General features: G+C 67.8%; 57 protein-coding genes, 2 pseudogenes and 1 riboswitch (1 of these 60 running past the window's edge). Of the genes and pseudogenes, 28 read left to right on the forward strand and 31 right to left on the reverse strand.

Annotated features, from left to right (window positions below; translation table 11 throughout):
• On the forward strand, positions 1-616 hold the 3' portion of the coding sequence (locus tag ACW18B_RS05095; RefSeq protein WP_492050091.1) for a site-specific DNA-methyltransferase. 461 nt of this gene lie to the left of the window's left edge; 616 of the gene's 1,077 nt are visible here — the last part of the coding sequence; the start codon falls outside the window, past its left edge; its stop codon occupies positions 614-616.
• Positions 617-777: 161 nt separating this feature from the next.
• Positions 778-1,854: a calcium-binding protein gene (locus ACW18B_RS05100; RefSeq protein WP_492050093.1), complete on the forward strand. Its 1,077-nt coding sequence runs from the start codon at positions 778-780 to the stop codon at positions 1,852-1,854.
• A 3-nt stretch (positions 1,855-1,857) separates the two neighbouring features.
• Here ACW18B_RS05100 and mutY read toward each other — a convergent pair whose 3' ends face one another.
• The gene (gene mutY / locus ACW18B_RS05105) at positions 1,858-2,901 is read right to left on the reverse strand and encodes an A/G-specific adenine glycosylase (RefSeq protein WP_492050094.1); all 1,044 of its coding nucleotides are present in this window, start codon (positions 2,899-2,901) and stop codon (positions 1,858-1,860) included.
• A 189-nt stretch (positions 2,902-3,090) separates the two neighbouring features.
• On the opposite strand from mutY, the gene ACW18B_RS05110 reads away from it, so the two are divergent.
• From ACW18B_RS05110 to smc, 4 genes are all read left to right on the forward strand, one after another.
• Complete coding sequence (locus ACW18B_RS05110) at positions 3,091-3,633, forward strand: DUF721 domain-containing protein (protein WP_492050096.1); 543 nt, start codon at positions 3,091-3,093, stop codon at positions 3,631-3,633.
• Between the two features lie 122 nt (positions 3,634-3,755).
• Positions 3,756-4,382, forward strand: coding sequence for a DsbA family protein (locus ACW18B_RS05115; RefSeq protein ID WP_492050098.1), 627 nt, complete (start codon positions 3,756-3,758; stop codon positions 4,380-4,382).
• A 10-nt stretch (positions 4,383-4,392) separates the two neighbouring features.
• The gene (locus tag ACW18B_RS05120; protein ID WP_492050100.1) at positions 4,393-5,004 is read left to right on the forward strand and encodes a thioredoxin domain-containing protein; all 612 of its coding nucleotides are present in this window, start codon (positions 4,393-4,395) and stop codon (positions 5,002-5,004) included.
• Positions 5,005-5,023: 19 nt separating this feature from the next.
• Positions 5,024-8,470 carry a chromosome segregation protein SMC gene (gene smc, locus ACW18B_RS05125; RefSeq protein WP_492050102.1) on the forward strand — a complete coding sequence of 1,149 codons (3,447 nt, stop codon included), beginning with the start codon at positions 5,024-5,026 and terminating at the stop codon, positions 8,468-8,470.
• 3 nt (positions 8,471-8,473) lie between these two features.
• On the opposite strand, the gene ACW18B_RS05130 is transcribed toward smc, so the two are convergent.
• Entirely contained in the window at positions 8,474-9,271 is a 798-nt protein-coding gene (locus tag ACW18B_RS05130; RefSeq protein ID WP_492050104.1) for a TSUP family transporter, read from the reverse strand.
• Between the two features lie 100 nt (positions 9,272-9,371).
• Positions 9,372-9,755 carry a DUF6481 family protein gene (locus tag ACW18B_RS05135; RefSeq protein ID WP_492050106.1) on the reverse strand — a complete coding sequence of 128 codons (384 nt, stop codon included), beginning with the start codon at positions 9,753-9,755 and terminating at the stop codon, positions 9,372-9,374.
• Positions 9,756-10,139: 384 nt separating this feature from the next.
• Between ACW18B_RS05135 and ACW18B_RS05140 the strand changes: the two genes are divergently transcribed.
• The 5 genes from ACW18B_RS05140 to ACW18B_RS05160 are packed head-to-tail and all read left to right on the forward strand — an operon-like array spanning position 10,140 to position 12,686.
• On the forward strand, positions 10,140-10,523 hold the full coding sequence (locus tag ACW18B_RS05140; RefSeq protein WP_492050108.1) for an AtpZ/AtpI family protein: 384 nt from the start codon (positions 10,140-10,142) through the stop codon (positions 10,521-10,523).
• A gap of 25 nt (positions 10,524-10,548) precedes the next feature.
• Positions 10,549-11,328 (forward strand): F0F1 ATP synthase subunit A, encoded by a 780-nt coding sequence (locus tag ACW18B_RS05145; RefSeq protein WP_492051608.1) that lies wholly within the window; start codon positions 10,549-10,551, stop codon positions 11,326-11,328.
• A gap of 49 nt (positions 11,329-11,377) precedes the next feature.
• Positions 11,378-11,602 carry a F0F1 ATP synthase subunit C gene (locus ACW18B_RS05150; protein ID WP_422182030.1) on the forward strand — a complete coding sequence of 75 codons (225 nt, stop codon included), beginning with the start codon at positions 11,378-11,380 and terminating at the stop codon, positions 11,600-11,602.
• A 25-nt stretch (positions 11,603-11,627) separates the two neighbouring features.
• Positions 11,628-12,164 carry a F0F1 ATP synthase subunit B family protein gene (locus ACW18B_RS05155; protein WP_492050110.1) on the forward strand — a complete coding sequence of 179 codons (537 nt, stop codon included), beginning with the start codon at positions 11,628-11,630 and terminating at the stop codon, positions 12,162-12,164.
• Between the two features lie 12 nt (positions 12,165-12,176).
• Positions 12,177-12,686, forward strand: coding sequence for a F0F1 ATP synthase subunit B (locus ACW18B_RS05160; protein WP_492050112.1), 510 nt, complete (start codon positions 12,177-12,179; stop codon positions 12,684-12,686).
• 37 nt (positions 12,687-12,723) lie between these two features.
• Here ACW18B_RS05160 and ACW18B_RS05165 read toward each other — a convergent pair whose 3' ends face one another.
• From ACW18B_RS05165 to gcvT, 6 genes are all read right to left on the reverse strand, one after another.
• A complete protein-coding gene (locus ACW18B_RS05165; protein ID WP_492050114.1) occupies positions 12,724-13,170 on the reverse strand; it encodes a hypothetical protein in 447 nt (148 codons plus the stop codon).
• Positions 13,167-13,574, reverse strand: a complete 408-nt coding sequence (locus ACW18B_RS05170) for a hypothetical protein (RefSeq protein WP_492050116.1) — start codon at positions 13,572-13,574, stop codon at positions 13,167-13,169. The genes ACW18B_RS05165 and ACW18B_RS05170 overlap by 4 nt, the downstream gene beginning before the upstream one ends.
• A 132-nt stretch (positions 13,575-13,706) precedes the next feature.
• Positions 13,707-15,284 carry an aminomethyl-transferring glycine dehydrogenase subunit GcvPB gene (gene gcvPB / locus ACW18B_RS05175; protein ID WP_492050118.1) on the reverse strand — a complete coding sequence of 526 codons (1,578 nt, stop codon included), beginning with the start codon at positions 15,282-15,284 and terminating at the stop codon, positions 13,707-13,709.
• Complete coding sequence (gene gcvPA, locus ACW18B_RS05180) at positions 15,281-16,627, reverse strand: aminomethyl-transferring glycine dehydrogenase subunit GcvPA (protein WP_492050120.1); 1,347 nt, start codon at positions 16,625-16,627, stop codon at positions 15,281-15,283. Before gcvPA ends, gcvPB begins: the two co-directional genes overlap by 4 nt.
• 14 nt (positions 16,628-16,641) lie before the next feature.
• Positions 16,642-17,007: a glycine cleavage system protein GcvH gene (gcvH, locus tag ACW18B_RS05185; protein WP_492050122.1), complete on the reverse strand. Its 366-nt coding sequence runs from the start codon at positions 17,005-17,007 to the stop codon at positions 16,642-16,644.
• An 18-nt stretch (positions 17,008-17,025) separates the two neighbouring features.
• Positions 17,026-18,138, reverse strand: a complete 1,113-nt coding sequence (gene gcvT, locus ACW18B_RS05190) for a glycine cleavage system aminomethyltransferase GcvT (RefSeq protein ID WP_492050123.1) — start codon at positions 18,136-18,138, stop codon at positions 17,026-17,028.
• A gap of 186 nt (positions 18,139-18,324) precedes the next feature.
• A riboswitch (glycine riboswitch) is annotated at positions 18,325-18,416 on the reverse strand.
• A gap of 182 nt (positions 18,417-18,598) precedes the next feature.
• Here gcvT and ACW18B_RS05195 point away from each other — a divergent pair.
• Complete coding sequence (locus ACW18B_RS05195) at positions 18,599-20,398, forward strand: methyl-accepting chemotaxis protein (protein ID WP_492050124.1); 1,800 nt, start codon at positions 18,599-18,601, stop codon at positions 20,396-20,398.
• A 47-nt stretch (positions 20,399-20,445) separates the two neighbouring features.
• On the opposite strand, the gene ACW18B_RS05200 is transcribed toward ACW18B_RS05195, so the two are convergent.
• The gene (locus ACW18B_RS05200) at positions 20,446-22,248 is read right to left on the reverse strand and encodes an arginine--tRNA ligase (RefSeq protein WP_492050126.1); all 1,803 of its coding nucleotides are present in this window, start codon (positions 22,246-22,248) and stop codon (positions 20,446-20,448) included.
• Complete coding sequence (locus ACW18B_RS05205) at positions 22,245-22,949, reverse strand: Tat pathway signal sequence domain protein (protein ID WP_492050128.1); 705 nt, start codon at positions 22,947-22,949, stop codon at positions 22,245-22,247. The genes ACW18B_RS05200 and ACW18B_RS05205 overlap by 4 nt, the downstream gene beginning before the upstream one ends.
• 162 nt (positions 22,950-23,111) lie before the next feature.
• On the opposite strand from ACW18B_RS05205, the gene ispH reads away from it, so the two are divergent.
• The 5 genes from ispH to ACW18B_RS05230 are packed head-to-tail and all read left to right on the forward strand — an operon-like array spanning position 23,112 to position 27,400.
• Positions 23,112-24,071, forward strand: coding sequence for a 4-hydroxy-3-methylbut-2-enyl diphosphate reductase (ispH, locus tag ACW18B_RS05210; protein ID WP_492050130.1), 960 nt, complete (start codon positions 23,112-23,114; stop codon positions 24,069-24,071).
• Positions 24,072-24,113: 42 nt separating this feature from the next.
• A complete protein-coding gene (gene thrB / locus ACW18B_RS05215; protein ID WP_492050131.1) occupies positions 24,114-25,076 on the forward strand; it encodes a homoserine kinase in 963 nt (320 codons plus the stop codon).
• Positions 25,073-25,513: a ribonuclease HI gene (rnhA, locus tag ACW18B_RS05220; protein WP_492050132.1), complete on the forward strand. Its 441-nt coding sequence runs from the start codon at positions 25,073-25,075 to the stop codon at positions 25,511-25,513. Before thrB ends, rnhA begins: the two co-directional genes overlap by 4 nt.
• A gap of 13 nt (positions 25,514-25,526) precedes the next feature.
• A complete protein-coding gene (locus ACW18B_RS05225; protein WP_492050134.1) occupies positions 25,527-26,159 on the forward strand; it encodes a recombinase family protein in 633 nt (210 codons plus the stop codon).
• 32 nt (positions 26,160-26,191) lie between these two features.
• Positions 26,192-27,400, forward strand: a complete 1,209-nt coding sequence (locus tag ACW18B_RS05230) for a hypothetical protein (protein ID WP_492050136.1) — start codon at positions 26,192-26,194, stop codon at positions 27,398-27,400.
• Positions 27,401-27,416: 16 nt separating this feature from the next.
• On the opposite strand, the gene ACW18B_RS05235 is transcribed toward ACW18B_RS05230, so the two are convergent.
• The 5 genes from ACW18B_RS05235 to ACW18B_RS05255 all read right to left on the reverse strand — a co-directional run bounded on the left by ACW18B_RS05235 (position 27,417) and on the right by ACW18B_RS05255 (position 31,133).
• Positions 27,417-28,178, reverse strand: coding sequence for an ABC transporter permease (locus ACW18B_RS05235; protein ID WP_492050138.1), 762 nt, complete (start codon positions 28,176-28,178; stop codon positions 27,417-27,419).
• Positions 28,175-29,116 carry an ABC transporter ATP-binding protein gene (locus ACW18B_RS05240; protein WP_492050140.1) on the reverse strand — a complete coding sequence of 314 codons (942 nt, stop codon included), beginning with the start codon at positions 29,114-29,116 and terminating at the stop codon, positions 28,175-28,177. Before ACW18B_RS05240 ends, ACW18B_RS05235 begins: the two co-directional genes overlap by 4 nt.
• A 120-nt stretch (positions 29,117-29,236) precedes the next feature.
• Positions 29,237-29,692: an NfeD family protein gene (locus ACW18B_RS05245; RefSeq protein ID WP_492050142.1), complete on the reverse strand. Its 456-nt coding sequence runs from the start codon at positions 29,690-29,692 to the stop codon at positions 29,237-29,239.
• Between the two features lie 4 nt (positions 29,693-29,696).
• Positions 29,697-30,662, reverse strand: a complete 966-nt coding sequence (locus tag ACW18B_RS05250; RefSeq protein ID WP_492051610.1) for an SPFH domain-containing protein — start codon at positions 30,660-30,662, stop codon at positions 29,697-29,699.
• Positions 30,663-30,707: 45 nt separating this feature from the next.
• Positions 30,708-31,133: a TIGR02301 family protein gene (locus ACW18B_RS05255; protein WP_492050143.1), complete on the reverse strand. Its 426-nt coding sequence runs from the start codon at positions 31,131-31,133 to the stop codon at positions 30,708-30,710.
• Positions 31,134-31,272: 139 nt separating this feature from the next.
• On the opposite strand from ACW18B_RS05255, the gene ACW18B_RS05260 reads away from it, so the two are divergent.
• On the forward strand, positions 31,273-31,482 hold the full coding sequence (locus tag ACW18B_RS05260; RefSeq protein ID WP_492050145.1) for a hypothetical protein: 210 nt from the start codon (positions 31,273-31,275) through the stop codon (positions 31,480-31,482).
• A 3-nt stretch (positions 31,483-31,485) separates the two neighbouring features.
• On the opposite strand, the gene ACW18B_RS05265 is transcribed toward ACW18B_RS05260, so the two are convergent.
• Positions 31,486-32,019, reverse strand: coding sequence for a hypothetical protein (locus tag ACW18B_RS05265; RefSeq protein ID WP_492050147.1), 534 nt, complete (start codon positions 32,017-32,019; stop codon positions 31,486-31,488).
• Between the two features lie 122 nt (positions 32,020-32,141).
• Here ACW18B_RS05265 and ACW18B_RS05270 point away from each other — a divergent pair, with 122 nt between their 5' ends.
• Positions 32,142-32,906 (forward strand): Crp/Fnr family transcriptional regulator, encoded by a 765-nt coding sequence (locus ACW18B_RS05270; RefSeq protein ID WP_492050149.1) that lies wholly within the window; start codon positions 32,142-32,144, stop codon positions 32,904-32,906.
• Between the two features lie 8 nt (positions 32,907-32,914).
• Here the strand turns inward: ACW18B_RS05270 and ACW18B_RS05275 are convergent, their stop codons facing one another.
• From ACW18B_RS05275 to yaaA, 8 genes are all read right to left on the reverse strand, one after another.
• The gene (locus ACW18B_RS05275) at positions 32,915-33,880 is read right to left on the reverse strand and encodes an NAD(P)H-dependent flavin oxidoreductase (protein ID WP_492050151.1); all 966 of its coding nucleotides are present in this window, start codon (positions 33,878-33,880) and stop codon (positions 32,915-32,917) included.
• Positions 33,881-33,950: 70 nt separating this feature from the next.
• Positions 33,951-34,607 (reverse strand): glutathione S-transferase family protein, encoded by a 657-nt coding sequence (locus tag ACW18B_RS05280; protein WP_492050153.1) that lies wholly within the window; start codon positions 34,605-34,607, stop codon positions 33,951-33,953.
• A gap of 344 nt (positions 34,608-34,951) precedes the next feature.
• The gene (locus ACW18B_RS05285) at positions 34,952-35,734 is read right to left on the reverse strand and encodes an SDR family NAD(P)-dependent oxidoreductase (RefSeq protein WP_492050155.1); all 783 of its coding nucleotides are present in this window, start codon (positions 35,732-35,734) and stop codon (positions 34,952-34,954) included.
• A gap of 71 nt (positions 35,735-35,805) precedes the next feature.
• Positions 35,806-36,591 carry a site-2 protease family protein gene (locus ACW18B_RS05290; RefSeq protein WP_492050157.1) on the reverse strand — a complete coding sequence of 262 codons (786 nt, stop codon included), beginning with the start codon at positions 36,589-36,591 and terminating at the stop codon, positions 35,806-35,808.
• The gene (locus ACW18B_RS05295; protein ID WP_492050159.1) at positions 36,588-37,007 is read right to left on the reverse strand and encodes an NUDIX hydrolase; all 420 of its coding nucleotides are present in this window, start codon (positions 37,005-37,007) and stop codon (positions 36,588-36,590) included. The genes ACW18B_RS05290 and ACW18B_RS05295 overlap by 4 nt, the downstream gene beginning before the upstream one ends.
• A complete protein-coding gene (locus tag ACW18B_RS05300) occupies positions 37,004-38,065 on the reverse strand; it encodes a patatin-like phospholipase family protein (RefSeq protein WP_492050161.1) in 1,062 nt (353 codons plus the stop codon). Before ACW18B_RS05300 ends, ACW18B_RS05295 begins: the two co-directional genes overlap by 4 nt.
• Positions 38,066-38,079: 14 nt before the next feature.
• Positions 38,080-38,877 carry a 3-hydroxybutyrate dehydrogenase gene (locus ACW18B_RS05305; protein WP_492050162.1) on the reverse strand — a complete coding sequence of 266 codons (798 nt, stop codon included), beginning with the start codon at positions 38,875-38,877 and terminating at the stop codon, positions 38,080-38,082.
• A 100-nt stretch (positions 38,878-38,977) separates the two neighbouring features.
• Positions 38,978-39,745, reverse strand: a complete 768-nt coding sequence (yaaA, locus tag ACW18B_RS05310; protein ID WP_492050163.1) for a peroxide stress protein YaaA — start codon at positions 39,743-39,745, stop codon at positions 38,978-38,980.
• A gap of 727 nt (positions 39,746-40,472) precedes the next feature.
• Between yaaA and ACW18B_RS05315 the strand changes: the two are divergent.
• Both ACW18B_RS05315 and ACW18B_RS05320 read left to right on the forward strand, forming a co-directional pair.
• Positions 40,473-40,579 (forward strand): annotated as a pseudogene (locus ACW18B_RS05315) (hypothetical protein); the annotation flags it as partial.
• Positions 40,580-40,973: 394 nt separating this feature from the next.
• A pseudogene (locus tag ACW18B_RS05320) lies at positions 40,974-41,056 on the forward strand (hypothetical protein); the annotation flags it as partial.
• Positions 41,057-41,156: 100 nt separating this feature from the next.
• Here ACW18B_RS05320 and ACW18B_RS05325 read toward each other — a convergent pair.
• Complete coding sequence (locus ACW18B_RS05325; protein WP_492050164.1) at positions 41,157-41,747, reverse strand: DNA-3-methyladenine glycosylase I; 591 nt, start codon at positions 41,745-41,747, stop codon at positions 41,157-41,159.
• A gap of 53 nt (positions 41,748-41,800) precedes the next feature.
• On the reverse strand, positions 41,801-42,616 hold the full coding sequence (ygfZ, locus tag ACW18B_RS05330) for a CAF17-like 4Fe-4S cluster assembly/insertion protein YgfZ (RefSeq protein ID WP_492050165.1): 816 nt from the start codon (positions 42,614-42,616) through the stop codon (positions 41,801-41,803).
• Positions 42,617-42,726: 110 nt separating this feature from the next.
• Between ygfZ and ACW18B_RS05335 the strand changes: the two genes are divergently transcribed.
• On the forward strand, positions 42,727-43,950 hold the full coding sequence (locus tag ACW18B_RS05335; RefSeq protein ID WP_492050166.1) for a glycosyltransferase family 9 protein: 1,224 nt from the start codon (positions 42,727-42,729) through the stop codon (positions 43,948-43,950).
• 36 nt (positions 43,951-43,986) lie between these two features.
• Here ACW18B_RS05335 and ACW18B_RS05340 read toward each other — a convergent pair whose 3' ends face one another.
• Together ACW18B_RS05340 and ACW18B_RS05345 are read right to left on the reverse strand one after the other, a co-directional pair.
• Positions 43,987-45,204, reverse strand: a complete 1,218-nt coding sequence (locus tag ACW18B_RS05340) for an RNA polymerase sigma factor (protein ID WP_492051612.1) — start codon at positions 45,202-45,204, stop codon at positions 43,987-43,989.
• A gap of 14 nt (positions 45,205-45,218) precedes the next feature.
• The gene (locus tag ACW18B_RS05345; RefSeq protein WP_492050167.1) at positions 45,219-45,569 is read right to left on the reverse strand and encodes a YciI family protein; all 351 of its coding nucleotides are present in this window, start codon (positions 45,567-45,569) and stop codon (positions 45,219-45,221) included.
• Positions 45,570-45,787: 218 nt separating this feature from the next.
• Between ACW18B_RS05345 and ACW18B_RS05350 the strand changes: the two genes are divergently transcribed.
• Positions 45,788-46,204, forward strand: coding sequence for a hypothetical protein (locus tag ACW18B_RS05350; protein WP_492050168.1), 417 nt, complete (start codon positions 45,788-45,790; stop codon positions 46,202-46,204).
• Between the two features lie 107 nt (positions 46,205-46,311).
• Positions 46,312-48,096: a feruloyl-CoA synthase gene (locus tag ACW18B_RS05355; protein WP_492050169.1), complete on the forward strand. Its 1,785-nt coding sequence runs from the start codon at positions 46,312-46,314 to the stop codon at positions 48,094-48,096.
• A 94-nt stretch (positions 48,097-48,190) separates the two neighbouring features.
• Here ACW18B_RS05355 and ACW18B_RS05360 read toward each other — a convergent pair whose 3' ends face one another.
• Positions 48,191-48,850, reverse strand: a complete 660-nt coding sequence (locus ACW18B_RS05360) for a lysoplasmalogenase family protein (RefSeq protein ID WP_492050170.1) — start codon at positions 48,848-48,850, stop codon at positions 48,191-48,193.
• Between the two features lie 145 nt (positions 48,851-48,995).
• On the opposite strand from ACW18B_RS05360, the gene ACW18B_RS05365 reads away from it, so the two are divergent.
• Complete coding sequence (locus ACW18B_RS05365) at positions 48,996-50,555, forward strand: acetolactate synthase large subunit (protein WP_492050171.1); 1,560 nt, start codon at positions 48,996-48,998, stop codon at positions 50,553-50,555.
• A gap of 193 nt (positions 50,556-50,748) precedes the next feature.
• Here ACW18B_RS05365 and ACW18B_RS05370 read toward each other — a convergent pair whose 3' ends face one another.
• Complete coding sequence (locus ACW18B_RS05370; protein WP_492050172.1) at positions 50,749-52,092, reverse strand: hypothetical protein; 1,344 nt, start codon at positions 52,090-52,092, stop codon at positions 50,749-50,751.
• 108 nt (positions 52,093-52,200) lie between these two features.
• Here ACW18B_RS05370 and ACW18B_RS05375 point away from each other — a divergent pair, with 108 nt between their 5' ends.
• From ACW18B_RS05375 to ACW18B_RS05385, 3 genes are read left to right on the forward strand one after another with little or no spacing between them, the layout of a single operon-like run.
• On the forward strand, positions 52,201-53,292 hold the full coding sequence (locus tag ACW18B_RS05375) for an MBL fold metallo-hydrolase (protein WP_492050174.1): 1,092 nt from the start codon (positions 52,201-52,203) through the stop codon (positions 53,290-53,292).
• Between the two features lie 31 nt (positions 53,293-53,323).
• Positions 53,324-53,767 (forward strand): MarR family winged helix-turn-helix transcriptional regulator, encoded by a 444-nt coding sequence (locus tag ACW18B_RS05380; protein WP_492050176.1) that lies wholly within the window; start codon positions 53,324-53,326, stop codon positions 53,765-53,767.
• On the forward strand, positions 53,764-54,534 hold the full coding sequence (locus ACW18B_RS05385) for an enoyl-CoA hydratase (RefSeq protein ID WP_492050178.1): 771 nt from the start codon (positions 53,764-53,766) through the stop codon (positions 54,532-54,534). Before ACW18B_RS05380 ends, ACW18B_RS05385 begins: the two co-directional genes overlap by 4 nt.
• Positions 54,535-54,537 lie beyond the last annotated feature (3 nt).

Consider the following 54,537-nt stretch of genomic DNA (forward strand, 5'->3'; position numbering starts at 1 on the left):
CGCCCTGAAGATGGCCAATGACGAGGTGCAGATGCGCTCGGACTGGACCATCCCGCTGTGCACCGGCGAGGAGCGCATCAAGGGCTCGGACGGCGCCAAGGCCCACCCGACCCAGAAGCCCGAAGCCCTGCTCTATCGGGTGATCCTGTCGACCACCAAGCCGGGCGACGTGATCCTGGATCCGTTCTTCGGCGTGGGCACCACCGGCGCCGCCGCCAAGCGTCTGGGCCGCCGCTTCGTCGGCATCGAGCGCGAGGCCGAATACATCGAGCACGCCAAGACCCGCATCGCCAAGGTGATCCCGATCGCGCCGGAAGACCTGGACGTGATGGGCTCCAAGCGCAGCGAGCCGCGCGTGCCGTTCGGCACCATCGTCGAGAGCGGCCTGCTCAGCCCCGGCGACACCCTGTTCTGCTCCAAGGGCGCCCACGCCGCCAAGATCCGCGCCGACGGCTCGATCACGGTGGGCGACCTGTCGGGCTCGATCCACAAGATCGGCGCCCTGGTGCAGTCGGCCCCGGCCTGCAACGGCTGGACCTACTGGCACTTCAAGACCGACGCCGGCCTGGCGCCGATCGACGTGCTGCGCGCCCAGGTCCGGGCGGGGATGAACTAGAGGCCAGCGCGCCGTCGAAAGCCGCAACGGCCCTGTCGGCGCCACCGGCGGGGCTTCCTGTTCGTTGGCGAGCCCTTCGCGAATTTGGCGCAATACGGCGCTAGACAACCTTTGCGACGCCCGCCTAGAGAGGCCAGGACGTCTCTGGGGAGTGTAGGCCTATGGTTGATCTGAGCTTTAGTCGGTCGGGTTTCAGCGGCGCCACGCCGATATTCAACTCCAACCTTCTGGCGGGCTTCAACGCCTCGACGATGGAGCTGACCCTCAACTCGCTGACCTCGCTCTCGTTTGTGTCAGGAGGGTTCACGGGCTCGCTGAGCGGCGCGTTTCAGTTCAACGCGAACGGCGACCTCGTCGGCGGATCGATCAGCACTTTCTCCCTGAACAGCACCCAGGGCTACGCCTTCAGCTTCACCGGCCTGAACCTGCCGGTGATTGAGTTCACCAACACGCTGCTCACCCAAGGCGCCAAGGTGCTGTACCAGCAGGCGCTGGCCGGGGATGACAAGATCTCCATGCCCTGGGGATCCTCGCTGATGAGCGCCGTCATCGAAGGCTTCGGCGGCAACGACACGATCAACACCGGCGCGGGCCATGACACGGTCTATGGCGGGACGGGGAATGACGTCATCACCAACCCGCACAACGGCCTCGCCTACGGGGCCACCACGAGCTTTCTGCGCGGCGACGACGGAAACGACACGATCCAGGGCGGCTACGGCTTCGACGACATCAACGGCAACAAGGGCGATGACGTCTGTGTCGGCGGCGATGGCAGCGACTGGGTCGTGGGCGGCCAGGGCAACGACGTCCTTTACGGCGACCACAGCGACAAAAGCCTTGCCGTCTTCAATACCGGCAATGACGTCGTCTACGGCAATCTCGGCAACGACACCTGTTATGGCGGCGCGGGGGCTGACTGGGTGCGCGGCGGTCAGGGCGACGACGTCCTGTACGGCGAGGACGGAAACGACTGGATGTCCGGCGACAGGGGCTCCGACACCCTCACCGGCGGCGCGGGCGCTGACGTATTCTACGGCTTTAAGGGCATGGGCCTGGACTACGTCACCGATTTCTCGCGCGCCCAGGGCGACCGGATCCAGCTGGCGCTGGGCACGAGCTATACGCTACGCCAGGACGGCGCCGACGCCGTGGTGGATCTTGGCGATCGCGACCAGATCGTCCTGGCCGGCGTACAGACCGGCGCCCTGACGGGAGACTGGGTTTTCTTCGCCTGATCGCTAGACCAGCCGCTCGCCCGCCAGCGCCGCCTTCAGGAATACGCTGGGCAAGGTGCCCAGCCCCTCGCGCGGCGTCCAGACGAAGTCGCCGTCGCCTTCGGCGGCAAACACCCTAAGCGTCAGGGAGAAGTGCGTGAACACGTGCTCGACCGCGCCCTGATCGCGCCAGGCGGCGGTCACCGGCGCGGCGGCGATCGCCTCGTCATCCGACCACGGCGTCCCGCGCCAGTCGCTGGTCGGCAGACCCAGCATGCCGCCGAGCAAGCCCTTGGGCGGCCGACGGACCAGGGCCGCCTCGTCGCCGCGCGTCAGCACATAGGCCACGCCGTACCGCCGCGGCCGATCGGCCTTCCTCGTCTTGCGCGGATAGGTTCCCGGCGCGCCGGTCTTCAGCCCCGCGCACCACGCCGAGATCGGGCAGATGTCACAGAGCGGCGACTTGGGCCGGCAGACCGTTGCGCCCAGGTCCATCAGCGCCTGGGCCCAGTCCCCGGGCCGCTCGGCGGTGACCAGCGACGCGGCCAAGGCCTTCAACTCCGGCTTGGCGTCCGGCACGGGGGTCTCGACCGCGAACAGCCTGGCCATCACCCGCTCGACATTGCCGTCGACCACATTGGCCTCGCGGTCAAAGGCGATGGCGGCCACGGCGGCGGCGGTATAGGCGCCGACGCCCGGCAAAGCCCGCAGGCCCTCCTCGGTATCGGGAAACACCCCGCCGTGATCGGCCGCCACGGCCCGGGCGCAGGCCAGCAGATTGCGGGCCCGGGCGTAGTAGCCCAGCCCCGCCCAGGCGGCCATCAGGTCGCCGTCCTCTGTCGCCGCAAGATCGCTGACCGTCGGCCAGCGCTGGGTGAAACTCAGGAAATAGGGCGTGGCGTGCGGCACGGTGGTCTGCTGCAGCATCACCTCGGACAGCCACACCCGGTAGGGATCGCCCCGCGCGCCGGCCCGCCGCTCGGCCGGTCCCACGCGCCAGGCCAGGTCGCGAGCCTGGCGGTCGTACCAGGCCAGCAGGCTTGAGCGGAGGGCGGGGATGTCGCGCATTCCTCCCTATGACAGAGCCGCGTCAAACTTGTCATCCCGGACAAGCGCGCAGCGCGCAGATCCGGGACCGACGCCTGAACGCCGCGCTTCCGGCGGTCCCGGATCTGCGCCCGGCTTTCGCCGGACTTGTCCGGGATGATTGATTTTTGGCGGCTCCCGCCTCCATCCGCCTTCTGCTAACCTTCTCGAATGCGCCGCCCCCTGCCCACGGCTGAAGAAGCCCTCGCCATCCTGCGCCAGCGCCGCACGCGGCCGCCGATGCGACCGCCGCCGCCCGCCGGCAAGAACCTCGCGCCGCTGCTGAAGGCGCTGGAGGAGAAATACGGCCAGGGCCCAGCCGCCCTGAAGACCCGCTGGAAGGAAATCGTCGGCGACACCCTGGCCCGTCGCACCGAGCCGGTTCGCATCATCAAGGGCCGCAACGGGGCAGGCGGCGCGCTGGAACTCCGGGTTGACGGCCCCGTCGCCTCGCTGATCCAGCATCAGGCCCCACAGATCACCGCCCGGCTGGACATGCTGCTGGGCAAAGGAACCGTCACCCGCCTGCGCATCGTCCAGGGCCCGCTGAGCGCCGCCCCCGCGCCGGTGGTCCAGAGGTCCCGCCGCAAGCCGCCGCTGGACGCCGCGTCGGAACGCCAACTGGCCGACAGCCTGGCTGACCAACCCGACGGCGGCCTGAAGGACGCCCTGCTGAAGCTGGGGCGCGGGGTGTTGCGGAGCCAAGCGTCTTGAGGCGCTCGCGGATTGACAACACCCGCGCGATTGCGCTCATGCCAAGGCCTTATCCCCGCCCTTTTCACGCGGCCTAAGAATCGCGCTTAACTTCACCGTTCTGAGTTCAAGGAAGATCGATCATGCGTCTGCTGACCCGCCGGCTCCTGACCGCCGTCGCCCTCACCGCCTCGATGGGCGTCGCGCTCGCCGGCTGCGCCAAGAAGGACACGGCCAACGCCGACGACATGAGCCTGGGCAATCCCAACGCCAAGGTCACGGTGATCGAATACGCCTCGGCCTCATGCAGCCACTGCGCGCGCTGGAACGAAGAGGTCTTCCCGGCCTTCAAGACCAAATATATCGACACCGGCAAGGTCAACTATGTCTATCGCGAGATGTTGACCCCGCCCGCCCAGGTGGCCGCCGCGTCGTTCCTGATGGCCCGCTGCGCCGGCAAGGACAAATATTTCGAGGTCGTGGACTCGGTCTACCGCTCGCAGGAAGAGATGTTCACCACCGGCCAGTTCCGCGACGTGCTGGTCCGTATCGCTCAGTCGGCCGGCATGGACGAAGCCAAGTTCGATGCCTGCGTCTCCGACGAGAAGGCGCTGAAAGCGCTGAATGAGCGCGTCGAGAAGAACGCCAAGGTCTATAACGTTCAGGGCACGCCGACCTTCGTCGTCAACGGCAAGCTGGTGGGCGACGCCGCCGGTGGCGAACGCAGCCTGGCCGAACTGGACGCCGCCATCGCCGCCGCCTCGAAATAAGGACAAGCGCTTGCCCATCGACCGTCGCGCGCTGATCGTCACAAGCCTCGCCTTCGCGGCAGGCCCGGTGATCGCGCGCGCCGCGTCGCTGCCGCCGGCCCCGGGCGACATGGTTCTGGGCTCGCCAACGGCGCCGGTGCAGCTGGTGGTGTTCGCCTCGCCCAGTTGCCCGCACTGCGCCCACTGGTGGACCGAGGACCTGCCGGCGATCCGCAAGGCCTATATCGACACGGGCAAGGTCAAGCTGGTGTTCCGCGAGTTCCTGACCTCGCCGCCCGAGTTCGCCGCCGCAGCCTTCCTGCTGGCGCGCAGGGTCGGTCCCAGTCGCTATTTCGAGGTGCTGGACGCGGTGTTCGCCCAGCAGGCGGCGATCTTCCAGAGCGGCCAGCTTTTCGAAGGCCTGCTGCAGATCGGCAAGGCCTTTGGACTGACCGAAGACCAGTTTACCGCCGCCCTCAGTGACCAGAAGGCGCTGGCGGCCGTGAACGAGCGGGTCGAGATCGCCGAGGTTCGCGACAAGATCGAGGTGACCCCCACCTTCATCCTCGCCGGTCAGCGCATCCCGGGCGCCCTGACGGCCGCAACGCTGAAGGCCGCCCTGGCCGCTCCGGCCAAGGGCTGAGGCGAAGGGAGCCGCCCGCGTGCAGTTCCAGCGCCTGCGCCTTTCGGGCTTCAAGTCCTTCGTCGAGCCGACCGAGTTTCGGATCGAGCCCGGCCTGACCGGCATTGTCGGCCCCAATGGCTGCGGCAAATCCAACCTGCTGGAAGCCCTGCGCTGGGTGATGGGCGCCAATTCCGCCAAGGCCATGCGGGCCGGCGGCATGGACGACGTGATCTTCGCCGGCAGCGGCGCGCGTCCGGCCCGCAACCACGCCGACGTCACCCTGACCATCGACAATGCCGACCGCACCGCGCCGGCCCAGTTCAATGACGATCCCGTGCTGGAAGTCGTGCGCCGCATCGACCGGGGCGATGGTTCGACCTATCGCATCAACGGCCGCGAGGTGCGGGCCCGGGACGTGCAGCTGTTGTTCGCCGACGCCTCGACCGGCGCCAATTCGCCGGCCCTGGTGCGTCAGGGTCAGATCAGCGAACTGATCGGCGCCAAGCCGCAGAACCGCCGCCGCATCCTGGAAGAGGCCGCCGGCGTCTCGGGCCTTCACACCCGCCGCCACGAGGCCGAACTGCGGCTGCGGGCGGCCGAGACCAACCTCTCGCGCCTGGAAGACGTGGCCCGAGAGCTGGAAACCGCCCTGAATCGGCTGCGGCGCGAAGCCCGGCAGGCTGAGAAGTACAAGCGGTTGTCGTCCGAGATCCGGGCCGTGCAGGGGGCGGTGCTGTTCGCGCGCTGGAGCGAGGCGCGCGACACGCTGGAGCGCACCCAGGCCCAGGCCACCCAGGCCGCCCGCGATGTGGAAGACACCGCCCGCGCCGCCGCCGCGGCCCAGGTCGAGATCACCCGCGCCGAGGGGGCCATGCCGCCGCTGCGCGAGGAGGCCGCCATCGCCCAGGCGGTGCTGGGCCAACTGGCTATCCAGAAAGACCGCGCCGAGCGCGAAGCCGAAGCCGCCGCCGCCGAATTCCAACGCTTGACGGCCGATCTGGCCCGGATCGACGATGATCGCGCTCGCGAGGCCCAGGCCAAGCAGGACGCCGACACAGCCCTCGCCCGGCTCGACGCCGAGCTGACCGAGGTGCGCGCCGAGGTCGCCGCCGCGCCCGAGCGCGGTCCGGAACTGGCGCAGGCGGCCAAGGCGGCCGAAGAGGCTCGCGCCGAGGCGGAAACCGTGGTCGAGCAATTGGCCGCCCGCGTCGCGGCGGAAGAGGCGAGGGCCCGCGCCGCCGCCGCCCGTCTGGCCGACGCCGAGGGCCGCCTGGCCCGCACCCTGCGCGCCCTGGACCAGGCCAGGGCCGAGCGTGGAGCGCTGGGTCCTGAGACCGATCCAGCCGCCGCCGACGCCCGCCAGCGCCTGACCAACGCTGAAGCCGCCCTAACCGCCGCCCGCGCCGCCCTGGACGCCGCCGAGATCGAGCGCGGCCAGGCCGGCGAGCAGGAAGCCATGGCCCGGCAGCTGGCCCGCAGTCTGGAAGATCAGCTGGGCCGCTTGCGCACCGAGGCGCGCGGCCTGGCCCAACTGACCGCCCCGCGCTCCAAGAGCGGCCATGCGCCGGCGCTGGACGCGGTGTCGCCCGACAAGGGCTATGGCGCGGCCCTGGCCGCCGCCCTGGGCGATGACCTCGACGCGGCCCTGGATTCGCGCGCGCCCTCCTATTGGGGCGGTGCCGAGGCGACGTCGCCGGCCTGGCCCGAGGGCGCACAGGCCCTGGCCCCGCTGGTCAAGGCCCCGCCGGAGCTGGCCGCGCGCCTCGCCCTGACCGCCGTCGTCGAACGCGCCGATGGCGACCGTCTGCAAAAGAGCCTGACGCCGGGCATGCGGCTGGTCTCCAGGGAAGGCGACCTGTGGCGCTGGGACGGCTTTGTCGCCCGCGCCGACGCGCCCAAGCCCGCCGCTGTGCGTCTGGAGCAGCGCACGCGCCTGGCCGAGGTCGAGCTCGAGATCGACCTGCAGGCCCCCCGCGCCGAAGCCACGGCAGCGGCCCTGAAAACGGCCGCCGATCGCTTGAAAGCCGCCGAGGACACTCTGCGCGACAGGCGCCGTGGACCGCAGGACGCCGAACGTCTGATGGCGGGCGCCCGCGACGCCGTGGCCCAGTTCGAACGTCAGGCCGCTCTACGGGCCGCTCGCGCCCAGTCCCTGGACGAGACCATCGCCCGCTTCCAGGCCGAACACGCCGAGGCCGAGGCCGCCCTGACCGTGGTGCGCACCGAGCATGACGGCGCCGCCGGGGCGGCCGATCTGGCGCCGCAACTGACCCAGGCCCGGCAAACGGCTGCGGCGGCGCGCGAAGCCGCTGCGTCCGCCCGCGCCGCCCTCGATGTCGAAACCCGTGAGCGCGCCGGTCGGCAAAGACGGCTGGAAACCCTGGAACGCGATCGCGGCGATTGGGCCCGTCGCGCCGAGGCCGCCGGCAAGCGGGCCGGCTCTCTGGACGCCGACCGCGTCAAGGCCGCGCAGGCCCTGGAGGCGGCCCGTGAGGCGCCGGCCCTTCTGCAGGAAAAGCTGCTGGTCCTCGTCGACGAGTTCGGCGCCGCCGACGCCCGCCGGGCCCGGGCCAGCGACGCGCTGGAGGCGGCCGAGACCGCGCGCCTGACCGCCGACCGCGCGGCCCGCGCCGCCGACCAGGCGGCCGGCGAGGCCCGTGAACGCCGCGCCGCCTTGCTGGCCCACCTGGACGGCGCCCGCGACCGTTTCGCCGAGATCGCCGGCAATATCCGCGAATCGGTCCGGATGGAGCCCGAGGCGCTGGGCCGCCACGTGGCCGGAGAGGCGGTGGCGATCCCCAAGGACGCCGCTGGCGTGGAAGCCCACCTGTTCGCGCTCGAGCGCGAGCGCGACGCCATCGGCCCGGTCAATCTGCGGGCCGAGGAAGAGGCCCAGGAATATGCCGCCCGGCTGGAGACCATGCATACCGAGCGCGCCGATCTGTCGGGCGCCGTCGGCAAGCTGCGGGCCGGGATCGAAGAGTTGAACGCCGAGGGCCGCGAGCGCCTTTTGGCCGCCTTCGAGGTGATCAACGGCCATTTCCAGACGCTGTTTCAGGCGCTGTTTGGCGGCGGCCAGGCCGAGTTGCGGCTGGTCGAGAACGACGATCCGCTGGAGGCGGGGCTTGAGATCTATGCCTGTCCGCCCGGCAAGCGCATGGCGAGCATGAGCCTGATGAGCGGCGGCGAGCAGGCCCTGACCGCCAGCGCCCTGATCTTCGGCGTGTTCCTGGCCAATCCGGCCCCGATCTGCGTGCTCGACGAGGTCGACGCGCCGCTGGATGACGCCAATGTCGACCGCTATTGCAACATGCTCGACGAGATGCGCCGCCGCACCCAGACCCGCTTCATCGCCATCACCCACAATCCGGTGACCATGAGCCGGATGGACCGCCTGTTCGGCGTCACCATGGGCGAACGCGGCGTCAGCCAGTTGGTCAGCGTGGATCTGTCGACCGCCGAGCAACTCGTAGCGGCGCAGTAAGCGTCAGCCGCCGAGCAATCCCGCGACCGCGTGCCGAAGCGGATTGGCAGGGTCGGCCAGCAGCTTGATCGCCATGGCGCAGGAAATCGTCACCAGCAACGGCCGGATCAGTTTTGGGCCAAATCGCATGGCCAGGCGCGAGCCGATCTGGGCGCCGATGAAGGCCCCGGCCGCCATGGCCAGGCCGATCGGCCAGACGACCGCGCCCTTCAGAACGAACAGGCTCAGACTGCCCAGATTGCTGGCGGCGTTGGCGAGCTTGGTGTGGGCGGTGGCCTTCAGCGCGCCGTAGCCCAACAGGGTGACGATGGCGACCATGTAGAACGCGCCGGCGCCGGGACCGAAGATCCCGTCATAGAAGCCGACGATCGGGATCACGAAGGCGATCACCACCCACATCGGCGCGCGCGGCAGGGCGTCCTCGACCTTCAGGGCCCGCGAAAAGCCGAAATAGAGCGCGATCAGGATCAGCAGCAGGGGAACCAGGGCCGCCAGCACCTTGGGCGACAGCAGACTGGCGCAGAGCGCGCCGCACAGGCCCGCCACGGCCGCGGCGGCGGCGACCGGCAGGGCGGTCTTCCAGTCGATCAGCCCGCGCCGCGCGAAGGCCAGGGTCGAGGAGAGGGCGCTGATCGCGCCCTGCAGCTTGTTGGTGCCCAGGGCGACGACGGGATTGAGGCCCGCGAGCAGCAGGGCGGGCACGGTCAACAAACCGCCGCCCCCGGCGATCGCATCGAAGGCGCCGGCGATCATCGCGACGCCGAACAGGGTCGCGAGAAGTTCTGGTTGGAAAAAATTCACAGGCCGCTCTCCCGCACGGTTGGCTCGTGAGAGCCAGGACCATGCGGTCGAGTCTAGGCCCGGAGAAAGGGAAGCGCCTGAAAGGCCGCTTCCCGCCGGATCAACCGATCAGGTTGCCCCATTCGTGAGCGCGGGCGCTCTTGCTGGTGCGGCCGAGGGAGCGAAGCTGCTCGCGCTGGGCGGCCTTCTCTTCCTTGCGCATCTTCTGCTCGGCGGCGGCGTCGGACTTGCGTTCCTTACGCTCGGCGCGCTTGGCGGCCAGGATCAGCTCCTGCTTGGCCAGCTGCTCGAGGCGAACGAGTTCGCGGGCTTCGGCGCGAGCGGCGCGCACGGCTTCCAGTTCGGCGGCGCGAAGCTCTTCGCGCTTGTCGAAATCGGGATCCGTGACGGTGGGCTTGGGCTTCAGTTTCGCCAGCATAGCCTTCTTGGCTTCGGCGGCGGCGGAGATACGATCGGAGAATCCGGTGTTCTTCAGATGCGACATGAATCTTCTGGCTAAGGGAAAGACGCGGCTCTAAAACCCCAAAAAAGCGAAAAAGGCAATGCGTCTTCCTGTACGCGTCGCCTGGAAGCGCCTGTCTGCGGCGATTTTTCCGTCCGTCGGCCCCGCTCCTGTTTCCAGCTCCCCCTGCGTCAACGCCGGCGCGCGTTTCTTTCGCCAGACCGCAACGCGGGAAGCGTCGCCGCAAGGTTTTGCCCGTCATGCCGCCGGCGAGCCAAAAACGCCTTATTATACAGCTGCTTGCAACAGGCCTTGGCCAGCTTGACGCACCGCAACGAGCCCTATAGGTTCCGCCGCGATCAAGCCGGCCGGAATTCCGCCTCTTTTCGGGGGTGGCCGCAGGCGTTTTCGGACCTGACCGCTCCCATGCCCAAGGCCGACGAACCGAACGACAAGGCTCTACACAGCCTCGACGCTCGGCTCGACGCGTTCGAGGCCAAGAAGGCGGCGGAACAGCCGGTGCGCGCGGAGCACGAGAAATCGTCTCAGGACGGCTATCGTCTTCTGGCGGATTTGATAGGCGGTGTTCTGGTGGGGCTCGGCTTTGGCTGGCTGCTCGACCACTACGCCCACACGGCGCCCTGGGGCATGGTTGGCGGTCTGCTGATCGGCATGGGGGGCTCGATATTCTCCGTCGTCCGCAAGGCGACAAAACTGAGCGCGCAGGCGTCGACGACTTCTCCCCAACAGGAGAGCGCCGGCGAAGACACGGGAGGCGGGTCTACCGCCCCCAAGCAGAAGAGAGACTAGGGCCTTGGCCACGCCGATCGACCCGATGCACCAGTTCCTGATCCAAAAGGTCGCTGGTCTGCCCGCCATGGGCTTCACCGTGCCCGGCCTCGGCTATATCGACATGACGATCACCAATTCGATCGCCGCCATGTTGCTGGCCGCGACGCTGATCATCGTGTTCTACGCCGCCGCCTCGGCCAAGGCCGCCGTGATTCCCGGCCGCCTGCAGACCGTGGGCGAGATGCTCTACGGCCTAGTCAACGGCCTGACCGAGTCGATCATCGGCCACGACGGCAAGAAGTATCTGCCGTTCGTCTTCACCCTGTTCGCCTTCGTGCTGTTCTTGAACCTGCAGGGGATGCTGTTTGGCTGGACCGGCAACTTCCTGGGCTTCACCGCCACCTCGCAGCTGGCCGTCACCCTGACCCTGGGCATGCTGGTCATCCTGACCGTCGTCGCCGTCGGCTTCGCCAAGAACGGCCTCAAGTTCTTCAAGCTGTTCGCCCCGTCGGGCGTGCCGTGGCCGCTGTATTTCCTGCTGGTGCCGATCGAGATCATCTCGTTCCTGATCCGCCCGGTCACCCTGGCCCTGCGTCTGTTCGGCAACATGCTGGGCGGCCACGTCGTGCTGAAGATCTTCGCGACCTTCGTGGCGATCCTGCTGGCGATGTCTCCGGCCTTCTGGCTGGTCAGCCTGCTGTCGCTTTTCTCCGTCGTCGCCCTGACGGCCCTAGAGTTCATGGTGGCCTTCCTGCAGGCCTTCGTGTTCGCGGTGCTCACCTGCGTCTATCTGAATGACGTCGTGCACCTCGACAGCCACTGATCACCGCTTCATCTTTTCAAACCAAATCCCCTTCCAAGGAGTCTCAATCATGGACGCTGCTGCAGCAAAGTACATCGGCGCCGGTCTGGCCATGCTCGGCATGGTCGGCGCGGGCATCGGCCTGGGCATCATGTTCGGCAACTATTTCCAAGGCGCCCTGCGGAACCCGACCGCCGCTGCTCAAGAACGCCCGATGCTGTTCCTCGGCATGGCGCTGACCGAAGCCCTGGGCATCTTCGCCCTGGTCATCGCCTTCCTGATCCTCTTCTCCTAATCCCTAGCTAAAGGCGACTTCGCCCATGGCGACGGAACCCCACGGCACGGTCGAAACGACTGGCGCGCCCGAGGCTCACAGCAGCGGCGGACTTCCGCAACTGCAGTTCGAGCACTGGGGCGGCCAGATTGTTTGGCTGCTGCTCATCTTCGCCGTTCTCTATGCGGTGCTGTCCAAGGGGCTGCTGCCCCGGGTCAGCGGCGCCATCGAGACCCGCGGCGCCAAGATCGCCGGCGACATCGCCGACGCCCGTCGTCTGAAGGACGAAGCCGAGGTCCAGGCCCGCGCGGCTGCGGCCGAGGTCGCCGAGGCTCGCGCCTCGGCCCAGAAGACCGCGGCTGACGCGAAGGCCAAGGCTTCGGCCCTGGCCGCCGAGCGTCAGGCGAAGGAAGAAGCGGTTCTGGCTGAAAAGCTGGCCGCCGCTGAGGCCGATATCCAGGCTGCGCGCGACAAGGCCATGAGCCATGTCTCCGCCGTGGCTTCGGATACGGCCGGCGCCATCGTCGAAAAGCTGACGGGCAAGGCGGCCACGGCCGCCGAGCTCAAAGCGGCTCTGGCCTAAGGAGAGACGACGATGGAACACGAGTCCCTGTTCAGCCTCGCCAACCCCGAGTTCTGGGTTCTGGTCGCTCTGGTCCTGTTCATCGGCCTGCTGGTCGTGCTCAAGGTCCTGCCCGGCGCCCTGTTCTCGGCCCTCGACGCGCATGCCGCCAAGATCAAGGCCGAACTCGATGAAGCCCAGCAACTGCGGGAAGAGGCCCAGGCCCTGCTCGCGGACGTGAAGGCCCAACGTGAGGACGCCGAACGTCAGGCCGTCGGCATGATCGAAGCCGCCAAGGCTGACGCCAAGCGTCTCGCCGAGGAAGCCAAGGTCAAGCTCGAGGAGCAGATCAAGCGCCGCGCCGAAATGGCCGAACGCAAGATCGCCCAGGCCGAAGCCCAGGCCACAGCCGACGTCAAGGCGGCGGCTGTGGACCTCGCAGCCCAGGCCGCCGAGGCGGTGTTCTCCGCGCGTCTGGCGGGTCTGAAAAGCGATCCGCTGATCGACGCCGCCATCGGCCAGATGGGCGCGAAGCTGCAATAGCGGCTATCACGCGGGTGAAATGATCAAGGGCGCGAACCTAAGCGGTTCGCGCCCTTTTTCTTTGGCTCCAGGCTCGGCGGGCGTGCTTTCGGCCCCGCTTCAGAACCCGCCAGTGCGCCTTGCGCAGAACCATCTTCTCGGTCCGCAGCAGTTGCTGCCAGAAGACCAGCAGCACCTCGGGCTCGCGTCGCATCAGTCGGCGGATCGGGAACACCAGCTTGGGGTGACGCCTCTGCCAGCGGATGAACTGCTTTCGCGCCTGGATCGAGTAGCGCAGCACGACCATCAGCCCGATGACCAGCAGCGGCAGGCCCAGGTGGCCCGGCAGGGGCGTCAGGATCGCGCCGGCGATGATGATCAGGCTGCCGACGGTAATTGCCGCGATACGGTAGGCCCGCGCCGCAGACTCGCGCAGAAGCAAGGCCAGTCGTGCACGACGACGAACCTTCTGCCGAATATCGATCGATGTGGTGATCGGGTTCAACGACGACGCTTGAAGGACTTGCGCAGGCGCACGGCGACCCGCCAGCGACGCGGCACGACCAGACGCTCGATCCGTAGCGCCTGCTGCCAGGCCACCAGCACGACCTCGGGCTCACGCCGCAGCAGGCGGCGGAGCGGAAAGATCAGCTTGGGGTGGGCGTGCTGGAAGCGCACGAACTGCTTGCGGGCCTTGAACGAGTTGCGCAGCACCAGCATCAGCCCGACCACCGTCAGGGGAAGGCCCAGGGGACCGGGCAACGGCGCAATCAACGCGCCGCCCAGAATCAGCAGCAGGCCAAGCGTCACCAAGGAGATGCGCAGGACCCGCGCAACAATCGCGCGCGCGAGATCATCAGCCGGTGAAAAGCGGGCGCGGGGCATGGCGAGGGCGACTGAAACGTTCATGAAGGAGCTAACGGACTTCGCGATCCTTTTGCTCCCTGGAAAATCCAGTCAGCCCGGCGCGCGAGCCTGATATGTGGATCGATAAGGGCGCCGTAAAGGCGCCCTTTCGACGCGTCTTGAAATACAGACCTGCTATTCGGCGGCGAGTGGCGCTTCAGCCACAGGTTTCCACCTCAACCGGGGCTTGCGGGCCGCCAGGGTCTCGTCGAGACGCCGCATCGGCGCGTGGAACGGCGCGCCCTTGAAGCGTTGGGCGTCTCCTGCTTTCGCGGCGCCGGCCAGAGCGCGGAGCGCAACCACGAAGCGGTCCAGCTCCTGCTTGGACTCGGTCTCGGTCGGCTCGATCAGCATCGCGCCGTGCACGACCAGCGGGAAATACATGGTCATCGGGTGGAAGCCCTCGTCGATCATCGCCTTGGCGAAGTCGAGCGTCGTCACGCCCGTGCCTTCCAGCCAGCTGTCGTCGAACAGGGCCTCGTGCATGCACGGCCCGTCCGGGAAGGCCGGGCTCATCACGTCCGACAGACGAGCCTTCAGATAGTTGGCGTTGAGGACGGCGTCCTCGGCCACCTGGCGCAGGCCGTCAGCGCCGTGGCTGAGCATGTAGGCATAGGCGCGGACAAACATGCCCATCTGACCATGGAAGGCGCTCATGCGGCCGAAGGCGGTTTCAGCGCCCTCTTCGCCGGCGTGCTCGACCAGGGCGAAGCCGTCGTCGCCATGCACGAGCCACGGGGTGGGCGCGAAGGCCGCCAGAGCCTCGCTGAGCACCACCGGACCCGCGCCCGGACCACCACCGCCGTGGGGCGTCGAAAAGGTCTTGTGCAGGTTGATGTGCATGGCGTCGACGCCCAGGTCGCCCGGGCGCACCCGGCCGACGATGGCGTTGAAGTTGGCGCCGTCGCAGTAGAAATAGGCCCCGGCCGCGTGGGTCAGACGCGCGATCTCGACCACGTCGCGCTCGAACAGGCCGCAGGTGTTGGGATTGGTGACCATGATGGCGGCCACGTGGTCGCCCAGCTTGGACTCCAGGTCGGCCAGGTCGACACGTCCGTCCTCGGTCTGGGCGATCTCGACCACGGTATAGCCGACAAAGGCCGCCGTGGCCGGGTTGGTGCCGTGGGCGCTGGTCGGCGCCAGGACAGTCTTGCGATGACCTTGGCCGTTGGCTTCATGGGCGGCGCGGATGGCCAGCATGCCGCACATCTCGCCGTGGGCGCCGGCCTTCGGCGTCAGGGCGACAGCCGGCATGCCGGTCAGGGTCTTCAGCCAGTGCGCCAGACGGTCCATCAGTTGCAAGGCGCCCTGCACCGTCGACTGCGGCTGCAGCGGGTGGATGTCGGAAAAGCCCGGCAGGCGCGCCATCTTCTCGTTAAGGCGCGGGTTGTGCTTCATCGTGCACGAGCCCAGCGGATACAGCGCCAGGTCGATGGCGTGGTTCTTCTGGGACAGACGCACATAGTGACGGACGGCCTCGGGCTCGGAGAGACCCGGCAGGCCGATCGGCGCGGCGCGCAACAGGCCCGACAGATCGTCGGCGGGGGGCGAGGCTTCGGGCAGATCGACGCCGGTCTTGTTCCAGCCATCCCGTTCGAAGATCAGCGCTTCGTCCTGCAGCAGGCCGCGGGCTCCGGTCAGGGTGGCGTGCGCGTCGACCGCGTCATTGACGGCTTCGGGACGGGTCGGCCGTCCAACGCTATTCATGCTCATTGGGCGATGACCTTGGCCAGGACCTTGGAAAAGAAGGTGATGTCGATATCGAGCGTCGTCTCGGTGGCGGCGACCAGCAGGACGTCGTCGAGACCGGCCTTGGCGTCGAGGCGCGAGAACGGCACGCCGGCGATGACGCCGTTGGCGGCCAGGGTCTCGACGATCTCGGCGGCGTCGCCGGGCACGCGGATGGCGAACTCGTTAAAGAAGCGGTGGGTGAGGATCTCGACCCCCGGCACGGCGGCGAGGGCGTCGCGCAAGGCGCGGGCCTTCTGGTGGTTGATCGCCGCCAGCTGACGCAGGCCCACCTCGCCCAGCAGGCTCATGTGGATGCTGAAGGCCAGGGCGCACAGGCCGCTGTTGGTGCAGATGTTCGACGTGGCCTTGTCGCGGCGGATGTGCTGCTCGCGGGTGGACAGGGTCAGGACAAAGCCGCGACGGCCGTCGGCGTCGACAGTCTCGCCGCACAGGCGACCCGGCGCCTGGCGGATGTATTTTTCCTTGCAGGCGAACAGGCCGACATAGGGTCCGCCGAAATTCAGGCCGTTGCCGATCGACTGGCCCTCGGCCACGACGATGTCCGCGCCCATTTCGCCGGGCGACTTCAACAGACCCAGCGACACCACCTCGGTCGTCACCACGATCAGCAGGGCTCCGGCGGCCTGGGCGGCGGCGGCGATCTTGCTGACGTCGGTGGCCGTGCCGAACACGTTGGGGGTCTGGACGACGACGCAGGCGGTGTCGGCGTCGATGGCGGCGATCACCGCGTCCTCGGCGTCGATGGCGACGGCCAGACGCTCGGTGGCGACGCCGGCCGCATGGGCGAGGGTCTCGACCGTCTCGACATAGTGCGGGTGGACGCCGCCCGACATCACCGCCTTGTTGCGGCGGGTGATGCGGGTGGCCATCATCACCGCCTCGGCGGCGGCGGTGGAGCCGTCATAGAGCGAGGCGTTGGCCACTTCCATGCCGGTCAGGGCCGCGACCTGGGTCTGGAACTCGAACAGCACCTGAAGCGTGCCCTGGGCGATTTCCGGCTGATAGGGCGTGTAGCTGGTCAGGAATTCCGACCGCTGGATGATGTGGTCGACCGAGGCCGGCACATGGTGGCGATAGGCCCCCGCGCCGCAGAAGAACGGACCATCCCCCGCCGCCCGATTGCGTTTGGCCAGGGCGGCCATCTCGCGCTCGACTTCCAACTCGCCGGTATGCAGCGGCAAGTCGACGGTTCCGGAACGCTGGGCGGAGGCGGGTACGTCGACGAACAGCGCGTCGATCGAGTCCACGCCGATGACGCCCAGCATCTCGGCGCGATCTTCGGGTGTAAGGGGAAGGTAGCGCATGATCTTGTCCGGACCTAAAGCGTGCCGAGGAAGGTTTCGTAGGCGTCGCGATCCATCAGGGCTTCGACCTCCGACGGGTTCGACAGCTTGATCTTGCTGAACCAGCCGCCGGCTTCGGGGGCGGCATTGACCGTGTCAGGCGCGTCGCCCAGGGCGGTGTTGGCCTCCACGACCTCACCCGACACCGGGGCGTAGACGTCGGAGGCGGCCTTGACGCTTTCGACCACGGCCAGGGCGTCGCCCTGTTTGACGGTCTTGCCGACCTCGGGAACCTCGACGAACACCACATCGCCCAGTTGCTCGGCGGCATAGGCGGTGATGCCGACCGTGGCGACGTCGCCGTCAACGACAACCCACTCGTGATCCTTGGTGAAATACATGTCAGGGCCCTTTTTGATCTAGATCTTGCGCACGTAGCGATTGGGAACGAACGGCGAGGCCACGACCTCGGCCGACTGCGGCTTGCCGCGAACGATGACCTTCAGCTTGGTCCCGAGCGCGGAAAAGGGCAGCGGGGCGAAGCCGATGGCGATCGCGCCGCCGACACTGGGGCCAAAGCCGCCGCTGGTGACCACGCCGATCACGGCGCCGGTCTCGTCAGCGATTTCCGCCCCTTCACGGGCTGGCGCGCCTTCCAGGATGCGCAGGTTGACCCGCACGCGCTTGAGGTCGCCGGCCAGTTCCCGGGTGATGCGATCGACGCCGCGATAGTCGCCGGCCTCGCGACGGCTCTTGCCGATGGCGAAGTTCATGCCGGCCTCGATCGGCGAGACGGTCTCGTCCATGTCGTGGCCGTACAGCGGCAGACCCGCTTCCAGGCGCAGGCTGTCGCGAGCGCCCAGGCCGATGGCCTTCACGCGCGCGTCGGCTAGCAGGGTGTTCCAGATGCGGGTCGCGTCAGCGGCGGGCACGGAGATCTCGTAGCCGTCCTCGCCGGTGTAGCCCGAGCGGGAGATGATGGCGTCGACGCCAAAGGCGGTCAGCGCCCTGGTGTCCATGAACACCATGCTCGCGACCTCTGGAACGTGGGCGGCCAGCACGGCGGCGGCCTCGGGCCCTTGCAGCGCCAGCAGCGCGCGGTCTTCCAGGCGCTCGACGGTCGCTTCGCCCTTCAGGGCTTCGGCGATGATCGCGTAGTCGTTGTCCTTGCAGGCGCCGTTGACCACGATGAACAGACCGTCGTCGTCGGGACGCGCGGTCATCAGGTCATCGATCACGCCGCCTTCGGCGTTCAGCAGAACGGCATAGCGCTGCTTGCCCGGCTTGAGGCCCTGATAGTCGGCCGAGACCAGCTTTTCGAAGCTCCTGGCGGGATTGTCGCCGCGCAGCCGGGCCTGGCCCATGTGCGAAACGTCGAACAGGCCGGCGTGCTCGCGGGTCCAGAGGTGCTCCTTGAGCACCCCGTCCTTGTACTGCACCGGCATGGAATAGCCCGCGAACGGGACCATGCGCGCGCCGGCGGCGACATGCGCGTCGAACAGGGGCGTCTTCTTGAGATCTTGGTCGGACACGCGGGGACTCCAAAACGGGACGGCGCTGCTGGTCCGGCTTCCGCCAGACGATCGCGCCCCCGCTGTCCCTTAGACCTGAGAGATTCCGGCCGCCCTTCAAAGTGAAAAGGGGACAGCCTTGCTCCTTCGGCGGGCAATCCCACTCCCTGTTCTAAAGGAGGGCAGATTGCCTCTTTCCAGCGTTCCTAAACCCGCGCGGTCCTTTTGCCTGAGCGTTTCCGGGGCGGTTGCGCCTTCGGCCTCGGGACGCGAATCCCGATGTCTCCCGCGTGGGTCATCGGCTCAATGCGGGAGGGGTCCTCAGGAGTCAAGCGCGGGGCGAAACTGCCTTCAGCGCCGCAACACTCAAAACGGGTATTTGATCCACAGCTCTCGCCTGAGGCACAAGGCCGCAGCTGAGGTTTCCAGCGCATTAACCATCCCAAGCTGAACTGTGGAGGTCATCACGCCGGAACCCACCATGACCCTCCGAATTCGCGACGCCCTCAATCTCTTCGCCGGCGCGCTACTGCTGGGCTTCATCCTGGTCACGGGCGCCGCCGTGTTCTCCCTGATGGAACTGCGGGTCGGCGGCCCGCTGTCCCAGAAGCAAACCCATGCCTACGAGCTGCTGGCGGACATCCTTCCGCCGCCGCTCTATCTGGTCGAGTCCATGCTGATCGTCCACCACGGCGCCGAAGACACTGGGGAGGCCGAAGCGACGCTCGCGAGCCTGAAGGCCCTCCACCATCAGTATGACGACCGGCGAGCCTACTGGAAAACCTATGCTCTGCCGACCGGGACCCGCGAGACCCTTGAACAGTCGATGATTGAGGGCGACGCATTCTGGGCCCTCGTGGACAAGGACTATGCTCCGGCGCTGCAGGCCGGCGACATCATCGCGATCAATACCACCATCGCCGCGCTTGAGCCGATCTATGCCCGTCATCGCAAGATTATCGACCGTCTGACCGTGTTGGCCAACCAGGCCGCCAACGACTCGGTGCGAGAAGCCGAGCGCACCACCCGGATCGTCTTCGTTCTGCTGGCCTTGGCCACATTGCTGATGTTGACGGTCGTGGTGGCGGGAACCGGCGCCTTGCGCAGTTTCGTGGTGTCGCCGCTGGCCAAGGTCTCAGCCTATATGGGCCGACTGGCGGCGGGCGACTTCACCCATGAGGTGCCGCTGCAGGAGCGCTCCGACGAGGTTGGCGACATGGCCCGATCGGTTGCGGCGTTCCGTTTGGCCTCTCTGGAGCGGCAGGCCGCCACCAAGGCTCACAACGAACAGGAAGTGCAGGCGCGCGCCAAAAGCGCCGAGGACGCTCGAAACGAGGAACGCCGCCTGCGTCAAAACGTGGTCGACAGCCTGGGCGAGGGCCTGCGCCGGCTGGCGGCCGGCGATCTCTCCCAGCGGATCTCGCAATCCTTCCCGGAGGATTTCGAGCGTTTGCGCCAGGACTTCAACAGTTCAATGGAAACGCTCGAACAGGCCATCAGCCAGGTGATCGCCAGCACCGGCGCGGTCGATGGCGGCTCACGCGAGATCTCGTCGGCCTCCGATGATCTGGCGCGCCGCACCGAACAACAGGCCGCCAGCCTTGAAGAAACGGCGGCCGCGCTCGGTGAAGTCACCTCGACCATTCGTCAGACGGCGGAGAACGCCACGGAAGCCCAGAAAGCCGCCGCGGTCAGCCGCTCCATGGTCGGCCAGTCCAGCGCCGTCGCCACCGAGGCCATGACGGCCATGGAGCGCATTGACGCCTCATCCCAGAAGATTGGCCAGATCATCACGGTGATCGACGAGATCGCCTTCCAGACCAACCTCCTGGCCCTGAATGCCGGGGTCGAAGCGGCGCGGGCTGGCGATGCGGGGCGCGGCTTTGCGGTCGTCGCCCAGGAAGTCCGGGCCCTGGCCCAGCGCTCGGCCGACGCCGCCAAGGAGATCAAGACCCTGGTCACCGAGGCCTCGGACAGTGTTCAGAGCGGCGTGGGGCTGGTGGTGCGGGTGGGCGAGGAACTGGCCGGCGTCGTCGAACAGTTCGCCAGGATCGAAGGCCTGGTCAGCACGATCGCCTCCGCCGCCCGTCAACAGGCGACCGGCCTGGCCGAGGTCAATACGGCCGTCGGCCAGATGGATCAGGTCACCCAGCAGAACGCGGCCATGGTCGAGGAGACCACCGCCGCCAGCCACAGCCTGACGCGGGAGGCGGGCGAGCTGGGCGTGCTGCTCAAGCGCTTTACCGTCGGGAGCAAGAAGACCGCCGCCAGGGCGGCATAGGCCGGCGACACAGGGACGGACAACGCGGCGTCCGTCCCGTTTGAAAGCTACATCCGTTCGGGCGCCTCGATGCCGAGCAACTCCAGCGCCTGCTCCAGCTGACGCAGGGTGGTCTGGGCCAGGTTGAGGCGCGAGGCGCGTGTGGTCTCGTCCTCGGCGCTCATGATCGGACAGGCCGCGTAGAACTTCGAGAAGGTCTGGGCCAGCTTGTAGGCGTGCTCAGCCACGAAGTTGGGCGCCTTCTTGTCATAGGCTTCCGACAGCGCGCCTTCGAAGGCGTCCAGCAGCATGGCCAGATCCCGCTCGGCCGGCTCGCCGATGATGATCCGGCCAGCCGTCGCGCCCGCCTCGGCCGCACGGCGCAGCACGCTCTTGATCCGCACCGACTGGTAAAGCAGGTACGGGCCTGTCTTGCCCTCGAAGCTGGTGAAGCGATCCAGGTCGAAGACATAGGACGTGCCGCGGAAGTTTTGCAGATCGGCGAACTTCAGGGCCGCGATCCCCACCTTGTGGGCGGTGTCCTCGAAGGCCTCTTCCGACAGTTCGGCGCCGAGGCCGGCTTCGCGCAGGCGCTCGCGGGCCTTTTCGCGGGCCATCTCGATCAGGTCGTGCAACTTCAAGACGCCGCCGGCGCGGGTCTTGAACGGCTTGCCGTCGCTGCCGTTCATGGTGCCAAAGCCGATATGCTCCAGCGTGCCCGGCTCGGCATAGCCAGCCAGATAGGCGGCGCGGAACACCGTTTCGAAGTGGTCGGCCTGACGCTGGTCGACGCAGTAGAGGATCAGGTGCGGGTCGAACGAACTGCGGCGATCCAGGATCGTCGCCAGGTCGGTCGTGCCATACATCGCGGAGCCTTCGGAGGACACCACGAGCAACGGCAGTACGTCGCGCTTGTCGCCCTCCTGGGACACGCGAACGATCCGGGCGCCCTGGTCCTCGACCAACAGGCCCTTGTCTTCGAGCTGGCGCACCATCGGCGCGATCAGCTCCTGAACGTCGCTTTCGCCCTTCCAAAGGTCGAAGTCGACACCCAGCGCATGGAATTCCCGTTCCAGGGCCACCCGGCTGACGGTGACGAAGTGACGCCACAGCAGACGATAGCCAAAGCGCCCGTTCTGCAGTTCGGCGGTCGCCCGGCGGGCCCGCTCCTTGTACTCAAGATCTTCCTTCTGGCGCGTCGAGGCCAGCGGGTAGAGGCGGTCAAGATCGGCCAGGCTGATGCGCGGCGCCAGTTCGGCCAGCACCTTGTCTTCGTCGGCCTTGGTAAAGCCGCGCGGCGCCTCGGGCAGCTTCTCCATCAGGGCGCGGACAAAGGGGTCCTCGTCCATCACCGCGGTGATCAACAGACCCATCTGGAAGCCCCAGTCGCCGAAGTGGGCGTCGCCCACCACGTCGTCGCCGCGGAAGCGATACAGGCGCTTGACCGACTCGCCGATGATCGAGGCGCGCAGGTGGCCCACATGCATCGGCTTGGCGACATTGGGACCGGCATAGTCGATCAGCACGCGACGCGGCTGCTCGACAAATTCAGCGCCGGCGCGCGGATCGGCCGCGATCTCCTTGGCCCGGGCCGAAAGCGCCTCGGCGCTGACCCGCATGTTGATGAAGCCGACGCCCGCGATCTCCACCGACGCCAGGCGCGGATCACCCTTGAGGTGATCGACCACCTGCACCGCGATCTCGCGCGGATTGCGCTTGGCGCTCTTGGCCGCCGCGAGGGCGCCGTTGCATTGGAAATCGGCAAGGTCGGGCCGGTCGGACGCCGTGACACGCCCGAACTCGGGAGAAAGTCCGGCGGCCTGGAAAGCGGCCGCGGCCGCTTCGCTCAGGGACCGCTTCAAATCGCTCATTGCTTGGTGGTAGCCCCTGCTTGTGCGGTCTGGCCCGCATTGACCCGGAAGCGCTTGCCCTCGCGATTGAAGGCGGCCATCTCGGGGGTCACGTCAAAGCCGATCAACACTTCGAAATTGCCGCCGCTGACCTTGGCGTCGGCGCGCGGGATCGTGATGCTCTGCAACTGTTCGGTGGCGAAGACCCGGTCCTGGCCGGCCGGGAAGGTGATCGGAAGATCGAAATATTCCTTGGCGATCACAGCCTGGTTCCGCTCGGTCACGGCCACCCAGTAGCGATAGGTGTGGTGCTCGTCCGGGGCTTCCGGGCCACGTCCCAGCTGGAACAGCACCTCGACGCGCATGGTGATCGGGTCATCGCTCTTATAGGCGCAGCCGGAGGAAATCCCCTGGATCTCGCCCGTATAGCCTGCGGCGGACGGGCTTTCACGACCGTCCTTGAACTCGATGAACCGGCTGGCGTCGTACAGCACCTTCACATAGGGGCACGGACCGGCGTTGCGCAGCTGGGCCAGGGGCGCCTTGGACTGGTTCCACTCCTCGTCACGCTTCTTCTTCTTGCCGGCCTCGGCATTGTCGTCGCCGCCCTGGCCCTGCCCCTGGCCGCCGCGACCGCCCATCTGGGCGTGGGCGACCGTGGTCGAGGCGGCGATCGAAACGGCCATCAGAGCGCTGAGGGCGAGCGTGAAATTACGGCGCATGAAACGTCCGGTCAGAATTGAAGAGCCTGAAGGAGCGTATGCCCCAGACGGCGTCATGCAGCCTGATAAAGGCATATGCGTGACGTCGCAATGTACTGCTTTGGCCGCGCAGGCGGGCGGCGACGCTGGCGCGAACGGCGCCGAACGCTTAGGTTCACGGCCATGAACGCCCACGCTCCGGTCCGCCCGCCCCTTACCATCGTGCTCGCCAGCCCGCGGGGCTTCTGCGCGGGGGTCGATCGCGCCATTCAGATTGTCGAGCGCGCGATCGAAAAATTCGGCGCGCCCGTCTATGTCCGCCACGAGATCGTCCACAACCGCCACGTCGTCGATCGTCTGAAAGCCCTGGGCGCGGTGTTCATCGAGGAGCTGTCCGAAGCCCCCGATGATCGCCCGATCGTGTTCTCGGCCCATGGGGTGCCCAAGTCGGTGCCGACCGAGGCCAAGGCCCGCCAGATGATCTACCTGGACGCCACCTGCCCGCTGGTCTCCAAGGTCCATGTGGAGGCCCAGAAGCATTTCGATGCGGGTCGCGAGATCGTGCTGATCGGTCATGCCGCCCACCCCGAAGTCGTCGGGACCATGGGTCAACTGCCCGAGGGCTCGGTAACCCTGATCGAGAATATCGACGACGCCCGTGTCTGGACGCCGAAGGACGCCGCCAATGTGGCCTTCCTGACCCAGACTACCCTGTCGGTCGACGACACCGCCGACATGGTCGACCTCTTGAAGGCCCGCTTCCCCGGCATCGCCGCGCCGCACAAGGAAGACATCTGCTACGCCACGACCAATCGCCAGGACGCGGTCAAGCATCTGGCGGGTTCGTCGGAGCTGATCCTGGTGGTCGGGTCACGCAACTCCTCCAACTCTGTGCGCCTGGCGGAGGTTGGCCTGAAGGCCGGGGCCCGTGACGCAAGGCTGATTGACGACGCCGGCGGCCTGGACTGGTCGTGGTTCGAGGGCGTCTCGCGCGTGGGCCTCACGGCCGGGGCCTCGGCCCCCGAGGACCTGGTTCAAGGCGTCATCGACGCCATCGCCCAGCGCTATGACGTCACCATCGAGGACCTGATCGAAGCTCGCGAAACGGTCACCTTCAAGCTGCCGAGACTGCTGACGACCTGACGCCCTCTTGACCGGCAGCGCCGCCTACCGCATCCCCCGATCATGGCCGTTTACACCGACATCACCGACGAAGAACTCGCCGCCTTCCTGGCCGACTTCGACCTGGGCCAGGCCCTGGCGTTCAAGGGCATCGCCGAGGGCGTGGAGAACTCCAACTTTCTGCTGGAGACGGAGGCCGGTCGGTTCATTCTGACGGTCTATGAAAAGCGCGCCCAGCCCGAGGATCTGCCCTATTTCCTCAACCTGATGCGCTGGCTGGCCGATCGCGGCTTTCCCAGCGCCACGCCGATCGCCGACAAGGCCGGGCGCACATTGAAGACCCTTCGCGGCAAGCCCGCCGCCCTGGTGCAGTTCCTGCCGGGGCTGTCCGTGCGGCGGCCGACCGTCGCCCACTGTCGCCAGGCCGGCGAGGGCCTGGCCCATCTTCATCTGGCCGGCGAAGGCTATCCAGGTCGCCGTCCCAATGATCTGGGCCAGCCCTATTGGGCGCCGCTGTTCGCCAAACATCGCCAGGGCGCCGAGGATCTCAAGCCGGGTCTGTCGGCGACCATCGACCGGGATCTGGCGGAGCTGGCCCTGGCCTGGCCGCGCGACCTGCCGTCGGGGGTGATCCACGCCGACTATTTCCCAGACAATGTTTTCTTCCGGCCCGACGGCCAGTTCGCCGCGGCCATCGACTTCTATTTCGCCTGCGACGACAGCTACGCCTATGACGTCGCGGTAACCCTGAACGCCTGGTGCTTCGAGCCCGACGGCAGCTTCAACGCCACGGCCGCCGCCGCCCTTTTGACCGGCTATCAGCGCCGCCGGCCGCTGAGCCCGGCCGAGAAACAGGCCTTGCCGATCCTGGCGCGCGGCGCGGCCATGCGCTTTTTCCTGACCCGTCTGGCCGACTGGAAGGCGACCCCGGTCGGGGCCCTGGTCAAGCCGCATGATCCGATGGAATACGAGCGCAAGCTGGCCGTGCACCGCGAGGGTCTGACCCTGTTCGGAGCCGGCCTATGACCCCCAAGGTCATCGTCTATACGGACGGCGCCTGTAAGGGGAACCCCGGCCCGGGCGGCTGGGGCGCGCTGATGATGTATGGCGACAAGAAGAAGGAAATCTGCGGCGGTGAGTCTCCGACCACCAACAACCGCATGGAGCTGATGGGCGCTATCATGGCTCTGGAGACCCTCAACAAGCCCTGCAAGGTCGAGCTGCACACCGACAGCCAGTATGTGATGAAGGGCGTGACCCAGTGGATCCACGGCTGGAAGGCGCGCGGCTGGCGCACAGCCGACAAGAGCCCGGTCAAGAACGACGACCTGTGGAAGCGCCTGGACGCCGCCCGCAACCGCCACGAGGTCGACTGGCGCTGGGTCAAGGGTCACGCGGGCCATCCGCTGAACGAGCGGGCCGACGAACTGGCCAACCGGGGCCTGAGCGAGACGCGGCGATAGAGCGTCGGAAGTTGTGGGCGACCTGCGCTCGGCGCCGGAAACCCCTCGCCAACGGCCGGTCGGTTTGCAAAGTGCCGAAATGAATTTCGTCGGCTACTACCGCCTGCCCCCGGTTCGCGGGATCTTCTTCAGCCCCGCCCAGGAAGAGCGGCTGCTGCTTCTGGGCTGCCAGGAAGTCTTCAGCGATCGGTGCCTGGCCGGCGGTGTGATGCGGCCAGGCTTGGATCGCGCCCTGGCCGCCCTGGAGGATGGCGGGACCCTGGCCGTGCCCAGCCTGCATGCCATGGCCGGTGCGATGGTCGATCTGCTGGAGCTGATCCTGAAGCTCAAGGCGCGGGATCTGAATTTGATCGTCGTCCAGCCGGCGATCGACACCCGCAGCGACCCCGGCTTCTTCGACGCTATCCAGGCCCTGGCGATCTTCAACGGCGAGCGCGCCATGATCCGCGCGACCGAGGCCTCGATGATCGCCAAGGGCTTCCCCCGTCCCGGCGCCAAGGCTTCGACGGCGCCGGTTCTCGGGGCTCAGGCTACGGAGGCAAGCCATGAGCCTGACGCATCAGCAACGGACCTTGATCAAAGCCCCACCCAAACGGAACAGAGCGATCCGGCTCTAGGTACTCGCTCGCAGGCGGGCTTACCCTGACGACTGAGCGCTTGGCTCGACAGGACGGCAACTTGCATATTCTGATTTTGGCGACCGTGATCGCCGTCCTGGTCGCGCTCAGTCTGTCCTTCGGCCCGGTCGCCCGCAGCATGCGCTGGTCGGCGACGGTCACGCCTCTGGCCTCGATCATCGGCAGCGGCTTCCTGATCTGCGGGCCGCTGCTGGCCAAGGAATTTGGATCGGCCGCCATCGGCGCCGAAGCCATTCTTCTGGTGATCGCCTATGCGATGGGCGCGGTGATGCGCTTCAATATCCTTCACGTGGAAGACTATCTGGAGGCGACGCCCTTCAATGACCGCATCGCCTGGCTGGCCCGCATCAGCCAGGTCGTGCTGGCCTTGGCCTATGCGGTTTCGGTGGCCTACTACCTCAAGCTGCTGGCGGAGTTCAGCCTCAGGCCGTTTCACCTCGACCCCGCCCATCACGACCTCGTCTCCAAACTTCTGGTGACAGCCATCATTGGCGGACTGATCAGTCTGGTGTTTTTCGGCAATCTGAAACGCGTGGAGACCCTCGCCCACGGCGCCGTCGCGGTGAAGCTGGGCGTGATCGCGGGCATGATGACGGCGCTGGCGGTGTTCTGGATCCTCCATGGCGCCCGCGCGCCCGCGCCGCCCGCGGTGGTCAACCTGCACAGCGCGCCCATGCTGCTGGGCCTGCTGATCACCGTCCAGGGGTTCGAGACGTCGCGCTATCTTGGCTATGCCTATGATCAGCAGACCCGGATCATCACCATGCGGCGCGCCCAGTGGATTTCGTCGGCCATTTACGCCGCCTTCCTGCTGCTGCTGACGCCGTTTCTGAGTCAGGCTGCGGCGACGCCCGGGGTGGCGGGCATTCTCGACATCATGGAAGGCGTCGCGCCCTTCCTGGGACTGCTGGTCCTGAGCGGCGCGATTTCCAGCCAGATGAGCGCGGCGGTGGCGGACTCGATCGGCGCGGGCGGGTTAATGAACGAGGTCAGCCAGAAGCGTCTCAGCGTACCGGCCGCGTTCGTCACCGCCGCAGGTCTGTCGCTGGCTCTGGTCTGGATCACCGACCCGTTCCAGGTGATCGCCCTGTCATCGCGGGCCTTCGCGCTCTTTTACGCCCTGCAGTGCGGCCTGGGCCTCTGGGTCTCGCTGCGCACCGGACGTGGCGGGCCTTGGGCCCGCGCCGGCATGGCGGTGGTCGGCCTGGTCTGCATCATCGCGGCCGCAGTGGGCGCCCCGGCCGAGTAGGGCCGGGGCGAGAGCCTCAGGTCTTCAGACGATAGCCGGTCTTGAAGATCCACCAGACCGCGGTCAGGCAGATCACCAGAAACACGCAGGTCATGGCCAGGCTGATCCCGACGCCGACATCCGAGACACCGTAGAAGCTCCAGCGGAAGCCGCTGATCAGATAGACCACCGGGTTGAACAGGGTGATCTTCTGCCAGATCGGCGGCAGCATGCTGATCGAATAGAAGCTGCCGCCCAGGAAGGTCAGGGGCGTGATGATCAGCGCCGGAACGATCTGCAGTTTCTGGAAATTGTCGGCCCAGACCCCGATCACGAAGCCGAACAGGCTGAAGGTCACCGCCGTCAGCACCAGGAACAGCGCCATCACGAACGGGTGGGCGATTTCGAACGGGACGAAGATCCGCGCCGTGGCCAGGATCAGCAGACCCAGCAGCACCGACTTGCTCGCCGCCGCCCCGACATAACCGATCACCGTCTCGATCCACGACACGGGGGCCGACAGCAGTTCATAGATCGTGCCGGCCCATTTGGGCATGTAGATGCCGAAGGCGGCGTTGGAGATGCTCTCGCTGAGCAGCGACAGCATGACCAGGCCCGGAATGATGAAGGCGCCGTAGCTGACCCCGTCGATGGCCTGCATGCGCGAGCCGATCGCCGAGCCGAACACCACGAAATACAGCGAGGTTGAAATCACCGGCGCCAGGATGCTCTGGGCCAGGGTGCGGAACCACCGCGACAGCTCGAAGCGGTAGATGGCCTTGATGGCGTGGACGTTCATTTGGAGTCCCTCACCAGGCTGACAAAGATATCTTCCAGCGAGCTCTGGCTGGTGTGCAGGTCTTTGAAGTCGACACCCGCCTCGCCCAGGCGGCGCAGAAGATCGGCGATGCCGGTCTCCTCGGCCTGGACGTCGAAGGTGTAGATCAACTCATGGCCGTCGCTGGCCAGTTCCAGGGGATCGCTGGACAGGGCGGCCGGGATCGCGGTCAGCGGGCTTTGCAGTTGCAGCGTCAGCTGCTTCTTGCCCAGCTTGCGCATCAACACGGTCTTGTCCTCGACCAGGATGATCTCGCCCTTGCTGATCACCCCGATCCTGTCGGCCATCTCCTCGGCCTCCTCGATATAGTGGGTGGTCAGGATGATGGTGACGCCGCTCTCGCGCAGGGCCCGGACCATCTCCCACATGTCGCGACGCAGCTCCACGTCGACGCCGGCGGTGGGCTCGTCGAGGAACAGGATGGTCGGTTCGTGGCTCAGGGCCTTGGCGATCATCACCCGGCGCTTCATGCCGCCCGACAGGGCCATGATCTTGCTGTCCTTCTTGTCCCACAGGGACAGGTCGCGCAGGATCTTCTCGATATAGGCGTCGTTGGGCGCCTTGCCGAAGAGGCCGCGGGAGAAGCGCACCGTCGCCCACACCGTCTCGAAGGCGTCGGTGTGCAGCTCCTGCGGCACCAAACCGATCTTGGTGCGGGCGGCGCGATAGTCGCGCACCACGTCGTGACCATCGGCCAGGATCGTTCCCGTGCTGGGATTGACGATGCCGCAGATGATGCTGATCAAAGTGGTCTTGCCGGCCCCGTTTGGCCCCAGCAGGGCGAAGATCTCGCCCTTGCGGATCTGAAGATCCACGGACTTCAGAGCCTGGTGGCCCGAAGCATAGGTCTTGGTCAGACCCGATACCGAAATAATGCCCGTCACGGGGCCCCCTGTCATTCCCCGCGCGATGCAAGCTGCGGTGTAGGCGCCAGATGGGGACGCTCTGGGCAAAGCGCTAGGGCGGCGCGTTGATGTCGTGCCCAGAGACGGCCCCCATCCGGTCGAAAGGGGGCCGTTCTAGAAGGCCCGCACCGTCAGGGTCGCGCCATCGACGCCCTGCACCTGGATGCGCTGTCCCGGCGCAGGCGGCTCGCCCTCAAGCCGGGCCTGCCATTCCTTGCCGTCGACGAAAACCCGGCCAAGACCGTTCTCGAAGGTCGACAGCACCTGACCGTCACGGCCGATCAGCCGCAGCAGGGGGTCGTTGAGGTCCGGCGCGTCGCTGTCCAGCACCGGCCTCAGAAAGCGCCGGGCGAGGTAGGTCGTGGCGATGGTCGAGACGGCGAACAGCGCGATCTCGATCGGCAGACCCGTGGGCAGGACCAGGGTCACGACGCCGACCAGGGTCGCCGAGGCCGCCGGCCACAGCAGCCAGCCGCTGCCCGTTCCGACCTCGACCGCCAGGAACGCCGCCGCGACGGCCAGCCACACCCAGAAGGGATGCATCGCATAGAAGCTCGCCAGGGCGTCCATCGGCTCAGACCCTCTTGGCGCCGCCGGTCGGCGTATTGGTGCGGGGGACGGGCGGAGTCGGCGCGACGGTATTGGAGTTGCCGAGGGTCTTGATCAGTTCCGCGACGCCCGCGACCGTCCCGGTCAGACCCGCGAAGTCCGCGGGCACGATCACCGTCTTGGCGTTGGGCGACCGGGCGAGATCGCCGAACGCCTCGACATATTTCTGGGCGATGAAATAGTTGATGGCGTTGACGTCGCCCTTGGAGATCGCTTCGGACACGAAGGCGGTGGCCTTGGCTTCCGCCTCGGCTTCCCGCTCGCGGGCCTCGGAATCGCGGAAGGCGGCTTCCTTGCGGCCCTCGGCCTGCAGGATGGCCGACTGCTTCTGCCCCTCGGCGCGGGCGATGGCGGCCTGCTTCTCGCCTTCTGCCTCGGTGATCACGGCCCGGCGCTCGCGCTCGGCCTTCATCTGCCGGGCCATGGCGTTGGTGATGTCGGCCGGCGGCGTCAGGTCCTTGATCTCGATGCGGGCGATCTTGACGCCCCAGGGGCCGGTCGCGGCGTCGATGGTCGACAGCAGGCGGGTGTTGATCTGGTCGCGCTGGCTCAGCACCTCATCCAGCTCCATCGAGCCCACGACGGTGCGCAGATTGGTCTGGGCCAGCTGGGTGATGGCGTACATCAGGTTGTCGACCTTGTAGGCGGCCTGGGCGGCGTCCATCACTTGGATGAACACGATGGCGTCGACCTTCACCGAGACATTGTCTTTGGTGATGACTTCTTGCTGGGGCACGTCAAGGACCTGCTCCATCATGTTCACCCGCCGACCGATGCCCTCGAAAAACGGCGTCAGGAAGCTGATCCCGGGCTTGAGGGTGCGGGTGTATCGGCCAAAACGCTCGACCGTGAACTCGCGCCCCTGAGGCACGATCTTGATGACGTTGATGATGAAGATGAACGCCAGGACCAGAAGGACCAGCGGAACCAGATATGCGGTCAAGTTGACGCTCCCTATGCAACCGTCAGGCGTAGGTTAGCGTGTAGGCGCGACCTCCGCCATGGAATCCGGATCAATCCCGCTGCGCTGGACCGGCCGGAGCGCCTGGGACAGTTTCAGGGCCAGGGCCTGACCCTTGCGGGCCGATTGCTGCTCGGCCTTGCGGCTGGTGACGTCGCACAGCGGAAACTCGCCCTTGCCCGCCGCGAAGCCGGTATTGAACCGCTCGCGTAGCTGGGCGTCGAACGCCTGGTCGGCCTGTTCCACCTCGGTCAGCCGCACCATGCGCGAGCGCCAGAACTGATCGGCTTCGCCGTCGCACAGCTGACGCAGGGCGTGGCTTTCGCCCAGCGTATAGGCCAGGTCGAGCAGGCGCTGGCGCTCATCGGCGGCCCGCTCCTGGGCGAGGGCGGCGCCGGCCAGGCTGGCGGCGATCAGGACGGCGACGGACAATCGAAGCATGGCGACAGTATTTCCGGCTGGCGGGTGAATGTCACGACCCCGCGCCCATCACGCGAATTCATGGTGATCTTATGACGTCTTAGGCCTTGCGATGGCCACGGATGAGCGCAAGGTTCATTTCGCTGCAAGGAGGTCCATCATGACTGAAGTGCATTATGGCGTCGTTCGGGTTGAAGACCACTGGTCGATCGTGGGCGACCACCTGCGATTTGGCCACTACGCCACCCAGCGGGAAGCCAGCGACGCGGCGTCGCGACTGGCCGAGCAATCCACCGGTATCGGCGTTCATGTGATGCTGCATGTCCAGGACGAGGATTTCGTCCTGCCGCGCCCGACCCTGCTCAGCTAGGCTTCAATCGGGTTCTATCGCGCTCGACACCCACGGCTTGACCACCCGCCAGACCTGCAGGGCCGAGGCGACGAAGCCGACGATCGAGGCTACCACCTGGAAGGCGTTCCAGACCAGGGCGACAAGGGGGCCTTCGACGACCAGCGCCACCACCGGATAGATCAGCTGGCTGACAATGATCCGGAACTGGGCGTAGGCCTGCGAATATTCGATGGTCACCCGGGCGATCGTTGCGACGATCAGGACGGCCAGGACCGGCGACCAGAGCAGCGGCAGGATCAGCAGCAGACCCAGCAGCGTGACGAGGAGCTTGGCCGTCAGGCGGGTCGGCGTCACCACGGTGAAGACCATCCCCGCCGCCATGGCCAGGCCCAGGACGATGAAACTGGGGGGCAGCACCCAGTCGGCGACATCGATCAGGTCCAGGCCCAGCGCCAGGGTGGCGATTGCTGTTCCCGCCAGGACCAGCACAAACGATCCCAGCCACAACGCGCCATATTCGCTGAGCCGCGTTTTCAGGACCTTGCCAGTGCGCATGACGCTTCCCCCGCCGAGATCCACAGCCTGCCTTGGAAGCTTTGCCGCGTCGACGGGAAACTAAAGCGCCGCTTCGCGCGCTATCGCCTGGAAAGCTCCACGGGCGTCTATGAGGACCGATCATGGCTGACACGGCTGAAACCGCGACACTGCGCCAGCCCCATGCTGCGCGCGCCGATCTCATTTCAAACCGCCTGCTGGGCGCCCTGCGCTGGCCGGAACTCCAGAGGCTGGCGCCGTACCTGCGCAAGGTTGAACTGCAGCGCGACGCCCTGCTGTTCGACTGCGGCGAGGATGTCACGATCACCCACCTGCCCTGCCGCGGGACCATGATTTCGCTGCTGGTCGTCGCCGAGGATGGCCAGGAAGTGGAGGTGGCCAATGTCGGTCGCGAGGGCGCTGTCGGCGGCATCGTCAGCGCCGGCTTCAAGCCGGCCTATGGCCGGGCCGTGGTTCGCGCGCCCGGCTTCGCCTTCAGTATCCCGACCTCGCGGCTCGAGAACGCCAAGAGCCAGTCCCCCGCTCTGGCCGACCTGTTTGCCCGCTATGCCGACGTCCTGCTGGCCCAGATGATGCAGTCCACGGCCTGTAACGCCCTGCACGGGGTGGAGCAGCGCTATTGCCGCTGGCTTCTGTCGGCCCACGACCGGTGTGGCTCCGAGCCCATCCGCCTGACCCAGGAGACCCTCGCCCAGATGATGGGCGTCCAGCGCACCACCGTCACGGCCGTGGCGCGCACCCTGCAGGACCACGGCGTGATCGCCGCCGGTCGGGGCCGGATCGAGATCCTTAACCGCGCGGCCCTCGAACGGCGCGCCTGCGAATGCCACGACGCCGTCGAGCGGCATTTCCAGCGTGTGCTGCCGGAAGTCGACACCGACGACTGAGCCCATGGCTAGGCCTTGAGCGCCGCGATCCGCTTGATCGCGGCCTGGGCCTCGGAGACCAGCTGCGTCACGATCTGGCCGGCCGGCAGGATATCGTGGACGCCCCCCGCGCTCTGGCCCATCGCAAAACAGGACTTGTCAGCCTTCAGGCCCTCGATCTGGCCGCCGATCCCGCCCATCGCCCCGGCCTGGATCGAGACCATGGCCTGTTGCGGAAAGCCCTGGATCTCGCCGGGCCGCGACTCCCAGTCGTCGACATAGGGGTTCTTCTTCACCCGCATCGGCTTGCCCGAATAGCAGCGCGTCCGGATCGTGTCTTCGTCGGCCGCCTCGACCACGGCCTGCCGATAGAGGTCGCCGGCGTGGGCCTCGGTGGAGGCGATGAACCGCGTCCCCATCCAGACGCCCTGGGCGCCCAGGGCCAGGGCCGCCGCCAGGCCGCGACCATCATACAGTCCGCCGGCGGCGACCACGGGAATGTCCACGGCGTCCACCGCCTGGGCGACCAGGGGCAGGGTGCCGACCAGGCCCGTATGACCCCCGCCCTCGCCGCCCTGGCAGATGACGGCGTCGCAGCCGGCCGCCTGGGCCTTCACCGCGTGCTTCACCGCCCCGCAGACGACCATCACCTTCAGTCCCGCCGCCTTCAGGCGTTCGATGATCGGCGTCGGCACGCCCAGACCGGCGATGAAGGCGCTGGCCCCCTCGGCGATGATCACCTCGACGGCCTGGGTCAAGGCGTCGGGCGTGGCGGCCAGCAGATCGACACCGAACGGCTTGTCGGTCAGGGCGCGGACCTGCCGCATCTGGTCACGGATGAAGTCGGGCGTGGTTCCCGCCATGCCCAGCACGCCATAGCCACCGGCGTTCGAGACCGCCGCCGCCAGGGGCGCATAGGAAACCCCGCCCATGCCCGCCAGCAGGATCGGATGCTCGATCTGCAACAGATCGCAAAGGGGTGTGCGCAGCGCCATGACCGAGGCCTCCCGTGATTTTCCCGGACGATGGGCGCTGGATCGCCCCGCGCGCAAGCCTGCCGCGAGGTCAGTCGCGATCGGGCGCGCCGAGCGGGAAATAGTGCCGGTAGGGTCGGCCCTCCTCGACGCAGCGCGCCATCGACGGCCGCGCCAGCAGCCGGGCGCGATAGGCCCGCACGGTCGGGAAGGCCTCGCCGATCTGGTGGACCCAGTCGGCATAGAACAGGGACGGTGCGGCGGCGCAGTCGGCCAGGCTGAACGCTTCGCCCGCCGCCCACGGTCCCGTCAGATGGTCTTCCAGCCATTGATAGGCGGTGTCGAGGGCGACGCGGGCCTCGGCCATCGCCTCGTCCTTGCGCCCGCCCTCGGCGCGCAGCGACTCGAACACCGGAACCTGCATGGCCGTCATCACATAGTTGTCGAAGAAGCGGTCGAGGAAGCGGACCTTCAGCGCCGCCTTGGGATCATCGGGCAACAGCCTCACCGGGCCGGGATGATAGAGCTGCAGATGCTCGATGATGATGCTGGATTCCGCCACCGTCACGCCGTCGTCGACCAGCACCGGAAAACGCCCGATGGGCCACAGCGCTTGCCGCTCCTCCATCGCGGCGGGGTCTTCCGGACCCAGCAGGCGATAGGTGAAGGGCAGGGCGTTCTCGTACAGCGCGATCTGCACCTTTTGACAGTACGATGAGAACGGATGGGCGTAGAGGGTCAGGGACACGGGCTTGGCTGGCCTGAAAGGGTCCGCTCCCCAGTGGAGCGTCAGCGGCCACGGTAAACCCTACGATAGGAACGTCTAGTCGCGGATCTCGGCCTCGGCGCGGGCGTCGGTCCAGAAGCAGGCCGCCATGGCGGTCAGGATCATGGCGATCACAGCCAACATGCCACGGGATGGGGTCAAGCTTACGACGTCTTGCGGGGTCATCGCTGTGTTTCCTCGAAAGGCGTCCGGATCTGACGTCCAGACTGCCTTCGAGGAAAGCTTCTCATCCGCCCGGGGCTTTCGCAAGACCCTTGTTGCCGCAGGGTTTTCTTCGACTCCGGAGTCCAGAAATCAATCTGGCCTCAGAAGATCGAATAGCCGCCGTCGATGATCAGGGTGTCGCCCGAATGATAGGATGAGGCGTCGGAGGCCAGATAGACCGCCATGCCGCCGAAATCGGCCGGCTGCCCCCAGCGGCGGGCGGGAACCCGGGGGATGACCTTTTCGGCGAAGGCGGAATTGTCCTGGGCGCCGGCGGTCATGTCGGTGGCGATCCAGCCGGGCAGGATGGCGTTGGCGCGAACGCCGTAGCGGGCGTGCTCGACGGCCACGGACTTGATCATCGAGATCACCGCGCCCTTGGTGGCGGCATAGGCCTCGTTGCGGGCCGCGCCCTCGATGGCGGCCAGCGAGGCGACGCCGACCAGAGAGCCGCCCGGATCGCCGGCCTTGGCGCGGTCGACCATGTGGCGGCAGGCTTCGCGCAGGGTGAAGAACACGCCGTCCAGATTGACCGCCAGGATCTTGCGATAGACCTCGGTCTGCATGTCGACGAACGACGGCGAGCCGAAGCCGACGCCGGCGTTGGCGAACACCGAATCCACCCGGCCCATGGCCGCGACCGCTTCGACCATGGCCTCGGCCACCTGGGCCTCATCGGAGACGTCGACGGTCTGGGCCTTGACCCGCACGCCGTGCTTGAGCAGCTCGCCCTCGGCCGCCGTGTTGCGGTCGGCGTTGGAGCCCCAGATCACGACGTCAGCGCCCGACTGGGCCAGGGCCGAGGCCATGCCCAGGCCGATGCCGCGATTGCCGCCGGTGACCAGGGCCACCTTGCCGGCCAGATTGAACGGCGCATAGGCCATGGTGTTTCTCCCTTGAACGTTTGTTTAAAGGAGAGGCGGTCTGACGCGACGGGTCAAGAGCGCCGTAAGGTCTACTGGCCGGTCGGACTCCAGAAATGGAAGGCGTCCCAGCCCGCGCCCATGGCCGGGCCCGGCACGCCGAGCGCCCGGGCCAGGGCGATGGCCGGGCCGAAGATCAGGCTGCTGGCCCCGGGCACGAAGAAGATCAGACCGAACAGGACCAGAAAGCCGAACCGTTCGAACGGCGCGAGTCGGGCCCGCAGACCGTCGGCCATGAAGGGCCGCAGCACGCCGTAGCCGTCCAGGCCTGGCACGGGCAGCAGGTTGAGGATCAGGGCGCTGGACTGCAGCAGGGCCAGCAGCGCCAGGGCGTTGAACAGCGGGGTCGAGGCCTGGCCCAGGCCGGCCATGACGCTCAGGCCCTGGGCGATCGCCAGCAGCACGACCAGCGTGCCCAGTGGTCCCGCCAGCGAGGCCAGGGATCGCCAGCCGCGGCTGCGCATGAGGTCTTCGCGCAGATAGACCGCCCCGCCCGGAAAGCCGATGCCGCCCAGGGCCAGGGCGATCAGCGGGATCACCAGCGTGGTCGACAGATCGGAATATTTCAGCGGGTCCAGCGTCAGATAGCCCTTGTCGACGATGGTGGTGTCGCCGGCCTTGTGCGCCACATAGGCGTGGCCGAACTCGTGGATGCCGACGCTCAGCACCCAGGCCGCCGCGACGAAGGCGAAGGTCAGCAGGCCGGTCAGGCTGGCCGAGGTCGCCAGGGTCCAGCCCAGGGCGACGACCAGAGCGATCAGGATCAGGGCGTTGGGGCTGATGGGCCAGCGCGGCGCGGGGGTGTCGGTGAGGCTCATGCGCCAAACCGCTCATAGGTCTCGCGGATCACCCGCCGGGTCTCGTCCCATTCGACCAGGGCCATGGCCTGGTCGCGTGACACGAACCGCGCCTCGGCCGCGTCGTCACCGGCTACGGGCTCGCCCGCCGTCCAGCGGGCGGCATAGTCGACCAGCACATAGTGGCGGGAGATCTCGCCCCCCGGCCGGGCCGGGAAGACGCCATCGATCACGTCGACCAGACCCAGCAGCTCGGCCTGGACGCCGGTCTCTTCCATCAGTTCGCGCAGGGCGCCCACAGCGGTGGTTTCGCCCCATTCCAGCCGGCCGCCGGGCAGGCTCCACTGGCCCAGCCTGGGCGGCGTGCCGCGCTTGATCAGCAGCACCGCCTCGCCGCGCAGACAGATCACGCCGACGGTGGGTACGGGATGGCTCATGGGAATCCGGTCTTCAAATCGAGGCTCGACTTGACCCCGATACAGGTTCCGCAGTCGTCCAGCCAGGTCTGCGCGGCCTTGCGCCCCCGCTCCTTGAGATCCAGCAGGAAGCTCCACTCGGTATTGAACTTGGTCGACAGCGACAGGTCGGCCAGCGGCCCGTCGGCGGTGATGGCGTGGACCAGCATCTTGCGATAGCGGCCCTTGGCGGTGTCCTTGAGCAGGCCCTCGTCCAGCAGCTTCTGCACGAAGCCGATGGCCCGCATCTCCGAGGCCAGCGAGGCGTTGAAGGTGATCTCGTTCAGCCGGTCCATGATTTCGCCGGGCGTCTTGGGCGTCTCGTCGCGGACGAACGGATTGAGGCTGACCACCAGGATGTCGTCGGGCGTGTCGTCATAGAACAGCGGCCACAGCGGCGGATTGGCCAGGAAACCGCCGTCCCAATAGGGCTCGCCGTCGATCTCCACCGCGTGAAACACCTGGGGCAGACAGGCGCTGGCCATGATGTGCTTGGCGGTCAGTTCGGTCTCGCGAAACACCTTGGCCTTGCTCAGCCGCACGGCCGTGGCGGCGATATAGAGCTTGATCAGCGACTGCTCGCGCAGAACCTCGAACTTGATCTGGGCCTCCAGCACGTCATGCAGGGGGTTGAGGTTGAACGGATTGAACTCGTAGGGGCTCATCGACATGGCCAGGGTCTCGGCCATCCGCCAGCCGGGCAGGCTCTTTAGCCAGTCCGAGCCGCCCGAAAAGGCGCTGGTCCAGATGCTGGTGTCGCCGAAGACGTTGCGGCCGCCGGCCGTGTTGACCGCCTTCCAGAACGATTCCAGCCGCGCCTTGCCGCCCTCGCGCCCGCCGTCGATCAGGCCCTGGGCCAGGCAGACGGCGTTCATCGCCCCGGCCGAGGCGGCGGTCACCGCCTTGATCTCGATGGTGTCTTCCTCAAGCAGGCGGTCGATCACGCCCCACTCGAAGGCCCCGTGCGAGCCGCCGCCCTGCAGGGCCAGGCTGAGGGGGCGGGGCCCGGCGGGCTTCTTCTTGAACGGGCCGATGAGCATGACCCGGGCCTTCCCTATTGCGCGGTCCAGCCGCCGTCGATCGAGAAGGCCGAACCGTTGGCCGAGGCGCCGGCGTCCGACACCAGATACAGCAGCATGCCGGCCAGTTGCTCGAAGGTGACGAACTGCTTGGTCGGCTGAGCGGCGAGGATCACGTCGCGCATCACCGCCTCTTCGCTGATCCCTCGCGCCTTGGCCTGATCAACGATCTGGGCCTCGACCAGCGGGGTCTTAACAAAGCCCGGGCAGATGGCGTTGCAGGTGATGCCGAAGGTCGCGACCTCCAGCCCGACCGTTTTGGTCAGGCCCAGTATGCCGTGCTTGGCGGCGACATAGGCCGACTTGAACGGCGAGGCGACCAGGCCGTGAGCCGAGGCGATATTGACGATCCGCCCGCGGCCCTGGGCCTTCATGATCGGCACGGCGGCCTTGGTGGCGTGGAAGGCCGAGGTCAGGTTGATGGCGATGATCTGGTCCCACTTCTCGGTGGGGAAGTCCTCGATCGGGGCCACGTGCTGGACGCCGGCGTTGTTGATCAGGATGTCCAGCTCGCCGAACTCGGCCTTGGCGGCCTTGACCATGTCGGCGATCTGGTCGGGCTTGGTCATGTCGGCGCCGTTATACAGCACCTCGACATCGTGCTTTTCGGCCATCTCGGCCCGGGTCCGCTCGATGGCGTTCATCTCGCCCAGACCATTGAGGACGATATTGACGCCCTGTCCGGCGAGGGCGTCGGCGAGCGCGTGGCCGATGCCGCTGGTCGAGCCGGTGACGATGGCGACCTGACCCTGCAAACCAAAATCGACGGCCATGGCTGCGCGCTCCTGAGGGAAGATCCGAGTTTTGCTGCACCGCAGCATATAGCCCGCCCCAACGAAGAGCGAGCGGTTATAAATTCATCAGTAAGTGAATTTAGGGCTGAGGACGAGCGAAAACCCACTCCGTGTCGGTCGAGAGCTCGGCGCGGAACCGGTAGCCGTCCAGATTGAAGGCCTTCAGATCCCTGGACTGCTCGATCCGGTTGTCGATGATGTAGCGCGCCATCCGCCCCCGGGCCTTCTTGGCGAAGAAGCCCAGCACCTTGAGCATGCCCGCCTTCTCTTCCTTGAACTGGCAGGTGACCACCGGCAGCTTCAGGGCCTTGGCGTCGACGGCCCCGAAATATTCCTGGCTGGCCAGATTGACCAGGGTCGGATCGGCATGGCCCTGGGCGGCGGCGTTGAGGGTCTGGGCGATGGTCTCGCCCCAGAAGTCGTACAGATTATTGCCGCGCTTGGTCTTCAGCCGCGTGCCCATTTCCAGCCGGTAGGGCTGCAGGGCGTCCAGCGGCCGCAGCACGCCATACAGACCCGACAGGATCCGCAGGTGATCCTGGGCCCATTCGAGGGCCGGGCGATCCAGCTCCCGCGCCGCCAGCCCGCCATAGACGTCGCCATTGAAGGCGATCACCGCCTGAAGGCCGTCCTCGACCTGGGGATCGAAGGCCTGGAAGCGCTCGCGGTTCAGCTCGGCCAGCTTTTCGGAGATGTGCATCAGCCGGCGCAGATCGGCGGCGGTCAGCTTGTGGGTGACCTTGGCCAGCTCGGCGATCCGGCCCTTCAGCTCGGGCGTCGTCAGCGGCAGCACCTGATCGGGGGCGGTGAAGTCCAGCGACTTGGCGGGGGAAATGACCATCAGCATGAGCGGGAGATAGAGGGTCCTGAGGCGGATCGCCAGCGGTGAGATCGGCTCTTCTCCCTTCCCCCTTTGGGGCAGGGCTATCGCATATGGATCTGGCGCTAAAAGACCCAGCCTTCCTGGGCCTTGTGCCCAGGACCCATGGCGCCGCCGATGCGGACTTGGGTCGGTGTTACGGGCCGTTCAGCCGCGAATAGCGCCCAAATCAAAGCTGCCTCAAACATGGGTCCTGGGCACAAGGCCCAGGAAGGCAAGATTTTTGAGTTTGTTTAAAGGCTTGTGTCCGTCAGCAACCCATATGCGATAGCCCTTCCCCCTTTGGGTGGGGGAAGGGAGAAGACATGTGTCCGCCACCTCACGCGATCTCTCGCTGAAGGGATGGGAAGGGTCGCGGAGCGCCCGGGCCTCGCCCGGAGAAGTTAGAAAAATACCGTTTCGACGAAGCCGTGCGCTCCGCGCGATCGTTTTCCCTCAGGCCGGGCAGCTTGGGCCTTCTCAGCCCTCCACCCCGCACGGTCATCCCTGTCCCTGGGCCTTGGCCGGCGCATCCTTATGGACCGCCGCCGGTCTCCAGTCGTCCGGCGCCGCATTAACCTTCGGGCGGTCGGGCCTTCCAGCGTGAAGGTCCCCGGCGGGCAAGTTTAAGGTCCTCGCCCACTGTTTCATGTGACCCGGCGACGAAGGCCTCCTTCTGAGACCTCCACCCTTGCAGGGCATCGGAGCAACCCGCCCCGCGCCGCCTTCGACTCCCGCTCGATCGCCCCCCGCCGCCGCAATGGTCGCTGGCCTTGCGCCCTTCCCGTGCGGCGAGGTGGGTTTAGAATACGGCAGGTCTGAACGCCGGGGATAAGCGCGCTCGATTATTTTGTAGAGCGTTGAAAAGGTTGGCGTCCTGATTGGAAACGACGGGGATAAGCTGCGCCCAATCCCCGTCATCGTCCCTCTCCCCTTGCGGGAGAGGGTGGCCCGAAGGGCCGGGTGAGGGGTCGAGCGCCCTCACCGCCGCGCTCAGCCGTTCCGCAGTCGCGGCGACCCCGCCCGTCAACCCCTCATCCGACCCGCTGACGCGGGCCACCTTCTCCCGCAAGGGGAGAAGGGAGGGGGGACAGAAAGGGCCGCCAGCGGCGAGGCCGCGCCTTGAATCCTTGGAGGCGAGCTTGCTCTGAGGTCAGGCCGGCAGAGAGCGGACCTTGCGAACGGCGGACTTGGGTGGGGAGCCGGTCACCACCTTGCGTCCTTCGAGGCTCGGCTTCGCCTCGCACCTCAGGATGAGGACTCCAATGCAACAATGCTCCTCATCCTGAGGCGCCCGCGTAGCGGGCCTCGAAGGACGCACTGCATCGGCATCCGGCCCAGGCGCGTGCGCAGCCATCAGCACAGACGCCGAATCCGGACATGCAGATCGTGATCGCCTCTACCGCCCCATCGCCCGGCATTCCTCATGCCGGTAGCAGGTCGACAGGTGATCGTTGACCAGGCCGGTGGCCTGCATGAAGGCATAGACGATCACCGGGCCGCAGAACTTGAAGCCCTTAGCCTTCAACGCCTTGGCCACCTCATCGCCGAGCGGCGTGGTGGCCGGGACGCCGGTCGCGCCGGTCCAGGCGCTCTGGACCGGCGCGCCGCCGACCATGCCCCACAGCATCTCGCCCAGGTCCTCGCCGCGCTCGCGCATATCCAGATAGATACGCGCGCCGCTGATGGCCGCGTCGATCTTGGCGTTGGAGCGGACGATGCCGGCGTCGGCCATCAGCCGGGCCCGATCCGCCTCGCCGAAGCGGGCCACGATCTCGGGGTCGAAATCGGCGAAGGCGGCGCGGAAGGCGTCGCGCTTGCGCAGGATGGTGATCCACGACAGTCCGGCCTGGAAGCCGTCCAGCACCAGCTTCTCCCACAGGGCGCGGGAGTCGTACTCGGGCACGCCCCATTCGTGGTCGTGATAGGCCTCATAGACGGGGTCGCCCGCCATGCCCTTCCAGGTGGTGCAGCGTTGGAGCTCGGTCATGCGGCGAAGCTTGGCGCAAGCTGCCCTGGATTTCCAGAACTTTTCGTGAACGTTCAGTCGGCGATCAGCGGAACCCACGCCGGCGTCTCGACCGCCACCGCCCGCCCGTCCACGCTGAGCCCGCCGGCCGCGATGCGGTCCAGGCGCAGGGCGGCCATGGCGCGGCCGTTGCGGCCCGACAGCACCTCGCCGGCCCGCAGCTCGCCGGCCAGGACCTCGCTCCCGAAGGCGGGCGGCGGTCCCGCGAAGGTGATCGGCAGCATGCGGGTCTTGATCACGCCCCGCCGCTTCATGCGGCTGGTGGTTTCCTGGCCGACGAAACAGCCCTTCTTGAAGTCGATGCCGTGCAGCAGGTCGAAATTGGCTTCGATCGGATAGGTCTTGTCGCTGAGCCAGTCGGCGGGGCCGGGGGCGCCCAGGGCCAGGCGATGGGCCTCATAGGCGTCCTCGTCGGCGGTTGGCGCGGTCGCCAGGCCATAGGCGCGGGCCCCCAAGGCCGGCAGGCGCGGGTCGCGGAACACGGCCTCGCCGGCCAGGATCGTGTCGTCGGCGGGGAAGATCGCGGTGACGGTCAGGTCGCTGGCGGCGATCTCGACCTTGGCCCGCAGGCGATACATCGTCAGGCGCGCGATGATCGCCGCGCGATGCTCGGCGGCGACGTCCAGCAGGGCGCCGTCCGGGGTTGCGGCGACAAAGAGATCGTACAGCAGCCGGCCCTGGGGCGTGAGAATGGCCCCCAGCCGCAACTCGCCCACGGCCAGGGTTTCGACGTCCTGGGTGATCAAACCCTGCAGGAAGGATCGCCAGTCGGGGCCGCTGAGGGTGATCACGGCGCGGGAGGGCAGGGCGGCGAGGGCGGGCGAAGTCATGCTCTACATGTGGCGCGTGCGGGGCTCGCGCGCCAGTGGTGAAAATTCCATGAAACTTCAGTACGGTTAGCGGGATGCGCCGACTCGCCGAAGGCCTTATAGACGGACCGATGACACAGCGGGCCTTCCCGATTCTTTTCATCACCGCCACGCGGATCGGCGACGCCGTTCTGTCGTCGGGGCTGATTCGCATGCTCGCGGACGAAATTCCAAACGCCCGCTTCACGATCGTCGCCGGCCCCCTGGCCGCGCCGCTGTTCGCCCATGTGCCCGGCCTGGACCGGGTGATCATCATGGAAAAGGGCAAGGGCAAGGGTCACTGGTTCAAGCTGTGGAACCAGGTGCGTCACAGGAAGTGGAGCCTGGTCGTCGATCTGCGCGGCAGCGCCACCGCCTATTTCCTGAACCGCGACAAGCGGGCGATCTGGAAGAAGGTCCCCGGCGAGGTGGTCCACAAGGTCATCGACGCCGCCCGGGTGCTGAAGCTGGAAGGCGCGCCGCCCAGCCCGCACCTCTACATCACCCCCGACGTCCAGGCCCTGGCCGACCAGATGCTGGCTCCCCGGCCGGGCGAGACGGCCGGCCCGCTGCTGGCCATGGGCCCGGCGTCCAACTGGGTGGGCAAGATCTGGCCGATCGAGCGTTTCGCCCAGACGGCGGGGCAGCTTCTGGGTCCTGACGGCCCGATGGCCGGCGGTCGCCTGCTGATCCTGGGCGGACCGGGCGACGGCCGCATGGTCGAGGAGCTGCGCATGGCCAGCGCCCGGGGCCGCTGTGTCGACCTGACCGGCAAGGTGGATCTGCTGACCGCCTATGCCTGCCTCAAGCGCGCCGACCTGTTCATCGGCAATGACAGCGGCCTGATGCACATCGCCGCCGCCGCCGGTACGCCGACCATCGGCCTGTTCGGGCCCTCCGACGAGCGCCGCTACGCCCCTTGGGGCGCGCTGACCCGGGCGGTGCGCGGGCCGCGCACTTTCGAGCAGTTCCTGGCCGTTGATCCGGAACTGTCGCAGGCCATCCGCCATATGAGCGACCTGCCGGTGGCGACGGTGGTCAAGGCCGCCAAGGCGCTACTGATCGACGCCCAGGCGGCGCGAGACGCCGAAGCCCTGGCCCAGAGCGAGGCCGCCCTGGCGGCGTCGCGGGCGCTGGAGCCGGCGCCGGCCGGCGAGGCCGAACTCGCCTCTGAGCCCGTGGCCGATCCGGAGCCCGCGATCGCGCCAGAGCCCGAGGCGCCATCCGCCTCTGAGCCTCAAAGCGTCGAGCCCGCGCCCGACGCCGCCGCCGCCAGGCGTCGAACCCCGCGCCCCCGCAGCCCCAAGCCGAAGTGAGTGCGGGTCTGTAGTCGAGGTCTGACTGAGGCCCTGTCAGGTTAAGGCGTTGCGCCGGCGCGTCAGCCACAGGCGCTCGGCTGGCGCGGGATCCAGGGCCAGCGCGCGATCATAGGCCGACAAGGCCTCGTCTCGCCGCCCAAGGCGCGCCAGCAGGTCGGCCCGCACCGCGTGGAAGGGCTGGAACTCGGCCAGCCGGGGCGAGTCCAGACGGTCTGCCTCGGCCAGGGCCGGCGCCGGGCCGGCGACCTCGGCCAGGGCCACGGCCCGATTGAGCCGCACGAACGGGTCCTCCCGCCAGGCCAGCAGCAGGTCGTACAGCGTCAGCACCGCCGACCACGGCGGCGGCTCGGCCAGGCTCCGGCGCGCGCACCACACCGCGTGCAGGGCGGCGCGCAACTGGCGCGGACCCGGCGCGTTCAGCCGCGCGGCCCGCCGCAGCAACGTGTCGGCCTCGGCGATCAGAGGCCGCCGCCACAGGGCCGGATCCTGCTCGGACAGGGGAACCATCGCCCCCTCGGCGTCCACCCGCGCCGGCCGCCGCGCCTCGGCCAGGCGGACCAGGGCGGCGAAGGCCAGGCATTCCGGCTCCTGTGGCAGCAGCTCGATCAACACCGCCGTCAAGCCCAGCATCTCTTGCGCATAGCCGGCGTGGGCCCCGGCCCCGGCGGAGTCCTCATGGGCCCGGGCATAGGCGACCTCCAGGGTCGAGAGCACGGCGGCCAGACGTTCGGGCCAGGCCTGCGGATCGGGAACCTCGAACGAGACCCCGGCCTGGGCGATCTTGGTCTTGGCCCGGGTCAGGCGCTGGGCCATGGCGGGCTCGGTGACCAGGAAGGCGCGGGCGATCTCCTGGACCGAAAGACCGCAGACCAGCCGCAGGGTCAGGGCGGCGCGGGCCTCGGGCGAGACGGCCGGGTGGCAGCAGATAAAGATCAGCCGCAGCCGCTCGTCGGGGATCAACCGCGCATCCGAGGTCAGCAAATCCTCGGCCGAGGTCTCCGGCTCGGGCGCTTGGGGCGGGAGGCGGAGGCGAACATTCCGCTTACGGATCATATCCAGCGCACGGCGGCGCGCGGCGGCGTACAGCCAGGCGGCGGGATCCAGGGGCGGGGCGTCCGGCCACACGGCCGCGGCTCGCGCGCAGGCCTCGGCATAGGCCTCCTCGGCCAGGTCGAGGTCGCGGAAGGTCGCGGCCAGGGCGGCGATGATCCGTCCGCCGGCCTCCCGCGCCGCCCGGTCGAGCGGGTCTATGGGGTCTCGCGGCTTCAATCCTCTTCGATCAACGGGCGGACCTCGATCGCGCCGTCACCGGTCAGAGGGATGCGCCGGGCGATGGCCAGGGCTGCGTCGAGGTCGGGCGCGTCGATCAGATAGAAGCCGCCCAGCTGTTCGCGGGCCTCGGCATAGGGGCCGTCATGCAGGGTGTGCTCGCCGCGGGTCTTTCGGACGGTGGTGGCGGTGTCTGTCGTCTTGAGGCCCGCCCCGCCCTCCAGGACGCCCTGGGCGGTCAGCTCGCCGGCCAGGGTGCGGTGGGCGGTGATGATGTCGTCGAACGAGCGGCCGGTGTTGGCGCGATAGACGTCTTCGTTCTCGTAGATCAGCAAGGCGTATTTCATGGTCTGTCTCCCTCCAGCCCGCGACCATCGCGGCGCTTTCCGACAGAGACGCGCGGGGTCGGCGGGATTCGACAGGCCTCCACGAAAAATGTCGAGGGGTGTTCGCTGAGGCTCCTGTTGTTGCCGGAAGCCTTGCCGGACCGGCGCGGGCGACGGATTGGGCCAGCTTGGCCGTTGGACAGGTCGAGGGACGTTACCAACCGCCGAGAGGCCTTTACATGATCACTCCACGACACCTGTCCGCCCTGGCTCTGGTCGGGCTTCTGATGGCCGCCGGAACGGCCGACGCTGCTGAACGCCATGTCGGCAAGCGCTGGACCGGCCCCGCCGGTCGCACCGCCAGCTATCACCGCGACCGCGTGCAAACGCCGGGGTCGTTGTCGGCCTCGGCCGGCTGGACGGGCCGCGCCGGCCGCAGCGGCGGTTATGACCGCACACGGATGGTCGATCCTGACGCCGGGTTCGCCAGCGCCAGCTTCGACCGCGGCTATCGCGACGGCTCCAGCCGGTCGGTGGACCGCCAGGCGACGCGGCAAGCGCCGGGTGAGTGGGCCTATTCGGCGGCCCGCACCCAGCGCGACGGCGATGTGATCAGTCGTTCCGGCGTCGTGACCTTCCCGGCGCCGAATCCCTAGGCCCCGGAAAGCGGAGGAGGGCGGGCGTCTCCCCCGTCGCCGCGCCCTCCTCTTTCCGCGCCCGCCACGGATTGAACAACCGTATGAGGCGCGGGATAACAGCGCCCATGACCGGATCCTCAACGAGTCCCGCGCCCTTCCGCGACGCCCGCTATGCGCCCCGCGCCCTTGAGGTCGAGCAGAGCGGCGACGCGCTGATCCTGCGCAACCCCATGGCCTATTCCGACGCCGTCCAGACGGTGACCGCGCCGCTGGCGCGGTGGGCCGCCGAGGCGCCCGACCGGGTGTGGCTGGCGGAACGGGAGGGCGAAGGCTGGCGGACCGTGACCTACGCCCAGGCCCGGACCCGGATCGAAGCTCTGGCCGGCGGGCTCAAGGCGCTGGATCTTGGACCTGACAAACCCCTGCTGATCCTGGCCCGCAACGGGATCGACCACGCCCTGATCGGCTATGCCGCCATGAGCCTGGGCGCGCCGATCTCGCCGGTGTCGCCGCAATATGGCCTGCAGGGCGCGGACCTGTCGCGCCTGGCCTTCGCGGTCGAGCGGCTGAAGCCGGCGGCGGTCTATGCCGATGACGCGGTGGCCTTCGCCGACGCCCTGAACGCGCCGTTCCTGGCCGGGCTGCCGGTGATCGCCAGCCGCCATCCGGGCGCGGAGCACATTCCCTTCGCCGACCTGCTGGACGCGCCGGCCGTCGGGCCCTGCTGCGGGCCGGCCGACGTGGCCAAGCTGCTCTTGACCTCCGGCTCGACCGGCAAGCCCAAGGCGGTGATCTGCACCCACGCCAATATCGCCCTCAACGCCGCCCAGATCGAGGCCTGCTACGCCGATCCCGAGCCGCCGGTGCTGGTCAATTCCGCGCCCTGGAGCCACAGCCTGGGGGCCAACGCCATCCTGCACATGGTGCTGCACCGGGGCGGGACCCTGTATATCGACGCCGGCCAGCCCACCCCGGCCCGCTTCGCCGAGACGGTCCGCAACCTGCGTGAGGTTTCGCCGACCTATCACAACATGGTCCCGGCCGGCTGGGGCCTGCTGGTGGGCGAGCTGGAACGCGACGCGGCCCTGGCGGCGACCTTCTTCGAGAGGGTTCGGGTGCTGCAATATGGCGGGGCGTCGATGGCCCAGTCGATCCTCGACCGCGTCCAGGCCGTGGCGGTGCGGACGATCGGTGAAAGGATCACCTTCGCGGCGGGCTATGGCGCGACCGAGACGGGGCCGACGGCCTGCAATATCCACTGGCTCAACGCCCGTTCGGGCATGGTGGGCCTGCCCACCCCCGGAACCTCGGTCAAGCTGGTCCCTGCGGGCGACAAGTTCGAGATCCGGGTCAAGGGTCCGCAGGTTTCGCCCGGATATCTGGACCAGCCCGAGGCGACCCGCGACGCCTTTGACGAGGACGGCTTCTACCGCCTGGGCGACGCCGCCCGACTGGCCGATCCGGACGATCCCGCCGCCGGACTGGTCTTCGATGGCCGGCTGGTCGAGAACTTCAAACTGGCCAGCGGCACCTTCGTCGCCGCCGGCGCCCTGAGGGTGGCGGCGGTCTCGGCGATCGGCGGCGTGGTCTCCGACGCGGTGGTGTGCGGCGAGGGCCGCGACGGGGTGGGGCTGATGCTGTTTGTCGATCCCACCGCCGCCGCGCGGCTGGGTGACGCCGCAGCGGTCAGGGCGGCGGTCGTCGAGGGGCTGGGGCGGCTGAACGCGGCGGCCAAGGGCGGCGGCAAGGTGGCGCGGGCGCTGATCCTTGAGGGCGCGCCGGACGCGGCCTCGGGCGAGTTGACCGACAAGGGCTATATCAACCAGGCCCTGGCGCGGGATCGGCGGCCGGCGGAACTGGAGCGGTTGTTCGCCGAAGCGCCGGATGACGGGGTGATGGTGTTTCGCTGAACTGTCATCCCGGGCGTACCCCGGCCTTGAGCCGGGGGCAGACCCGGGACCGACGCCTGAGCGCCGCGTTTCGGATCGGTCCCGGATCAGCGCGCTACGCGCTTGTCCGGGATGACAGCGTTTCTGTCACCCCCACGCAGATCAGCAGCTGCCCGAAATAATACAGCCCCCAGACCGCCAGGCCGACGGCCAAACTGTCGGGCAGGGGCCCGCCGCGACCGAAGATCAGCAGGTCGGACACCAGGAACATCAGCGCCCCGAGCCCGACCCGGAAACGGGGGAAGCGGCTGGTCCAGGCCGTGGCCGCCATCAGCGACAGGCCCAGGCTGTAAAAGGCGACACCCGGCGCGCCGGCCCGGTCGGCGGGCAGCAGATAGGCCAGGGTCACGGTGGCGGGAACGAGGACGATCGCCAGGGCTAGCTGGGATCGTGACAGCGATGCGCGCCGATTGCGAAGATACAGGCCGATGGCGATCAGGTGGCCGGTCAGGAAGGCGATGGCCCCGACGGTCAGGCCCGCCGCGCTCAGCAGCACGTCGCCCAGCGCCCCGAACGCCATCACCGCCGTCAGCAGCCAGCCGTCCAGGGTTCGCGCGTTCAGCGCCGCATAGACCGCCAGCAGGCCGACGCCCAGGCCCTTCCAGGTCAGTTCGAGGGGCGGGGGCAAGGGCAGGCTCCAGGCCGCCACATAGCTGATCCCGGCGATCACCGAAGCGATCAGCACCCCCTTGGACAGCACGATCCGTCGCGACATGTTTGACCTCCCCCTTTGGTCAGATCGTTCTGCGGCGATCTTCGACACGGCCACAGACTGCGTCAGGAGCACCAATCTGCGCAACCGGCGTTGGCGCGCGGCCTGAAATGTCGGAAGGAAGGGGACCCTTGGTACGGAGAAGACCATGAACGGCGCGGACGCCCTGATCACCACCCTGGCCGACAACGGCGTCACCGCCTGTTTCGCCAATCCCGGCACCAGCGAGATGCAGTTCGTCGCCGCCCTGGACCGCGAGCCGCGCATGCGCTCGATCCTGTGCCTGTTCGAGGGCGTGGCGACCGGGGCCGCCGACGGCTATGGCCGCATGGCCGGCAAGCCGGCCTGCACCCTGCTGCATCTGGGTCCCGGCTACGCCAATGGCGCGGCCAATCTGCACAATGCGCGGCGGGCCTATACGCCGGTGGTCAATGTGATCGGCGACCACGCGACGGATCACCGCCAGTATGACGCCCCGCTCAATTCCGACATCGCCGCCCTGGCCGCGCCCAATTCGATCTGGGTCAAGTCGGCCGACAGCGCCGATCAGGTGGGGCCGCTGGCCGCCGAGGCCGTCGCCGCCAGCTTCGGCGCGCCGGGCGGCAACGCCTGCCTGATCCTGCCCGCCGACAGCGCCTGGAACGAGACCGACGTCGCCGGTCCGGTGATTGAGGCTCCGCGCCCGGCTGCGCCCGACGCCGACACCGTTTCGGCCGTGGCCGCCGCGATCAAGGCGGCCGCCAAGCCCGTGATCCTGCTGGGCTCCAGCGCTTGCGGCGAAGCCGGGATCGCCGCCGCCGGACGGCTGGCCGCCGCCGGACGGCTGGCCGCCGTCGGCGTGCGGGTTCTGACCGACACCTTCACCGCCCGCCAGGCGCGCGGCGAGGGGCGCTTCCGGCCTGACAAGATGATGTATTTCGGCGAACAGGCCCTGAAGGATCTGGCCGGGACCGACCTGATGGTGCTGGCCGGGACCAGCCGGCCGGTGGCCTTCTTCGCCTATCCCGACCGGCCCAGCGTGCTGGTCCCCGAGGGCTGCGATCTGACCACGCTTTGCGGTCGCGAGGTCGACGCCCCGGCGGCCCTCAACGCCCTGGCTGACGCCCTGGGCGCGCCCGCCGAGGCGGTGGTCGAGGCCTATGCGCCGCCGCCGGCCCCGGGCCCCAAGTTCGACGCCTGGGCGATGGGGGCCTCGATCGCCCGCCACATGCCCAGGGACGCGATCATTTCCGATGACGCCGTGACCGCCGGCCTGCCGATCTTCACCCAGACCCGCAACGCCCGCGCTCATGACTGGCTGAGCCTGACCGGCGGGGCGATCGGCCAGGGCATCCCCGTGGCGATCGGCGCGGCCGTGGCCTGTCCCGATCGCAAGGTGCTCAGCCTCAATGGCGACGGGGCGGGGATGTACACGGTGCAGGGGCTGTGGACGATCGCGCGCGAGAAGCTGGACGTCACCGTGGTGATCTTCGCCAACGGCGCCTATCGCATCCTGGGCATCGAGATGGGGCGCACCGGCGGTGGTGAGCCGGGGCCCAAGGCCTCGCGCCTGCTCGATCTGGGCGATCCGCGCATCGACTGGGTGGCCCTGGCCGGCGGCCTGGGCCTGCCGGCCGAACGGGTCGATACGGCCGAGGCGTTTGATGCGGCGATGGCGCGGGCGATGACCACGCCAGGGCCGCATTTTATCGAAGCGACGATGGTGTGACCGCCAGACTCGCCCCCACCTGACCGCTTCGCGGTCGTCCGCCCCCGGAGGGGGCGGATAAAGAGCGCCGACCTCATCTTCCCCCTTCGGGGGAGGAGGGCCGCAGGCCCGGAGGGGGCAAGTGTTCCAGACCAACAAAAAACCCGCCGGGATCGCGCCCGGCGGGTTTTGCTGTTTCAGGCTTGCGGCCTGATCAGCCCTTCTTGAGCGAATTGGTCGGCAGCTTGCAGCCGCCGCCGATGCCCTTGGCCTGCGAGCAGGCGAGGATTTCCTTCGACTTGGGGCTGGGCGTGTCGACCGGGTAGCTCATCACCCAGCCGGGCAGGCCGTCCGAGCAGGCGACTTCGAAATAGCCTTCGGCGTCGTTGCGACCCACCAGACGAACGTCGGAGACCTCGCACGAGCCCTTGCCATAGGCCTTCAGGTCGGCCGACAGGCGCGGGTACAGCGAGTCCTGCTTGGAGAAGCTGCAGCGATAGCCGTTCAGTTCGGCGAACAGGCAGTCATAGATCACCGCCGGACCCGACGAGAAGATCGCGATCGCGCCGTCGGCGCGGTTCGAGCACTTCAGTTCGACGATTTCCTTGCGGTTATCGGCGCTGGGCAGCATGCCGTACTTTTCGACGTTGCAGTCGAAGCCGCCCTTCTTGGCCAGCTTGGTGTAGAGGCCCGCCTGTTCGGTCTGGGCCGCGACCGAGTCTGTCAGGGTGCAACCGCCGCCGACAAAGGCGGCCTGGGCGCAGTCGATGGCGCGGGCCAGTTCGCCCGAGGTCGCCGTCTGCTGCAGCATGTAGCCCTTGCCGTCAGCGCAGGCGACTTCGAAATAGTTGTCGGTCTTGGTGCTGAGGACGTAGCGCTTGTCCTTGGGCTGGCACGACTTGCCCGACGCGGCGGCCAGGGTGTCGACGATGGCCAGCTGGGTCGCCTTGTCGGTCAGCTTGCAGCTGACATTGGCGCCGTCTTCATAGAGCAGGCAGCTGTTGGCGACGACCTCGCCGGACAGGGCGATCGGGTTGACGGTCTGGACCACGTAGCCGGAGCCGCCCCTACAGGCGACTTCGAAGTACGAGTTCTTGGCGCCCGAGCCGATGGCGCGAGCATTTTCGAGGTCGCAAGTGGCGCCGGCCTTGGCCAGGAACGGCTTGAGGCCGGCCTTGGGGTCGGCGTTGCCGGGCAGGATACAGGCCAGGGCGCTGGCCTTGCCGTCGGGGCCGGGAAGGGCCGTTTCCAGACAGGTGAAGGCCTGCGGCGCGGTGTCCTTCTTGGCGATCACAGCAAAGCCGAGGCCGTCCTGACAGGCGACTTCGTAGTAGCTGGTGCTGGATTTCTTGTCGGCGCCGATCAGGCGGGCGTCGCTGACGGCGCAGCTGGGCACGGCGACTTGCATGAGCGCGGGGGCGTCTTTCATCCCCGCTTCACGCGCCTTGGCGTCAATGGCTGGCTTGTCTTTGCTCTCCTTCGGCGCCGAAATAACGGCGGCAGGTACGAGCGCGCCGAGCGCGAGGGCGGCGGCCAAGCCGATCGCGAGTGGCCTCATGGGAAATATCTCCTGGGTGGATTCCTCGCGCGGACATAAGCGCGTGCTTGCCTTGTGGGTCAAGATGTCCTCCGAGATGAGCGAAAACATGGCGACAGGGAGCGACTCATGCGCGACGGACTGGAAGAGGATGCGACAGAACCGCGCAGGCCCAAGCTGGTCTACCCGTTCGAGACGCCGCCCGAACAGGGAACAGGCGAGGCCGTCGAGGTCGCGCCGGGGGTTTTGTGGCTGCGTCAGCCACTGGGCGGCTCGCTGCAGTTCATCAATGTCTGGGCCCTGGCCGACGGCGAGGGCTGGGCGATCGTCGACACCGGCGTCCAGACCAAGGAAACCAGCCAGGCCTGGCGCGCCGCCTTTGCCGGCGCCCTGGGCGGCAAGCCGATCACCCGGGTGATCTGCACCCACCTGCATCCCGACCATGTGGGCCTGGCCGGCTGGATCGTGCGCAAGTTCGACTGCCGGCTGTGGATGACCCGGCTGGAATATTTCCAGTGCCGCATGCTGGTGGCCGACACCGGCCGCGAGGCGCCCGAGGACGGGGTGCGGTTCTTCAAGGCCGCAGGCTGGGACGAGGATGCGATCGAGAACTACAGGGCGCGGTTCGGCGGCTTCGGCAAGGCGGTCTATGCCCTGCCCGACAGCTATCGGCGCCTGTCGGACGGCGAGGATTTCGACATCGGCGGGCGGACCTGGCGCGTGGTGACGGGGCAGGGCCACTCGCCCGACCATGCGTGTCTGTGGTGTCCGGAGCTGGGGGTCTTGATCAGCGGCGACCAGGTGCTGCCGCGCATCTCGTCCAACGTTTCGGTGTTTCCCACCGAGCCTGAAGCTGACCCTCTGAGCGACTGGCTGACCTCCCTGGCCAAGGTCAAGGCGACCGTGCCCGACAGCGTGCTGGTGCTGCCCGCCCACAATGACCCGTTCCACGGCCTGCACGCGCGGATCGACCATCTGATCAACGGCCATGAGCGCGGCCTGGCGCGGCTGGAAGGCAAGCTCGCCGAGCCCCGGCGGGCGGTGGACGTGTTCGGCGCGCTGTTCGCCCGCCCGATCGGTCCCGATCTGCTGGGCATGGCGACCGGCGAGGCCCTGGCCCATTTGAACTGTCTGATCGGCCGCGACCGCATCCAGCGCGCGCCCGATGCGGACGGGGTGAACTGGTATCGCGCGACGCGCACCTCCGAAACGAGCGTTTGATATTTCGCGCACGAAGTATTAACGTCCCGGCATGTCCACGCCGACCGATCGCCGTCTCGTCTTTCTGCTCAACGCCGGCGCCCGGCGCGTTCAGCGCTGGATCGAGGCGGCGATGGCGGCCAAGGGCGGTCTGACGGCGGCCCAGTCCGGCGTGCTGTTCTTCCTGGGACAGCGCGACGGCGCCCTGATCGGTGAAGCCGCCGAGGCGCTGGACCTGGCGCCCTCGGCCATGACCGGCCTGATCGACCGGATGACCAGGGTCGACCTGGTCGAGCGTCGCTCCGACCCCGCCGACGGCCGCGTCCTGCGGCTGTATCTGACCGACAAGGGCCGCGCCGCGCGGGCCGAGGCCAAGGGCGGCCTGGACGGCATCAATTCAACCCTGACCGAAGGCTTCTCGGACGACGAGATCGCCGTGGTCGCCCGCTGGCTGATGAGCCTGCAAACCAAGTTTCCCAAAGGAGAGGCCGCATGACCGAACATGTGAAGGTCGAGATCGACGCCGGTGTGATGACGCTGACCCTGGCGCGTCCCGAGAAGAAGAACGCGCTCAGCAACGCCATGTACGGCGTGCTGGCCGACAGTCTGGAGCAGGCCGAGACCGATCCCGCCGTGCGGGTGGTGGTGTTCCAGGCCGACGGCGACGCCTTCACAGCCGGCAACGACCTGCAGGACTTCGCCGCCCAGGCCACCGGCGCCTTCAGCGGCGAGCGGCATGTGGGTCGGTTCCTGAAGGCCCTGGCCAACGCGACGCGGCCGCTGGTCGCCGCCGTGCACGGCCAGGCCGTGGGCGTGGGCACGACCATGCTGCTGCATTGCGACCTGGTGTTCACCAGCCCCGACGCGCGGCTGACGACGCCGTTCGTCAATCTGGCGCTTGTGCCGGAAGCCGCCTCCAGCTGGTTGCTGCCGGCCCGGATCGGCCATGCCCGCGCCTATGCCATGTTCGCCCTGGGCGAAGCCGTGGACGGGACCACGGCCGCCGCCTGGGGCCTGTCGAACGCGGTGGTTGCGTTGGAGGATCTGCGGGCGCGGGCGCGGGCCGCCGCCGACCAGTTGGCCACCCGTCCGCTGGGCGCCCTGACCACCACCAAGCGCCTGATGCGCGACGCCGAGAAGATCGCCGCCCTGATGGACAGGGAAGGCGCGCTGTTCGCCGAGCGCTTGCAGACCGCAGAGGCCCGCGAGGCGTTCATGGCCTTCGCCGAGCGCCGTCCGGCCGATTTCAGCAAGGTCGCCTGACGC

The sequence above is a fragment of the Caulobacter sp. FV2ps19 genome, assembly GCF_058681035.1.

Coding starts and splice junctions, on each gene's coding strand:
- mutY (WP_492050094.1), bottom strand. CDS start 2,901: ATGCGCGACATCCCCGCCCTCCGCTCAAGCCTGCTGGCCTGGTACGAC.
- ACW18B_RS05110 (WP_492050096.1), top strand. CDS start 3,091: ATGCGCCGCCCCCTGCCCACGGCTGAAGAAGCCCTCGCCATCCTGCGC.
- gcvPA (WP_492050120.1), bottom strand. CDS start 16,627: ATGCGCTACCTTCCCCTTACACCCGAAGATCGCGCCGAGATGCTGGGC.
- ACW18B_RS05245 (WP_492050142.1), bottom strand. CDS start 29,692: ATGGACGCCCTGGCGAGCTTCTATGCGATGCATCCCTTCTGGGTGTGG.
- ACW18B_RS05100 (WP_492050093.1), top strand. CDS start 778: ATGGTTGATCTGAGCTTTAGTCGGTCGGGTTTCAGCGGCGCCACGCCG.
- ACW18B_RS05275 (WP_492050151.1), bottom strand. CDS start 33,880: ATGGCGCTGCGCACACCCCTTTGCGATCTGTTGCAGATCGAGCATCCG.
- ACW18B_RS05255 (WP_492050143.1), bottom strand. CDS start 31,133: ATGCTTCGATTGTCCGTCGCCGTCCTGATCGCCGCCAGCCTGGCCGGC.
- ACW18B_RS05325 (WP_492050164.1), bottom strand. CDS start 41,747: ATGACCGAGCTCCAACGCTGCACCACCTGGAAGGGCATGGCGGGCGAC.
- ACW18B_RS05345 (WP_492050167.1), bottom strand. CDS start 45,569: ATGAAATACGCCTTGCTGATCTACGAGAACGAAGACGTCTATCGCGCC.
- ACW18B_RS05285 (WP_492050155.1), bottom strand. CDS start 35,734: ATGGCCTATGCGCCGTTCAATCTGGCCGGCAAGGTGGCCCTGGTCACC.
- ACW18B_RS05140 (WP_492050108.1), top strand. CDS start 10,140: ATGCCCAAGGCCGACGAACCGAACGACAAGGCTCTACACAGCCTCGAC.
- ACW18B_RS05195 (WP_492050124.1), top strand. CDS start 18,599: ATGACCCTCCGAATTCGCGACGCCCTCAATCTCTTCGCCGGCGCGCTA.
- ACW18B_RS05145 (WP_492051608.1), top strand. CDS start 10,549: ATGCACCAGTTCCTGATCCAAAAGGTCGCTGGTCTGCCCGCCATGGGC.
- ACW18B_RS05240 (WP_492050140.1), bottom strand. CDS start 29,116: ATGACAGGGGGCCCCGTGACGGGCATTATTTCGGTATCGGGTCTGACC.
- ACW18B_RS05300 (WP_492050161.1), bottom strand. CDS start 38,065: ATGCTCATCGGCCCGTTCAAGAAGAAGCCCGCCGGGCCCCGCCCCCTC.
- gcvH (WP_492050122.1), bottom strand. CDS start 17,007: ATGTATTTCACCAAGGATCACGAGTGGGTTGTCGTTGACGGCGACGTC.
- ACW18B_RS05360 (WP_492050170.1), bottom strand. CDS start 48,850: ATGTCGCGACGGATCGTGCTGTCCAAGGGGGTGCTGATCGCTTCGGTG.
- ACW18B_RS05365 (WP_492050171.1), top strand. CDS start 48,996: ATGAACGGCGCGGACGCCCTGATCACCACCCTGGCCGACAACGGCGTC.
- ACW18B_RS05170 (WP_492050116.1), bottom strand. CDS start 13,574: ATGAACGTTTCAGTCGCCCTCGCCATGCCCCGCGCCCGCTTTTCACCG.
- ACW18B_RS05260 (WP_492050145.1), top strand. CDS start 31,273: ATGACTGAAGTGCATTATGGCGTCGTTCGGGTTGAAGACCACTGGTCG.
- ACW18B_RS05305 (WP_492050162.1), bottom strand. CDS start 38,877: ATGGCCGTCGATTTTGGTTTGCAGGGTCAGGTCGCCATCGTCACCGGC.
- ACW18B_RS05135 (WP_492050106.1), bottom strand. CDS start 9,755: ATGTCGCATCTGAAGAACACCGGATTCTCCGATCGTATCTCCGCCGCC.
- ACW18B_RS05380 (WP_492050176.1), top strand. CDS start 53,324: ATGTCCACGCCGACCGATCGCCGTCTCGTCTTTCTGCTCAACGCCGGC.
- ACW18B_RS05115 (WP_492050098.1), top strand. CDS start 3,756: ATGCGTCTGCTGACCCGCCGGCTCCTGACCGCCGTCGCCCTCACCGCC.
- ACW18B_RS05370 (WP_492050172.1), bottom strand. CDS start 52,092: ATGAGGCCACTCGCGATCGGCTTGGCCGCCGCCCTCGCGCTCGGCGCG.
- ACW18B_RS05235 (WP_492050138.1), bottom strand. CDS start 28,178: ATGAACGTCCACGCCATCAAGGCCATCTACCGCTTCGAGCTGTCGCGG.
- ACW18B_RS05350 (WP_492050168.1), top strand. CDS start 45,788: ATGATCACTCCACGACACCTGTCCGCCCTGGCTCTGGTCGGGCTTCTG.
- ACW18B_RS05160 (WP_492050112.1), top strand. CDS start 12,177: ATGGAACACGAGTCCCTGTTCAGCCTCGCCAACCCCGAGTTCTGGGTT.
- ACW18B_RS05150 (WP_422182030.1), top strand. CDS start 11,378: ATGGACGCTGCTGCAGCAAAGTACATCGGCGCCGGTCTGGCCATGCTC.
- ACW18B_RS05375 (WP_492050174.1), top strand. CDS start 52,201: ATGCGCGACGGACTGGAAGAGGATGCGACAGAACCGCGCAGGCCCAAG.
- ACW18B_RS05335 (WP_492050166.1), top strand. CDS start 42,727: ATGACACAGCGGGCCTTCCCGATTCTTTTCATCACCGCCACGCGGATC.
- rnhA (WP_492050132.1), top strand. CDS start 25,073: ATGACCCCCAAGGTCATCGTCTATACGGACGGCGCCTGTAAGGGGAAC.
- ACW18B_RS05290 (WP_492050157.1), bottom strand. CDS start 36,591: ATGAGCCTCACCGACACCCCCGCGCCGCGCTGGCCCATCAGCCCCAAC.
- ACW18B_RS05385 (WP_492050178.1), top strand. CDS start 53,764: ATGACCGAACATGTGAAGGTCGAGATCGACGCCGGTGTGATGACGCTG.
- ACW18B_RS05205 (WP_492050128.1), bottom strand. CDS start 22,949: ATGCGCCGTAATTTCACGCTCGCCCTCAGCGCTCTGATGGCCGTTTCG.
- ACW18B_RS05265 (WP_492050147.1), bottom strand. CDS start 32,019: ATGCGCACTGGCAAGGTCCTGAAAACGCGGCTCAGCGAATATGGCGCG.
- yaaA (WP_492050163.1), bottom strand. CDS start 39,745: ATGCTGATGGTCATTTCCCCCGCCAAGTCGCTGGACTTCACCGCCCCC.
- ygfZ (WP_492050165.1), bottom strand. CDS start 42,616: ATGACTTCGCCCGCCCTCGCCGCCCTGCCCTCCCGCGCCGTGATCACC.
- ACW18B_RS05270 (WP_492050149.1), top strand. CDS start 32,142: ATGGCTGACACGGCTGAAACCGCGACACTGCGCCAGCCCCATGCTGCG.
- ACW18B_RS05355 (WP_492050169.1), top strand. CDS start 46,312: ATGACCGGATCCTCAACGAGTCCCGCGCCCTTCCGCGACGCCCGCTAT.
- ACW18B_RS05295 (WP_492050159.1), bottom strand. CDS start 37,007: ATGAGCCATCCCGTACCCACCGTCGGCGTGATCTGTCTGCGCGGCGAG.
- ACW18B_RS05155 (WP_492050110.1), top strand. CDS start 11,628: ATGGCGACGGAACCCCACGGCACGGTCGAAACGACTGGCGCGCCCGAG.
- ACW18B_RS05200 (WP_492050126.1), bottom strand. CDS start 22,248: ATGAGCGATTTGAAGCGGTCCCTGAGCGAAGCGGCCGCGGCCGCTTTC.
- ispH (WP_492050130.1), top strand. CDS start 23,112: ATGAACGCCCACGCTCCGGTCCGCCCGCCCCTTACCATCGTGCTCGCC.
- thrB (WP_492050131.1), top strand. CDS start 24,114: ATGGCCGTTTACACCGACATCACCGACGAAGAACTCGCCGCCTTCCTG.
- gcvPB (WP_492050118.1), bottom strand. CDS start 15,284: ATGAGCATGAATAGCGTTGGACGGCCGACCCGTCCCGAAGCCGTCAAT.